The 57,671-nt window shown below is 34.6% G+C and carries 48 protein-coding genes (1 of these 48 running past the window's edge); 32 read left to right on the top strand and 16 right to left on the bottom strand.

Features of this window, described 5'->3' with window-relative positions; all coding sequences use genetic code 11:
• From AC5LWZ_RS00240 to AC5LWZ_RS00220, 5 genes are all read right to left on the bottom strand, one after another.
• Window positions 1-105, bottom strand: partial view of an SIS domain-containing protein gene (locus AC5LWZ_RS00240; RefSeq protein ID WP_086362645.1) — the 5' end (the start) only. 1,062 nt of this gene lie to the left of the window's left edge; the window shows 105 of its 1,167 coding nt (coding positions 1-105); its start codon is at window positions 103-105; its stop codon lies off the left edge, out of view.
• A 41-nt stretch (window positions 106-146) separates the two neighbouring features.
• Complete coding sequence (agaR, locus tag AC5LWZ_RS00235) at window positions 147-929, bottom strand: transcriptional repressor AgaR (RefSeq protein ID WP_086362644.1); 783 nt, start codon at window positions 927-929, stop codon at window positions 147-149.
• A 402-nt stretch (window positions 930-1,331) separates the two neighbouring features.
• Window positions 1,332-2,492: an ABC transporter permease gene (locus AC5LWZ_RS00230; RefSeq protein WP_198221217.1), complete on the bottom strand. Its 1,161-nt coding sequence runs from the start codon at window positions 2,490-2,492 to the stop codon at window positions 1,332-1,334.
• Window positions 2,489-3,625, bottom strand: coding sequence for an HlyD family secretion protein (locus tag AC5LWZ_RS00225; protein ID WP_086362643.1), 1,137 nt, complete (start codon window positions 3,623-3,625; stop codon window positions 2,489-2,491). The genes AC5LWZ_RS00230 and AC5LWZ_RS00225 overlap by 4 nt, the downstream gene beginning before the upstream one ends.
• Window positions 3,626-3,683: 58 nt before the next feature.
• Complete coding sequence (locus AC5LWZ_RS00220) at window positions 3,684-4,181, bottom strand: MarR family winged helix-turn-helix transcriptional regulator (protein ID WP_086362642.1); 498 nt, start codon at window positions 4,179-4,181, stop codon at window positions 3,684-3,686.
• A 280-nt stretch (window positions 4,182-4,461) separates the two neighbouring features.
• On the opposite strand from AC5LWZ_RS00220, the gene nirB reads away from it, so the two are divergent.
• From nirB to cysG, 4 genes are all read left to right on the top strand, one after another.
• Window positions 4,462-6,984: a nitrite reductase large subunit NirB gene (gene nirB, locus AC5LWZ_RS00215; RefSeq protein WP_493463794.1), complete on the top strand. Its 2,523-nt coding sequence runs from the start codon at window positions 4,462-4,464 to the stop codon at window positions 6,982-6,984.
• Window positions 6,985-6,987: 3 nt separating this feature from the next.
• Window positions 6,988-7,320 carry a nitrite reductase small subunit NirD gene (nirD, locus tag AC5LWZ_RS00210; RefSeq protein ID WP_086359392.1) on the top strand — a complete coding sequence of 111 codons (333 nt, stop codon included), beginning with the start codon at window positions 6,988-6,990 and terminating at the stop codon, window positions 7,318-7,320.
• Window positions 7,321-7,342: 22 nt separating this feature from the next.
• Window positions 7,343-8,110, top strand: coding sequence for a nitrite transporter NirC (nirC, locus tag AC5LWZ_RS00205; RefSeq protein ID WP_493463793.1), 768 nt, complete (start codon window positions 7,343-7,345; stop codon window positions 8,108-8,110).
• Window positions 8,111-8,219: 109 nt separating this feature from the next.
• On the top strand, window positions 8,220-9,593 hold the full coding sequence (gene cysG, locus AC5LWZ_RS00200) for a siroheme synthase CysG (protein ID WP_198201662.1): 1,374 nt from the start codon (window positions 8,220-8,222) through the stop codon (window positions 9,591-9,593).
• A 137-nt stretch (window positions 9,594-9,730) separates the two neighbouring features.
• On the opposite strand, the gene AC5LWZ_RS00195 is transcribed toward cysG, so the two are convergent.
• The 3 genes from AC5LWZ_RS00195 to narX form a co-directional block, all read right to left on the bottom strand.
• Window positions 9,731-10,753, bottom strand: a complete 1,023-nt coding sequence (locus AC5LWZ_RS00195; RefSeq protein WP_198201661.1) for a DUF4272 domain-containing protein — start codon at window positions 10,751-10,753, stop codon at window positions 9,731-9,733.
• Window positions 10,754-10,970: 217 nt separating this feature from the next.
• Window positions 10,971-11,624, bottom strand: a complete 654-nt coding sequence (gene narL, locus AC5LWZ_RS00190; protein WP_086359388.1) for a two-component system response regulator NarL — start codon at window positions 11,622-11,624, stop codon at window positions 10,971-10,973.
• 3 nt (window positions 11,625-11,627) lie between these two features.
• The gene (gene narX, locus AC5LWZ_RS00185) at window positions 11,628-13,433 is read right to left on the bottom strand and encodes a nitrate/nitrite two-component system sensor histidine kinase NarX (RefSeq protein WP_493463792.1); all 1,806 of its coding nucleotides are present in this window, start codon (window positions 13,431-13,433) and stop codon (window positions 11,628-11,630) included.
• A 232-nt stretch (window positions 13,434-13,665) separates the two neighbouring features.
• On the opposite strand from narX, the gene rplU reads away from it, so the two are divergent.
• The 4 genes from rplU (at window position 13,666) to cgtA (ending at window position 16,468) form a co-directional block, all read left to right on the top strand.
• Window positions 13,666-13,974 carry a 50S ribosomal protein L21 gene (rplU, locus tag AC5LWZ_RS00180; protein WP_065577863.1) on the top strand — a complete coding sequence of 103 codons (309 nt, stop codon included), beginning with the start codon at window positions 13,666-13,668 and terminating at the stop codon, window positions 13,972-13,974.
• Window positions 13,975-13,989: 15 nt separating this feature from the next.
• Window positions 13,990-14,250, top strand: a complete 261-nt coding sequence (rpmA, locus tag AC5LWZ_RS00175) for a 50S ribosomal protein L27 (protein ID WP_034883716.1) — start codon at window positions 13,990-13,992, stop codon at window positions 14,248-14,250.
• 83 nt (window positions 14,251-14,333) lie between these two features.
• On the top strand, window positions 14,334-15,299 hold the full coding sequence (locus AC5LWZ_RS00170; protein ID WP_086362638.1) for a DMT family transporter: 966 nt from the start codon (window positions 14,334-14,336) through the stop codon (window positions 15,297-15,299).
• Window positions 15,299-16,468, top strand: coding sequence for an Obg family GTPase CgtA (gene cgtA / locus AC5LWZ_RS00165; RefSeq protein ID WP_493463791.1), 1,170 nt, complete (start codon window positions 15,299-15,301; stop codon window positions 16,466-16,468). Before AC5LWZ_RS00170 ends, cgtA begins: the two co-directional genes overlap by 1 nt.
• A 336-nt stretch (window positions 16,469-16,804) precedes the next feature.
• On the opposite strand, the gene smrB is transcribed toward cgtA, so the two are convergent.
• Window positions 16,805-17,350: an endonuclease SmrB gene (smrB, locus tag AC5LWZ_RS00160; RefSeq protein WP_198221203.1), complete on the bottom strand. Its 546-nt coding sequence runs from the start codon at window positions 17,348-17,350 to the stop codon at window positions 16,805-16,807.
• A gap of 7 nt (window positions 17,351-17,357) precedes the next feature.
• A complete protein-coding gene (gene nth / locus AC5LWZ_RS00155) occupies window positions 17,358-17,996 on the bottom strand; it encodes an endonuclease III (protein WP_198201659.1) in 639 nt (212 codons plus the stop codon).
• A 268-nt stretch (window positions 17,997-18,264) separates the two neighbouring features.
• Here nth and putP point away from each other — a divergent pair, with 268 nt between their 5' ends.
• From putP to adk, 11 genes are all read left to right on the top strand, one after another.
• Window positions 18,265-19,752 (top strand): sodium/proline symporter PutP, encoded by a 1,488-nt coding sequence (gene putP / locus AC5LWZ_RS00150; protein WP_181414608.1) that lies wholly within the window; start codon window positions 18,265-18,267, stop codon window positions 19,750-19,752.
• Between the two features lie 50 nt (window positions 19,753-19,802).
• Window positions 19,803-21,074 (top strand): tyrosine--tRNA ligase, encoded by a 1,272-nt coding sequence (gene tyrS / locus AC5LWZ_RS00145; RefSeq protein ID WP_232350179.1) that lies wholly within the window; start codon window positions 19,803-19,805, stop codon window positions 21,072-21,074.
• Window positions 21,075-21,078: 4 nt separating this feature from the next.
• Window positions 21,079-21,945 (top strand): pyridoxal kinase PdxY, encoded by an 867-nt coding sequence (gene pdxY, locus AC5LWZ_RS00140; RefSeq protein ID WP_198221201.1) that lies wholly within the window; start codon window positions 21,079-21,081, stop codon window positions 21,943-21,945.
• 58 nt (window positions 21,946-22,003) lie between these two features.
• Window positions 22,004-22,444, top strand: coding sequence for a helix-turn-helix domain-containing protein (locus AC5LWZ_RS00135; protein ID WP_181414609.1), 441 nt, complete (start codon window positions 22,004-22,006; stop codon window positions 22,442-22,444).
• A gap of 86 nt (window positions 22,445-22,530) precedes the next feature.
• A complete protein-coding gene (gene ispG, locus AC5LWZ_RS00130; protein WP_065614694.1) occupies window positions 22,531-23,640 on the top strand; it encodes a flavodoxin-dependent (E)-4-hydroxy-3-methylbut-2-enyl-diphosphate synthase in 1,110 nt (369 codons plus the stop codon).
• 24 nt (window positions 23,641-23,664) lie between these two features.
• Entirely contained in the window at window positions 23,665-24,942 is a 1,278-nt protein-coding gene (hisS, locus tag AC5LWZ_RS00125; RefSeq protein ID WP_110446997.1) for a histidine--tRNA ligase, read from the top strand.
• Between the two features lie 23 nt (window positions 24,943-24,965).
• Window positions 24,966-25,700, top strand: coding sequence for a YfgM family protein (locus tag AC5LWZ_RS00120; protein WP_110446998.1), 735 nt, complete (start codon window positions 24,966-24,968; stop codon window positions 25,698-25,700).
• A 26-nt stretch (window positions 25,701-25,726) separates the two neighbouring features.
• Window positions 25,727-26,899 (top strand): outer membrane protein assembly factor BamB, encoded by a 1,173-nt coding sequence (bamB, locus tag AC5LWZ_RS00115; protein WP_198201655.1) that lies wholly within the window; start codon window positions 25,727-25,729, stop codon window positions 26,897-26,899.
• Window positions 26,900-26,917: 18 nt separating this feature from the next.
• Window positions 26,918-28,393 carry a ribosome biogenesis GTPase Der gene (gene der / locus AC5LWZ_RS00110; RefSeq protein ID WP_110447000.1) on the top strand — a complete coding sequence of 492 codons (1,476 nt, stop codon included), beginning with the start codon at window positions 26,918-26,920 and terminating at the stop codon, window positions 28,391-28,393.
• Between the two features lie 3 nt (window positions 28,394-28,396).
• Complete coding sequence (locus AC5LWZ_RS00105) at window positions 28,397-28,648, top strand: YfgJ family double zinc ribbon protein (protein ID WP_493463790.1); 252 nt, start codon at window positions 28,397-28,399, stop codon at window positions 28,646-28,648.
• Window positions 28,649-28,687: 39 nt separating this feature from the next.
• Window positions 28,688-29,332, top strand: coding sequence for an adenylate kinase (adk, locus tag AC5LWZ_RS00100; RefSeq protein WP_086359263.1), 645 nt, complete (start codon window positions 28,688-28,690; stop codon window positions 29,330-29,332).
• 52 nt (window positions 29,333-29,384) lie between these two features.
• Here the strand turns inward: adk and AC5LWZ_RS00095 are convergent, their stop codons facing one another.
• The gene (locus AC5LWZ_RS00095) at window positions 29,385-30,662 is read right to left on the bottom strand and encodes a bifunctional O-acetylhomoserine aminocarboxypropyltransferase/cysteine synthase (protein WP_493463789.1); all 1,278 of its coding nucleotides are present in this window, start codon (window positions 30,660-30,662) and stop codon (window positions 29,385-29,387) included.
• 78 nt (window positions 30,663-30,740) lie between these two features.
• Window positions 30,741-31,007: a DUF493 family protein YbeD gene (gene ybeD, locus AC5LWZ_RS00090; protein ID WP_065577848.1), complete on the bottom strand. Its 267-nt coding sequence runs from the start codon at window positions 31,005-31,007 to the stop codon at window positions 30,741-30,743.
• Between the two features lie 188 nt (window positions 31,008-31,195).
• Here ybeD and gss point away from each other — a divergent pair, with 188 nt between their 5' ends.
• The 13 genes from gss (at window position 31,196) to AC5LWZ_RS00025 (ending at window position 51,486) form a co-directional block, all read left to right on the top strand.
• Window positions 31,196-33,088, top strand: coding sequence for a bifunctional glutathionylspermidine amidase/synthase (gene gss, locus AC5LWZ_RS00085; protein WP_493463788.1), 1,893 nt, complete (start codon window positions 31,196-31,198; stop codon window positions 33,086-33,088).
• A gap of 247 nt (window positions 33,089-33,335) precedes the next feature.
• A complete protein-coding gene (locus tag AC5LWZ_RS00080; RefSeq protein WP_493463787.1) occupies window positions 33,336-34,961 on the top strand; it encodes an SrfA family protein in 1,626 nt (541 codons plus the stop codon).
• Window positions 34,962-34,969: 8 nt separating this feature from the next.
• Entirely contained in the window at window positions 34,970-37,996 is a 3,027-nt protein-coding gene (locus AC5LWZ_RS00075) for a virulence factor SrfB (RefSeq protein ID WP_493463786.1), read from the top strand.
• On the top strand, window positions 37,993-40,665 hold the full coding sequence (locus AC5LWZ_RS00070) for a putative virulence factor (RefSeq protein WP_493463785.1): 2,673 nt from the start codon (window positions 37,993-37,995) through the stop codon (window positions 40,663-40,665). Before AC5LWZ_RS00075 ends, AC5LWZ_RS00070 begins: the two co-directional genes overlap by 4 nt.
• Window positions 40,666-40,805: 140 nt before the next feature.
• Entirely contained in the window at window positions 40,806-41,858 is a 1,053-nt protein-coding gene (locus tag AC5LWZ_RS00065; RefSeq protein ID WP_493463784.1) for a hypothetical protein, read from the top strand.
• A 13-nt stretch (window positions 41,859-41,871) separates the two neighbouring features.
• The gene (locus AC5LWZ_RS00060; protein ID WP_493463783.1) at window positions 41,872-43,830 is read left to right on the top strand and encodes a vWA domain-containing protein; all 1,959 of its coding nucleotides are present in this window, start codon (window positions 41,872-41,874) and stop codon (window positions 43,828-43,830) included.
• Window positions 43,831-43,833: 3 nt separating this feature from the next.
• Window positions 43,834-44,550: an ABC transporter ATP-binding protein gene (locus tag AC5LWZ_RS00055; RefSeq protein ID WP_493463782.1), complete on the top strand. Its 717-nt coding sequence runs from the start codon at window positions 43,834-43,836 to the stop codon at window positions 44,548-44,550.
• Window positions 44,551-44,553: 3 nt separating this feature from the next.
• A complete protein-coding gene (locus AC5LWZ_RS00050; protein ID WP_493463781.1) occupies window positions 44,554-45,777 on the top strand; it encodes an ABC transporter permease in 1,224 nt (407 codons plus the stop codon).
• Window positions 45,734-47,338 carry an SUMF1/EgtB/PvdO family nonheme iron enzyme gene (locus AC5LWZ_RS00045; RefSeq protein WP_493463780.1) on the top strand — a complete coding sequence of 535 codons (1,605 nt, stop codon included), beginning with the start codon at window positions 45,734-45,736 and terminating at the stop codon, window positions 47,336-47,338. The genes AC5LWZ_RS00050 and AC5LWZ_RS00045 overlap by 44 nt, the downstream gene beginning before the upstream one ends.
• A gap of 2 nt (window positions 47,339-47,340) precedes the next feature.
• Entirely contained in the window at window positions 47,341-48,030 is a 690-nt protein-coding gene (locus AC5LWZ_RS00040) for a coiled-coil domain-containing protein (protein ID WP_086361445.1), read from the top strand.
• A gap of 2 nt (window positions 48,031-48,032) precedes the next feature.
• Window positions 48,033-48,524 (top strand): hypothetical protein, encoded by a 492-nt coding sequence (locus AC5LWZ_RS00035; protein WP_110447011.1) that lies wholly within the window; start codon window positions 48,033-48,035, stop codon window positions 48,522-48,524.
• A gap of 7 nt (window positions 48,525-48,531) precedes the next feature.
• Complete coding sequence (locus tag AC5LWZ_RS00030; RefSeq protein WP_493463779.1) at window positions 48,532-49,899, top strand: vWA domain-containing protein; 1,368 nt, start codon at window positions 48,532-48,534, stop codon at window positions 49,897-49,899.
• A 102-nt stretch (window positions 49,900-50,001) separates the two neighbouring features.
• A complete protein-coding gene (locus AC5LWZ_RS00025; RefSeq protein ID WP_110447013.1) occupies window positions 50,002-51,486 on the top strand; it encodes a VWA domain-containing protein in 1,485 nt (494 codons plus the stop codon).
• A gap of 137 nt (window positions 51,487-51,623) precedes the next feature.
• On the opposite strand, the gene gyrB is transcribed toward AC5LWZ_RS00025, so the two are convergent.
• The 4 genes from gyrB to dnaA are packed head-to-tail and all read right to left on the bottom strand — an operon-like array spanning window position 51,624 to window position 57,671.
• Window positions 51,624-54,035 carry a DNA topoisomerase (ATP-hydrolyzing) subunit B gene (gene gyrB, locus AC5LWZ_RS00020; protein WP_198201638.1) on the bottom strand — a complete coding sequence of 804 codons (2,412 nt, stop codon included), beginning with the start codon at window positions 54,033-54,035 and terminating at the stop codon, window positions 51,624-51,626.
• Between the two features lie 42 nt (window positions 54,036-54,077).
• Window positions 54,078-55,148 carry a DNA replication/repair protein RecF gene (recF, locus tag AC5LWZ_RS00015; RefSeq protein WP_493463778.1) on the bottom strand — a complete coding sequence of 357 codons (1,071 nt, stop codon included), beginning with the start codon at window positions 55,146-55,148 and terminating at the stop codon, window positions 54,078-54,080.
• Window positions 55,149-55,193: 45 nt separating this feature from the next.
• Entirely contained in the window at window positions 55,194-56,297 is a 1,104-nt protein-coding gene (dnaN, locus tag AC5LWZ_RS00010) for a DNA polymerase III subunit beta (RefSeq protein ID WP_110447016.1), read from the bottom strand.
• Window positions 56,298-56,312: 15 nt separating this feature from the next.
• Window positions 56,313-57,671: a chromosomal replication initiator protein DnaA gene (gene dnaA / locus AC5LWZ_RS00005; protein WP_493463777.1), complete on the bottom strand. Its 1,359-nt coding sequence runs from the start codon at window positions 57,669-57,671 to the stop codon at window positions 56,313-56,315.

Here is a 57,671-nt window from a genome sequence, read left to right as displayed (position 1 = left end):
TAATAAATTTCGCCAAATTTGTGGTTGCTGACAAATCTCTTTCGCAGTATGTTGAGCGCCGTGTTGTTCTAACCAATCTAACGAATAATTCAAATATTTTTGCATAATCTATATCCTTTTTAATCATTCCAATAAATTTATAAAGTTTAATAATCTACAATGACTACATTTATTCCTAGTTGATGTAATTGTTCTAGATAATCCTGTGGAATTTTTGTGTCAGTAATGATAGTGTTAATTAGATTAATTTTTTCAATCGTACAGAAACTTTTACGACCGAACTTTGTTGAGTCAGTCATTGCGATAATTTGCTCTGAAACTTGACACATTACCTTGTTGACATTAGCTTCACCGAAATTTGGTGTAGTAATGCCAGCATTTAGATCAAAACCATCAACACCTAAAAAAAGCTTGTCAAAATGGTACATTCTTAATTGTTGTTCTACTGTAGGGCCGGAAATAGAGTAAGCTTTTGTTCTGATGTTCCCTCCAGCAATAATTACTTCTATGTCATTATTATTTGATAATTCATAGGCAATATTTACTGCATTAGTAAAAACAATTAAGTTTTTTTTGTTACGTAAATAGGGAACCATAGCTGCTGTTGTCGATCCTGAATCGAGAATGATTCGGTCTCCATCATTAACCATTTCAGCTGCTTGCTGAGCAATTTTATTTTTAATGTTCGAATTGATACGGCTTTTGTCTAATAATGGTTTATCTAAAGCAAAGGATTTATTTAACATTGCTCCACCATAACAGCGCAATATACAACCTTTTTCTTCAAGGTGTCTTAAATCGTTTCGGATGGTAACGCTTGATACTTTAAATAATTTACTTAATTTGTTAACTGATACGGTATTCTCTGTATCAAGTAAATGAATAATTTTTTCTCTACGTTGTAAAGTATTGATTATTTCTTTATTCATTTTCTACCACTCATTTGACTTTCGTTTCTTTATTAAATTTAAACATAGATAAGGGATCGAAAAATGATAGATAGGTCACAAAATTGGTTAGGTAAGAAAAAATTGAAATATTATTTCCATTTAAAATAAAACGAAAGCTTTCAATATGAAAGATAAGCAGTAAAAAGAATATTAATGTTATTTTTCAAATTTTTAACTTAAAAGAGAAATCATATAAAAGAAAGACAGCTAAACAATAAAAAAATATCCGCTTTCATTGTTTAGAGTGATCTATGTCACAAATTTGTAAATTTCATTGATTATAAGATTGTTAATCAAAAATTATAACTAAGAGAATATAGAGGTTGATATAGATATTGAAACACCGATTGGTGTTTCAATAACTTAATTGTGGTTATTTTTTCATTCTGGTTGGCTATTTTTACTGCGCTTAACAAACATCATCACGGCAAAAGCAATAACGGTTAAATAGATAATGAAGATACCATATGTTGATAACATATCGACAAATGAACGTCCGCGTATACCTATGTCACGGAAGAAGCGAAATAACCAAACTAATGGAAAGGCATGACTAACATAAAAGGCCCATATTGGCATAATGCCTACTGCCATGGTTGAACCGCCCATAATAAAGCCGGGAGGAACAAGGAAAATCATTTTACTTGCTCCTTCGCCGGGATGGTTAGTTTTCCAAGATAGTAGTAAACCTAACCAACCAAAAGCTAAACCGGTCATAAAAATGCTTGGTACGAAAGTAAAATAATTACCATCAAAACGTAGTTGACCGAATATTACCAATATTGCTGTAATCAAGGTTAAAGCAGTGGTATAAAATAGGGCATAAGGCACTGTTCTGGCTAATAATGGTAAAAAACCTCGTTCAATTACTGTATTCCACATCCCCATGGTTTTTAATCGACCAATAATCATTAATGAGGTTAATCCATAAGTTAATGATGAAAAGAAGTAAACAAAATAGATAATAGTGGATATTGTTGATGAACTAGCCGGATTAAACATGGTTCTCGTTTTTAATTGCATTGGTGATAAGGTCGCTTCTGTTGCTTCTCGACCTAGTCCTAATGCTGCGACTTTACCAACACTTAATTCTGCACCTGATTCAGGGATAATTTCATTAAGGCTTTGCATTACTTTGGCATTTTGGGCATCATTTGAGTCATCAGCAAAATAACCTAATTTAACCGTCTGATCACCTTTTTTTAGCGATTTTTCTAGCCCTTTAGGGATATATAAAACGCCTAAATTACGATCATGTGAAACCAAGGTAATTGGATTAATTGGCGATCGAATCACTTCTGTTATTTCAATAAATGGTGACGTATTTACCTTACTGATTAATTCAGTTGAATAATTAGAACCATCGAGATCAATAACGGCGATTTTTCCTTCAAAAACTGAACCATGACTCAGAACAATTGAAAAAATAAGTGATACGATGGCAGCTAAACCTAAGCACACTTTATAATAAGGAATGAAGTGGCCTGACAACATAGCGTCAAGCTCTTCAAGCATAGATTTAATGATGTTTTGTCGCATCATTGATCAACCTCAATTGTCATACCGGTTAATAGTTGTGGAATAGATTCCATATAAATTCTGACTTGGTAAGATGTTAAATCGGCCTGTCCACGTTCTCGAGTCATGCGTAAGTCAGCAAATGATGGCGCAGCAGTTGCAAATCGAACGGTGCCTTTTACGGTTTTATCTAATGCGATAACATTCGCCTTCACCTTTGTGCCTGGTTGATAATCATTGACCATTTTTTCATTAACATAGATATCGACATATTTGCGATCAGTTTCTAATAATACAGCTGGTGCTCCAGCAGGTGCCATCTCACCATCTTCAAACATCAGTTTTAGCACTTTGCCATCTTCTGGCGCGACTAATGTTAGTCGATCATAATTGACTTGTAATTGTTTTAAATCAGCTTGAGCTTGTGCTAATTGCGCTTTAATCTGAGCAAGCTGATTTTGACGATTTTGTAGTTTTTGTCGATCAATAGTGATCGATTGCAATGTCATACCCGTAGCATTTCTAGTTTGTTCAAACTGGTTAATTTGGTCTTGAGTTGCTCCAATCATTAAGGTTGATAATTGGCTTTCAATCTGTACCACTTGCATTTTTGTACTAATGTAGACATTTCGTGCAGCGTCAAGTTGTGATTGAGAAGTACCGCCCGTTTTTCTTAATTGAGTATGGCGTTGAAACTCAGTATTAGCTAGATCACGAGCAGACTTTGCCGCTTCAAGATTAGCTTTAACTTCCTCAATTTTTCGCCATGTTGATAACTCATTAAGATTGATTTCATTTTCAGTGATTTCGATTGCTGCTTGTTCTTGATTAACAGCAGCAGTTTGACTATCAACTAGTGCTTGCAAGCGATCAACTGATAGCTTGGTATCAATATCTTCAAGTTGCATTAATGGGTCGCCTTTTTTAACGAATTGTGATTCTTGGACAAATCGTTTAATCACTTTTCCACCTACATTTTGAAAGGCAACATTGATTTCATCAGCGGTTAATACCCCTGATTTGATACTTTTAGCAACAGTTACTGCATCATTTCTTGAACCAAGACATATTAATGTAGATCCAAATAAAAGTAGCAATAAAAATATAGCAGGAATTTTAATGTTTTTGGGTAAATCTAAGTTTAATTTATTTTTCATTTATTTAGTCAGCTAAGTATATTGTTAAAATATCATGATTATGAATAATTATTGGCAATTATTTACGCAATAATTTGCGTAACATTGCAATTAAAGATTCCTGCTCTTGTGGATTTAAGACTTGAGCAAAAGCACGAATCGATTTTAAGTGATTAGGTAATGCTTTTTGGATAAGATTTACCCCAGTTGCAGTAAGGGTGATTAGTCGAGAACGGCCATCTTCTCCACTTTTGGTCATTGATATTAAAGGATCGGGTGCTGCTAACATTCGTTTCACCATTACCGAAACGGTTGCTGGTGTTACGCCAACTCTTAATGCTAACTCGCTAGCGCAAGTTTCTCCTTCACTATACAATGACATTAGCAAGGCAAATTTTCCTTCAGATACATCATAATCTTTGGCTAGTTGTGCATAAATATTTGATCGAATTAAATCGGCGGTTGTGATTAAACTTAAGACAAGATCAACGCCTGAAACCTCAATAATTTCATCATTAAATCTTTGTGCTTTTGCTAAAGTTTCGCGAGAAGGAAGTATTCTTGAATTGTAATTCAATTGTCATTACCTAATTTATTTAGTCGGCTAATTATACTTATTTAACCCTAATTGGCAATCCTTTTTTTATTCGTAATTTGTGATGTTTATCATAATAATATTCTAATGTTACTTGATACTTAAATCGTGAAAAATGATAACTCATTGTTTTCAAAATTATTATTTTATCTACTACTAAAGAGGTAATCCTTGAGGATAATTATATTCTGTTTAAAGTTCCTTAAAATATCAATTAGATAAAAATTAAATAATTGAATTAAAAATAAATTTGGAGCTTTTTATGAGTAAAACCAATCTCGTCATTATTGGCAATGGGATGGTTGGCCATCGTTTTGTTGAAGAAATTATTGATAAAATGCAGGCTGATAAGTTCAACATCACTATTTTTTGCCAAGAACCTAGAGTTGCTTACGATCGTGTTCATCTTTCATCCTATTTTTCAGGACATACCGCAGAAGCATTATCTTTAGTTAGAGAGGGTTTATATCAAGAAAATGATATAAATATTCTACTTAATGAGCGGATTATATTAATCAACCGACAACGTAAAGAAGTGCATTCACAAACAGGACGAATAATCTCTTATGATAAATTGATTATTGCAACGGGATCTTATCCATGGGTACCACCAATTAAAGGTGCTGATGGTGCGAATTGTTTTGTTTATCGTACTATTGAAGATCTTGATGCTATTCGTAATTGTGCCAGCAATTGTAAAACTGGCGCAGTAGTGGGTGGCGGTTTGCTTGGGCTTGAAGCTGCTGGGGCGCTAAAGAATTTAGGCATTGAAACTCATGTCGTTGAATTTGCGCCAGTGTTAATGGCAGAGCAACTTGATTCTATGGGAGGTGAACAGTTACGTCGAAAAATTGAGGAGATGGGGGTTGGTGTTCATACCAGTAAAAATACCCAAGAAATTATTCATACACCATCAGGTAAAATTATGCAATTTGCTGATGGTTCATCACTTAAAATTGATTTTATTGTTTTTTCAACAGGTATTCGACCTAGCGATCAATTAGCTAAAGCATGTGAGCTTGATATTGGCCCTCGTGGTGGGATTGTTGTTAACGATTATTGTCAAACATCAGATCCTGATATTTATGCGATTGGGGAATGTGCTTGTTGGCAAGGTAAAGTTTATGGTCTTGTTGCCCCTGGATACAAAATGGCGCAGGTCGCGTTAGCCCATTTAATCGGCGAAAATGCTAAATTTGAAGGCGCTGATATGAGTGCTAAACTCAAGTTGATGGGAGTCGATGTCGGTAGTATTGGCGATGCCAAAGCTAAGACGCTCGGTTGTCGGAGTTATGTTTACTTAGACGAAAATATCCCAGTTTATAAAAAATTAGTGGTTTCAAATGATAATCGCAAATTGCTTGGTGCTGTATTAGTTGGTGATACAGCAGACTATAGTAATTTATTACAATTAATGCTTAATAATATGGATCTGCCAGAGCATCCTGATAGCTTAATTTTACCTTCTCATGCCGGAGCTAAACCTGTATTAGGCGCTGATGCTTTGCCGGATAATGCACAAATATGTTCCTGTTTTGATGTAACAAAAGCAAAAATTGTGCAAGCTATTCATGCTGGTTGTCATACGGTGGCAGCAATTAAAGCCGAAACGAAAGCAGGTACTGGCTGTGGTGGCTGTATTCCATTAGTAACACAAATCCTTAATTTAGAATTAGCTAAGCAAGGTATTGAAGTCAGTCATGCCCTTTGTGAACATTTTAAATATTCTCGTCAAGAGCTTTTCCATCTTATTCGAGTTGAAGGATTAACTTCTTTCAGTGAAGTGATTACAAAACATGGTACTGGTTATGGTTGTGAAGTCTGTAAACCAACAATAGGGTCAATATTAGCATCATGTTGGAATAATTATATTCTTAAACCAGATCTTGTTCCTTTGCAAGATAGTAATGACATTTTTTTAGGTAACATCCAAAAAAATGGTACTTATTCCATTATCCCACGTAGTGCTGGTGGTGAAATTACACCAGAAGGCTTAATTGCGATAGGCCAGATTGCAAGGAAATATAATCTGTATTCGAAAATCACCGGATCTCAGCGAATTGGTTTATTCGGTGCACAAAAAGACGATCTTCCAGCTATCTGGAAAGAGCTCATAGCCGCTGGTTTTGAAAGTGGTCATGCCTATGCGAAGGCGTTACGTATGGCTAAAACATGTGTGGGTAGTACTTGGTGTCGTTTTGGTGTTGGCGATAGTGTCGGTTTTGGCGTTGAATTAGAAAATCGTTATAAAGGTATTAGAGCACCTCATAAATTTAAACTTGGTGTTTCAGGTTGTACTCGGGAGTGTGCGGAGGCGCAAGGTAAAGATATTGGTGTTATTGCTACTGAAAAAGGTTGGAATCTATATGTTTGTGGTAATGGAGGTATGAAGCCTCGTCATGCTGATTTACTTGCTGCGGATTTAGATAAAGAGACGCTTATACGTTATTTGGATCGTTTTATCATGTTCTATATTCGCACAGCTGATAAATTACAACGAACTTCCGTTTGGTTTGAGAATCTTGAAGGAGGAATCGATTATTTACGTAGTGTGATTATTGATGACAAGTTAGGTATTAATGCCGAACTAGAAAAAGAGATGGATCGAGTTCGACAATTAGTAGTCTGCGAATGGAAAGAAACAGTGAATAACCCTGCAGCACAAATCCGTTTTGCCCATTTTGTTAATAGTTCTAAGCGTGATGATAATGTTCAATTTGTGCCTGAACGCGATCAACATCGCCCAGCAACTCTTGAAGAACGTCAAACTATGTTAGGAGAATAGATCATGAGCCAATGGATTACTATTTGTAAATTACAAGATATTTTACCTGAAACAGGAATATGTGCTCTAGTCGGCAAAGAACATGTTGCAGTTTTTCGTCCCTACAATACTAATGAGCTTTATGCGATTAGTAATATTGACCCTTTTGCGAATGCCAGCGTCCTTTCTCGTGGCATTATTGCTGAACATGAAAATGAGCTATGGGTCGCAAGTCCTCTTAAAAAACAGCGTTTTCGTTTAAAGGATGGTTATTGCCTTGAAAATGAAGATTATTCTGTTACTCATTATGAAGTCAAAGTAGATAATGATGAATTTGTGCAAATAAAATCTAATTAATTAATCGCATTAGGAATACAAAATGTATACAGAAACAATTAACAAATGTGCAGCTAATGCTGCGCGGATCGTTCGACTAGCTAAAACCAATCCAATTGGATTTTGGTTAAGTTCTGCTATGGCAGGTGCTTACGTTGGTTTAGGAATTATATTAATTTTCACACTAGGTAATTTGCTTGATCCATCCGTTAGGCCTTTAGTTATGGGGGCAACCTTTGGTATAGCATTAACTTTAGTGGTAATTGCCGGCTCAGAATTATTTACTGGCCATACCATGTTTTTAACTTTTGGCGTGCAGGCTAAAAAAATTACTCATTGTCAAATGTGGTGTGTATTGCCACAAACATGGTTAGGCAATTTGGTTGGATCAATTTTTGTTGCCGCTTTGTTTTATTGGGCTGCAAGTCCATTATTGGCAACAGATACTTCGCTTGTGCATACCGCTGCATTGGCAAAAACATCTGCGCCAGCAACAGCATTATTCTTTCGGGGAATTTTATGTAACTGGTTAGTTTGCTTAGCTATTTGGATGGCAAACCGAGTAGAGGGGTCAGCAAAATTTATTGCAATATGGTGGTGTTTATTAGCCTTTATTGCTTGTGGTTATGAACATAGTGTTGCCAATATGACGTTATTTTCACTTTCTTGGTTTGGTAATCATTCTGATTCTTACACATTAGCCGGCATTGGTCATAATTTGTTATGGGTTTCATTAGGAAATTTAGTATCCGGCGCACTATTTATGGGGTTAGGATATTGGTTTTCAACACCTAAATCAGATCGACCTTAATTATAAATAACAGAAGTTTTTATTGTTCAATTTACTGATTGGTATGGTAATTAGCAATCAGTAAATTGCTCTTAAATCAAAAATATATTAATGGTTGTTTTGAAATTGTATGGATTATTTACCTTTATTTTGCAAATTAGAAAATCGTGATTGTTTATTAGTTGGTGGTGGCGAAATAGCTGAGCGTAAAGCTCGATTATTACTTGAAGCTGGTGCAAAATTAACTGTCAATGCACTTGAATTTAACCCACAATTTATCTGTTGGCAGCAACAAAAGCAGTTAGTTTTAATAAAAAGTGAGTTTAACGAGCAACTGCTAGATAATAAATGGTTAGTTATTGCTGCAACTAACTGTCAAAAAACCAATCAACAAGTTAGTAGCGCCGCAGAAAACCGTCGTATCTTTTGTAATGTGGTCGACTCTCCCAAAGATGCAAGTTTTATTATGCCTTCAATTATTGATCGTTCCCCTATTATGGTCGCCATCTCTTCAGAAGGGCATGCTCCTGTATTAGCTCGCTTGTTACGTGAAAAATTTGAAGCAATATTGCCACAACATATTGGTAAATTAGCCATATATGCCGGTTATTTACGCAATAAAGTAAAAGCGACTTACCGAAGTATGACTGAACGTCGACGATTTTGGGAGAAATTGTTTTCTCATGATAGATTAGCTCAAGCAATAGCGAATAATGATTCAGAAAATGTCGATACATTAACTAATGAATTATTTGATGATTCGTTGGATTGTCGTGGCGAAGTGGTCTTAGTTGGTGCTGGCCCTGGCGATCCAGGGTTGTTAACTTTAAAAGGTCTCCAGCAAATTCAACAAGCGGATATTATTGTTTATGATAGATTAGTCTCAAAAGAAATAATGAATTTAACTCGACGAGACGCGCAACGAATTTTTGTTGGTAAACACCCCGGTTTTCATTGTGTTCCGCAAGAACAAATTAATCAAATATTATTGGAACAAGCACAAAAGGGCCTGAGAGTGGTACGACTTAAAGGTGGTGATCCTTTCATTTTTGGTCGAGGAGGAGAAGAGCTTGAAACATTATTCAATGCTAATATTCCTTTTTCGGTAGTACCTGGCATTACTGCGGCTTCTGGTTGCTCGGCGTATAGTGGAATACCACTAACTCATCGTGATTACGCACATAGTGTACGTTTAATAACTGGTCATCTAAAAGATGGATCTCATCTTGATTGGCGAAGTTTAGCGGCTGAAAAGCAGACTTTGGTTTTTTATATGGGGCTATCGCAAGCAGAAAATATTAAAACGAATTTAATTAAACACGGTATGGATGGTCAGACTCCTATTGCTATTGTTGAAGAGGGTACCACTACTAAGCAAAAAGTCATCAATGGTTTATTATCCGAACTTGGTCAGCTAGCTTTACAAGCTCGTAGCCCTAGTTTAATTATCGTTGGTCCGGTGGTGGCATTACGAGAAAAACTTAACTGGTTTTCACAGAATTAGTATAAATTGGCAAGGAAATGATAGGATATCTTATAATATTCTTTATTTTCTTGCCTTTTGTTTCCAAACAATTTGACTAAAAAATATTATTACAAAGTGTTTTATAACAATATCGACTTTGCTTTTTTTATCAAAATTTAAGAAGGCGTATCGACATCATCCCAATCGGCATTTTCAAAGTTTGTTAGCCAATTTAAAGCATGTTGTCTTTCTTGAATAACGCCTTCCATTATTTCTACAGGTAGTGTTTTATTATTAAGCCGACAATCTCTTGCTAGCCAATGTAATCGGTAATTTAAATCTAATGCATCTAGCAGTTCACTTGTTGGTCTTAAGGTTAAAGTAGATAGTTCGGGATTACTATTTTCTAAACCAGTTTCAACTAATGAAGATACATTACAAAAAGTATCCGCAAAAGGTAATTTTGATTGCCAATTTAGTGCCCATTGTAGTGGTAATAAGGCTTCATAGCGCCAACTCATATTCATAACATCTTGTTCTTGCGGTTGAGGTGCGTGAATAAAATCATATTCAATATTTGATAAAGCAGCAAACCCTAACGGACAACGCGCTTTGAATTCCTCAGGATCTAATGGGGCATTTTCTCGAAAGCTTTCGGCTTGAATTCCTGTTAACATCAGGGCTAAGGCTCGTTTTTTTACTTCATCGGGTGTTCTAAGTATTACTTCAGATTCAGCAACGACAGGAGGTAAGCTTACAAGCGGATGTAATCCTAACGTTGCTAAATACTGCTCAGTTTTTGCTTTGCGTTGTAATGCTTCTGACGGATAAGGCATTTTAACATTTATATCAAATTTTCCATCTGGATCTTGTAAAACATCCATCTTAGGATTGCGAATCGTACCATCGGGGATAAATAAAATAACATTAGCCAGCTCAGCCCAATGCGCTAGTTCATTAAATTGATTTTCTTCTATTTCAAACGTAAACTGATGTTTAGTTTTTTGAATATGTCGATAAAGTTCATAACGGCGGGAATTCATTTCACCGTCACCTGCTTGCATAACATAGCCAATAAAACCATTAAGATGATCTGTAAAATTGAGTGAGTTCAATCCACGTTGATTTAATTTTTTACAACTAAAATTAATTGCTGTTGGATTTGTGAGTGTAGAGTAAGCATTGACTAATAGAGACATTTACAACTTCATCCTATTTTTTAATTTTTTGTTTTCTAATTTTGTTCAATAAATCAATTTAATTGATTGAACTAATTATAAATATTGTTTTTCAATTGAATCAAGTAGAAGAAAACGGTTGTTATAGAAAATTTTTAATGATTAGGATTAGATATTCTATCCAATTAAAAGTGTAAGCGGATATATGATATAAATCGGCATTAATACATTGCCAAGGTTATTCTTTACTCTGCAAATACCATACAGTCATTTCCATACGTGACTTAAAGTTGAGTTTTTTAAAAATACTTTTAATATGAACTTTTACTGTACTTTCAACTATATCTAACTCTTTTGCGATAAGTTTATTCGATAATCCTTGCACTAATAAGTTAAATGTTTCATGTTCTCTTGGGGTAAGTAAATTGATATCATGGGATTGGTTGGTTGTCTGGTTTTTATCATCACGCATATAATTAAGAATGATATGTGAAATAGCTTCATCCATAATGACTTTCCCTTCCGAAATATCCTTTAAGGCTTTAAGAAAATCTTCCGGTTCCATATCTTTTAACAAATAACCATCAGCACCAGTTTTGAGCGAGGTAATAATATCTTCTTTTGCGTCTGAGACAGTAAACATAATGATTCTGCTTGAAATGTTTTTCTCGCGTAAATAGCGTAGAATTTCTAGTCCACTGACATCATTCATATTGATATCTAACAAAATAATATCAGGATCAAGTGTTTCAGCCAGCTTAACTCCTTCTATCCCTGAACCAGTTTCACCGATAATTTCAAAATTATTGATGGTGTTAATAAGTTGCTTTACCCCATTTCTTAACATGGGATGATCATCAATAAGTAATATTGAACTTTTAACTTGATCCATTGGTTACTCTTTTATCATCTTGCAAGGAATTGTGTTTGTTGCTTTAAATGTTACCACAATTTCTGTTCCCATATTAGGCTTACTATTAATGACTAGATTGCCGTTTAATACGCCAACTCTATCACGCATAATAATTAAACCATAGTGATTATCTTGATGTGTATTATTTTGTAAACCAATACCATTATCTTTTATGCTAACGGTAATAATTTGATTCTCATCAATCGTTAAGCTTATTTTGACCAGGGTGGCATTGGCGTGTTTATAGATATTATTTAAAGATTCCCGGACACATTGTAGTAAATGAAAGGCATATTTGCTATTAATGATATTGAGAGGTAATTGATATTCAATCTGAATTGTAAATTTCAATTTCTGATTAAACTCATCAATTAACTCCATGAAACTGGCATAAAAACCGGTTTGGTTAAGACGTAAGCGAAACGAGGTAATTAACTCTCTTAATTGAGAGTAGGTTATATTAACCTCTTTACGCATAGTCGTCAGCAAATCGATACTGGTTTGGGAAGTTAAATCCGATTGCATCTGTAAGCAACTAAGATGTATTTTTAAACAAGAAAGTGATTGCGCTATCGAGTCATGTAGTTCCCTAGCCATTGCTGAACGTTCTTTCATTAATAGATATTGTTTTTGTTGTTCTATTTGCCTATCAAGCATTAGTGCTGTAGTCATTTGTTCAACTAAAGCAGTAATTAAATTTTCTTGTTCTGTTCCTAGTTGTACTTTTGATGGCTGTATTGCAAATAAAATGCCAAATTTTTCTCCTTTTTCTTGCAGATACCAATAGCGCTGAAAACCATTTTCTTGATAAGATTTTGATGGAATAAGACAAGCATTACATTCTGAATTTTGGCAATAAGGGAGTTTTTGTTGGTTGTCATAGCTGAATTGTTGAAAATGTTCTATGTTATCTGATTCATAAAATCGGATTTGAAACTGTGTTAATGGTACTAATTCTTCTAGTCCACGAAGTATAATTAAAAAACGCTCACATAAGGGGTCTGAGGTATGGAGTTGCTTGATGGCTTGATATTGAAATGACACAATTTTATTGATTTGTTGTAATTCAGCTGTTTTTTCTGTGACGCGCTCTTCTAACAATAGATACTGTTGTTCAATTTGTTCCGCCATTTTATCAAAGGCTTGCCCCAGTAAATCAAACTCACTTTTGGTTGTTTTACTATTAAAGCGTTGACTAAAATTCTGTTGCGAAATCGATTCTGCCATATGAATTAATTTACGCCATGGCGCAAGAAGATAACGACGTAAATAGTAAATTTGTGCCAGAAGAAATAGTGCAATTAGAATGATAAAAACGAGTTGTAATTGTGAAAGATAATGGATTTGATTTTCTGTCTTTTGATCAATTTGATGAACCAGTTTATCGGTGTGAGCAACAAAATTATCAATTTCATTTTTTATCTCATTTATATTGTTTGCTTGTTGAAGTTTCGGAACAATATGCTTGAACCACTGCGACTGTAATTGATTAAAATCATCCATTAACTGATAACGTTCAAATAATTTTAATTGTTGTGATGATGGGATATCATTAAAAATGTTAAGTCGATAAATATCCTTTTTTTCTATAGGTGTCATTGCTAAAAGTTGATAGCTCTTCATTCTGATTAACCCTAATTGATTAATCATATAAGCGCTACCTTTAGTATCATTAGCGACTTGTATTGACAAAAATAGCGCCAATAATGCCATAGCGCCTAAAAAGAGCATTAAAAGTGTTAAACGATTAATAATAGAAGCACTGTAGCGAAATTTTCTTTTTAGCATATAGGCACTCAATATTTTTGCGTTAAATATTATGCAAATAAATAATAATTTAACTATATTGTAGCGTGAAAATAGCTGGTCTAAGATCTTTTTTGTGACTTTTTGCGATCTTTTATTAAACAGCGCTTGCAACAAGCATAAATTTTGCGTAAAATTCACGCCCTATAAGATTAATCAATGCAGACATATATTTTTAATCAGGAATCGTCTGCTTTTTATTGCGGAGTTAAGTATGTACGCAGTTTTCCAAAGTGGTGGTAAACAACACCGAGTTAGCGAAGGACAAGTCGTTCGCTTGGAAAAAATTGAAGTCGAAACAGGTTCAGAAGTTGTTTTCGATAAAGTTTTAATGGTAGCAAATGGTGAAGACATCAAAGTTGGTGCTCCGTTTGTTGAAGGTGCAACAATTAAAGCAGAAATTGTTGAGCACGGTCGTGGCGAGAAAGTGAAAATTGTTAAATTCCGTCGTCGTAAACACTATCGTAAACAACAAGGTCACCGTCAGTGGTTCACTGATGTGAAGATAACTGCAATCGCTTAATAGGAGTATCGAACAATGGCACATAAGAAGGCTGGTGGTTCATCACGTAATGGTCGTGATTCCCAGAGTAAACGTTTAGGTGTTAAACGTTATGGTTCTCAAGAAGTTCTTGCGGGTAACATTTTAGTTCGTCAACGTGGAACTCAATTCCACCCAGGTACTAACGTAGGTTGTGGTCGTGATCATACCCTATTCGCTTTAGTTGATGGACAAGTTAAGTTCGAAGTTAAAGGACCTAAAAACCGCCGTTATGTTAGTGTAGTTGCTAACAGCTAATAAACCAGCGGTTTAATAAGTTATAGAAGCCTCACAGTCATTGTGGGGCTTTTTTCATTTCTTGAAAATTTATATAATTCATTATGATAAAACAGCAAAATGTTAAATTAGGTTTTGCATTAGCCATGTTAACAGCCGTTATGTGGGGACTAGTGCCAATTGCTATGAAATATGCATTAGTTGTTATTGATCCATTAACATTAGCTTGGTCACGATTAAGTATCTCAGCTATCGGTATTACACTATGGCTGGCTTATAAAAAACAGTTTCCTAATTTAGCTATGTTCAAAAAACGTCGCCGTTTTATCTTATTGATGATTGCTGGGTTTGGCCTACTGGGTAATTTTGCACTTTTTGCTACAGCTGTTCAGTATTTATCTGCAACTACTGCTCAAGTTGTTGGACAAACCGGAATTGTAATATTTATGATTTCCAGTGCAATTATTTTCAAAGAAAGATTAAGACCAACGCAAATTATTGGTATTACCATATTATTAATTGGGTTAGGATTGTTTTTTAATGAAAATCTAGCCGATCTTTTTGCTAATATGTCTTCATATGGCATAGGTGTTTGGCTGGCTTTGCTGGCTTCTATCTCATGGGCATGTTATGCGTTAGCGCAAAAAGTATTATTAAAAAAATTACGAGCAGAACAGCTACTTTGGTTGATTTATCTTATTTGTAGTATTTTTTTATGGCCTCTAGCATCACCAACGAAAATAGCCAGTGCTGATTTTAGCCAACTGTTTGCCATTATTTTTTGCGGACTTAATACTATTATTGCTTATGGTGCTTTGGTTATGGCAATGGAACGTTGGCAAGCTGCACAAGTAAGTGCAATAACCACATTAACACCACTTTTTGCACTGATTTTTTCAGATTTATTTGCTTTACTATGGCCAGAAAAGTTTGCAATGCAATATTTAAATATTTTAGGTTATATTGGCGCAGTATCAGTGGTCGCTGGTGCAATGTTTGCAACGGTTGGACACTACTTGTGGCAACCACGAAAGGGCTGGCTAATTAACCGAAAGAAAGAGGACAAATAATGAAATTTGTAGATGAAGCTTCAATTCGTGTCGAAGCCGGAGATGGCGGAAATGGTTGTGTTGGTTTCCGCCGAGAAAAATATATACCTAAAGGTGGCCCTGATGGTGGCGATGGTGGAGACGGTGGTGATGTATTTTTTATTGCTGATGAAAACTTAAATACATTGGTTGATTTTCAATTTGAAAAAAACTACCGAGCAGAACGTGGTCAAAATGGACAAGGTTCTGATTGTACGGGAAAACGAGGTAAAGATATTACCGTTAAAGTGCCAGTAGGAACTCGTATAACTGATAAATATACTGGTGAAATTATTGGTGATTTAACACATCATCAACAAAAAGTTCTGGTTGCTAAAGGTGGTTTTCATGGACTTGGTAATGCCCGTTTTAAATCATCAGTGAATCGTGCTCCACGACAAAAAACCGATGGTACGCCTGGTGAAAAACGCGATGTGTTATTGGAATTATTATTGCTAGCTGATGTGGGTATGTTGGGTTTACCTAATGCTGGTAAATCAACATTTATTCGCAGTGTTTCAGCTGCTAAACCTAAAGTCGCTGATTATCCATTTACAACATTAGTACCTAGCTTGGGTGTTGTGCGAATGGATAATGAACAAAGTTTTGTTGTTGCAGATATCCCTGGATTGATTGAAGGGGCATCTGATGGTGCAGGGCTTGGTATTCGCTTTCTAAAACATCTTGAACGTTGTCGCGTATTAGTGCATTTAATTGATATAGCGCCAATAGATGGTTCAGATCCAATTGAAAATGCGAAAGTTATTATTCAAGAATTGCATCAGTATAGTGATAAATTAGCAAATAAACCGCGTTGGTTAGTTTTTAATAAGATGGATGTATTAGGTCCTGATGAAAGTGAAAAACGTGCAGCTGAAATTGCGGAAGCCTTAAATTGGGATGAGAAATATTATCTTATTTCAGCGGTGAATCACGAAGGCGTAAAAGCATTATGTTGGGATTTAATGGATTATATTACGGCTCATCCTCGAGAGGCAGAACAAGAGGAAACATCGCCTGAAAAAGTCGAATTTATGTGGGATGATTATCATCAACAAGCAATGGATGATGCATTTGATGACGACGACGATGATTTTGATGATTGGGATGAGAGTGATGAAGAGGGTGTTGAGTTTATCTATCAAAAATAAAACTATTCCCAAAAGTTAATTATAATGGTTTGTTTATAGTTAAATATTCCAAAAAGCAGGGGCAAATCACCCTGCTCTTCTCAATTAAATTCCTTATAAAAACAAAATGTTAATATAAAAACACATGTTAAACTGACAAAATTTTGTCAGTTTTTTGAAAATAGTCAAAAAAATAACTTGCTTTTAATAATGAGAATGATTATCATTCAGATGTACTTTGTTAGAGCGTCGAAAGACTTCTAAAAAAGTATGACATTGCTCACATTGCTTCCAATGTTTGCCAGCTTAGTAAAACTAAGCTGGCTTTTTTATTATTTAGTGTATATTTATTAATAATTATCTTAGATTAACAGATGGATTATTGATATCAAATAAAACTAATAATGCAGCATTACCGCCAAATTCTTTTGGTGCTTGATGGAAACACATTACATGTGGGTGTTGGGCTAACCACATTGGAGTTTGTTTTTTTAATATGTTTTTACCATGACCATACATAATACAAGCACAATTAGCATTTTCACGTAAACAAGCAGCAATAAGTGCTGCAATTTCTTTTTTTGCTTCTTGCTGGGTTAATCCATGTAGGTCTAAAAAAAACTCGGGTGAATAAAATCCTCGTCGCAATTTTTTTAACTCATTGTTATCCGTATTTTCACGAATGTAACGAATAGGATCTTCTTGTAGAAGTGGTTGGTAATCATCGGAAAAATAAAATTCATTATTTACTTTTTCATGTTGAAGCTTTTGATTATCAATTAGCTTTTGGGATCGTTTTACTGGTTTATGAATAACGGTATCTTGTTTAAGTTGTTTGGTATTACCAATACTACTTTTAAACAAGTTGATATCTTCATCTTCTAATTTAAATTTATTTGGCATTGATTTTTTACTCTGGATAAATTTTTTCTTTATATTCACACAAATCTTCAATAACGCAAGATCCGCAGCGTGGCTTCCTAGCTATACAGGTATATCGACCATGTAATATTAACCAATGATGACAATTTATTTTATAATCATCTGGAACCACTTTAAGTAGTTTTTCTTCAACAGCTTCAACCGTTTTGCCTGGTGCAAATCCTGTTCGATTACTTACTCTAAATATATGGGTATCTACAGCAATAGTTGGCCAGCCAAATGCGGTATTTAAAACTACGTTAGCTGTTTTTCTTCCTACGCCAGGTAGCGCAATTAATGAGTCAAAATTTTCTGGTACTTCACCTTGGTATTTATCTACGAGAATCTGACAGGTTTTAATAATATTTTCTGCTTTGCTATTATATAAACCAATTGTCCGAATATAGTCTTTTAATTTATTGACTCCTAGTGCCAGAATTTGCTCTGCGGTATTTGCGATAGCAAATAATGGTTTAGTTGCTTTATTCACACTAACATCGGTGGCTTGAGCGGATAGTACAACAGCTATAAGTAACTCGAATGGTGTTTTATATACCAATTCAGTTGTAGGATCTTTAATATGCTCTTTTAATCTTTCTAAAATTTCAATTCGAGTTGATTGTTTCACAATATCTTATAAATAAAAAAGTTAATTAATATTATATACATTATATTATATTTAACCTTAGGATATATTGAGTTTTTATATAGGTTAGAACTATTAACAATGTATCTATTTAAAAAATTGAAGATATTTTTATTTTATGGATTGAATTGTAATACTAGCTTTTATAGCTAAGACAGATATAGCAAAATCGCCTGCTTTTTAGCAGGGGCTTTTTATGATAAGCTAGCCAACTATTTTTTAATTTCATCGTTCAAGGTTTATTATAAAAATGTCATTACCAATGATTGTCACCTTTGCTGTTTACATATTAGGAATGATTGCGATTGGTTTCTTTGCATTTCGTGCAACTCGGAACTTTGGTGATTATATATTAGGTGGACGTCGCATAGGCAGTGTAGTTACTGCACTTTCTGCTGGTGCTTCTGATATGAGTGGTTGGTTATTAATGGGATTACCGGGTGCAGTATTCTTATTTGGTATCTCGCAAAGCTGGATTGCTATAGGATTAATAATTGGCGCTTATCTAAATTGGTTGCTGATTGCCGGTAGATTAAGAGTTTTCACAGAGATAAACCATAATTCATTAACTTTACCTGACTATTTTGCTCGTCGATTTGATGACAATAGTTCACTATTAAGAATTATTTCAGCAGTAATAATTTTAATCTTTTTTACCATTTATTGTGCTTCAGGCGTAGTTGCTGGTGCTAAATTATTTGAAAGTACATTTGGGCTTAGTTATGGCTGGGCAATGCTAGCAGGCGCTGGCGCGACAATTGCTTATACTTTTATTGGTGGTTTCTTAGCAGTAAGTTGGACCGATACAATTCAAGCTAGTTTAATGATGTTTGCTCTAATATTAACACCAATTATGGTAATGATTAATGCGGGTGGTTTTACTGATGCAATGGCTAATATTCAATCATTAAATCCTGATTATACTAATATCTTTGCTCATATGGATTTGATTGCCATTATTTCATTGTTAGGTTGGGGACTTGGTTATTTTGGTCAACCACATATTTTAGCTAGATTTATGGCTGCTGATTCTCATGAAGTCATGAAAAATGCTCGTCGAATTAGTATGACATGGATGATTTTATGTTTAGCTGGCGCAATTACAGTTGGTTTCTTTGGTATTGCTTTCTTTGCCAATAATCCTAACTTAGCTTATCTAATTGATAATGGGAAACATGAACGTATTTTTATCGAATTATCTAAATTACTATTTAACCCATGGGTTGCTGGTATTTTGCTTGCGGCTATTCTAGCCGCAGTAATGAGCACCTTAAGTTGTCAATTATTGGTTTGTTCAAGTGCATTAACAGAAGATTTTTATCGTGCTTTTATCCGACCTAAGGCTAAGCAACGAGAATTAGTTTGGGTTGGCCGTATAATGGTGCTATTAGTTTCTGTTATTGCTATTTTATTAGCGATCAATCCTAATAACAGTGTGCTTGATTTAGTTAGCCATGCTTGGGCTGGTTTTGGTGCTGCGTTCGGTCCGATTGTTGTATTCTCGGTGTTTTGGGCTCGAATGACTCGCAATGGTGCATTAGCAGGAATGATAACTGGTGCAATCACCGTCTTGCTTTGGATTAATTTTAATTGGCTTAATTTATATTCACTAATTCCTGGCTTTTTATTTGCGTCAATAGCAATCATTATTTTTAGCTTATTAGATAAAAAACCGAACGAAATAGTTGAAGACCATTTCAAACAAGCGTATAAAAAATACCACAATAAAACAGTATAGAATTTAATTAAGTAGAATATAAACGTAACAAATTTAATAGGTAAAATATCATGACAAAAAATGTGATCAAACAACTGCAAGAGCGTGGACTGATTGCTCAACTTACTGATGAAAAAGCGTTAATGGAACTGATTGAGCAAAATCCTATTGCACTATATTGTGGTTTTGATCCAACCGCTGATAGTTTGCATCTTGGTCATTTAGTTCCATTGCTTTGTTTGAAACGTTTTCAATTGGCTGGTCATAAACCAATAGCTTTAGTTGGAGGTGCGACAGGATTAATTGGCGATCCAAGTTTTAAAGCTGTTGAACGTAAACTCAATACTGAAGATACGGTAATTGAATGGAGTGAAAAGATTAAACAACAAGTATCGCCATTTTTAGATTTTGAATGTGGTGATAACGCCGCTATTGTTGCTAACAACTATGATTGGTTTGGTGGCATGAATGTTTTATCTTTTTTACGAGATATTGGAAAATATTTTTCTGTTAATGCAATGATTAACAAAGAATCCGTTAAACAACGTATTGACCGTGATGAATCAGGTATATCTTTTACTGAATTTTCTTATAGTTTGTTACAGTCTTATGACTTTGCAAGTCTTAATAAAGCTCATAATGTTGTATTACAAATTGGTGGTTCTGATCAATGGGGTAATATTACTGCTGGTATCGATTTAACGCGTCGTTTACACCAGAAGCAAGTATATGGTTTAACCGTACCATTAATTACTAAATCTGATGGAACTAAATTTGGTAAAACTGAAAGTGGTGCAGTATGGTTAGATCCGAAAAAAACTAGTCCATATAAATTTTATCAATTTTGGATTAACACTGCTGATGCTGATGTTTATCGATTCCTTAAATTCTTTACCTTCATGTCATTGGAAGACATTGATGCCTTGGAAGAAGAAGATAAAAACAGTGGCGTTGCACCGAGAGCTCAGTATGTCCTTGCCGAACAAGTGACGCGATTAGTTCATGGTGAAGAAGGACTAACGGCTGCAAAACGTATTACTGAAAGTTTATTTTCTGGTAAATTAACTGATTTATCTGAAGCTGATTTTGAACAATTAGCTCAAGATGGCATGCCTACAGCCAGCATTGAAGGTGATGTAGATCTACAACAAGCTATTGTTAATGCTGAGTTTGCACCATCAAGAGGGCAAGCAAGAACAATGATTGATTCCAATGCTATTTCTGTTAATGGTGAACGTAACTCAACAACAGATTATCGTTTTTCTGATAGTGATAAGTTATTTAATCGTTACACATTACTGCGTCGAGGTAAAAAATACTATTGCTTACTTATTTGGAGATGATTTCATGAAAAATATTTTATCGATTCAGTCTCATGTTGTATTTGGTCATGCAGGTAATAGTGCGGCTGTATTTCCAATGCGTCGTTTAGGTGTGAATGTTTGGCCATTAAATACGGTACAATTTTCAAACCATACCCAATATCGGCAATGGACTGGAACGGTAATGCCTGCATCTCATTTAACCGATATCGCTGATGGGATTAATGCTATTGGCGAATTACAACGATGTAATGCCGTATTAAGTGGCTATATGGGGTCACCAGAACAAGGTAATGCAATTATTGAAATTGTGAAAAAAGTAAAAGCTGAGAATCCTGAAGCAATTTATCTTTGTGATCCTGTAATGGGGCATCCCGAAAAAGGATGCTTTGTCGCTCCTGGTGTAGCAGAATTTTTATGTAATACAGCCTTGCCCATATCTGATATGATGGCACCAAATATTTTAGAATTAGAAGAACTTAACGGTAAACAGCCGATCAATAATGTCAAGCAAGCAATCTTGGCATGCCGTTCAATTTGTGAAAAAGGGCCTAAAGCAATTTTAGTTAAACATTTAAGTCGAGCTGGCTATCAACAAGATCGTTTTGAAATGTTGTTAGTAACAGAAAATGAAGCTTGGCATATTGATCGCCCGTTAGTTGATTTTGGCGTCAAACAACCAGTTGGTGTTGGTGATATGACTAGTGGGCTGTTTTTAGCAAATATCATGCTTGGTAAATCCATTGTTGAAGCATTTGAGCATACTACATCGGCGGTTTATGCGGTTATGCTTGAAACATTAAGACAAAATGAATATGAATTGCAATTAGTTGCCGCACAAAATGAAATAGAAACCCCTAAACAGTGGTTTAATGCGAAAAAAATTGATTAATTGCGAAAATATGTAAAAATAACAAAAAATTGCGGATAGTAAGACAATGAGGGGGGGTATGGAAGAAAATATTTCATTGGGTAAGATTCTTTCCGATTTAAGAAGTAATATGGGTTTATCGCAAAAAGATATTGCTGAACAAATTCATGTTAGAACAGCTGTCATTTCTGAAATTGAAAATGATCAGCTACTTCATGCCCCTTTTGTTTTTGTTAAAGGTTATATTCGTTCGTATGCCAATATTGTTGGTTTATCAGCTGATGAATATCAACCTTATCTCGAAATTTTAGCTGAACAATATTTAGTAAAAGAAACTAAAAAACCTAAACCAATATATAGTAAAACAAATCGTAGTAAGAAACCGTTCTTTTTTGGTTTGTTTGCTTTAATTTGTGCATTAGGTGGTGGCTTATACTATGTCAATTCTCAAAATAAAAGTAACTTTATTGAAGTTAGTCATTATATTTCTCCACAGCCTTCAGATCGCGTTAACAGTTAGCAAATTTTCTCATTCACATACAGACATTTGTCTTAAATCTTGTTAAGATTGCGTCCTAGTTATTTTGTAATATGATTAGGCATCTTATGAGTCATCAAGAGTCACCAATTATTAGGCGAGAATCAACCCGAATTTATGTTGGTAATGTGCCAATCGGTGGTGGTGCGCCGATTGCTGTGCAATCGATGACAAATACTCGAACAACAGATGTGGAAAAAACAGTAGCTCAAATTCAAGCCCTTGAGCGTGTAGGGGTTGATATTGTCCGAGTTTCTATTCCAACTATGGATGCTGCTGAGGCGTTTAAAATAATTAAGCAACAAGCAAAAGTCCCCCTTATTGCTGATATTCATTTTGATTATCGCATTGCTTTAAAGGTTGCTGAATATGGAGTGAATTGTTTACGGATTAATCCTGGTAATATTGGTAATGAATCACGGATTCGCTCGGTTGTTGATTGTGCCAAGGATAAAAATATTCCTATCCGAATCGGCGTAAACTCTGGTTCGCTAGAAAAAGATATCCAAGAAAAATATGGCGAGCCGACACCTGAAGCTATAGTCGAATCAGCTATGCGACATGTCGATATACTTGATAGACTAGGTTTTGACCAATTTAAGGTAAGTGTAAAAGCATCAGACGTTTTCACTGCCGTTGATTCATATCGATTATTGGCAAAACAAATTAAACAACCTTTACATTTAGGTATAACCGAAGCTGGTGGTGTGCGTAGTGGTGCGGTAAAATCAGCGATTGGACTTGGCTTATTATTATCGGAAGGGATCGGTGATACATTAAGGGTTTCATTAGCGGCCGATCCAACGGAAGAAGTTAAAGTTGGATTTGATATTTTAAAATCGCTACGTATTCGAGCAAGAGGTATTAATTTTATTGCTTGCCCAACCTGCTCAAGGCAAGAGTTTGATGTAATTAGTACCGTTAATACCTTAGAACAGCGACTAGAAGATATTATAACACCAATGGATGTATCAATTATTGGTTGTGTTGTAAATGGACCTGGTGAGGCTTTAGCTTCTACAATGGGGGTTGCTGGTGGTCACAACAAAAGCGGTTTTTATGAAGATGGTGTGCGCATAGGGCGTATTGATAATGAACAAATGATAGATGAGTTGGAAGCTAAAATTCGTGCTAAGGCATCAATTTTAAAAAATAGAATTGCAACAACTGAACTATAACCTTATTAGATAGCGAATAAACAAATGGCAGAGAAAAAAATCCAATCAATACGGGGAATGAATGATTTACTCCCTAATGATAGTGCTACATGGCAACAAATTGAAAAAATTGTTAAAGGTGTACTAAATAGTTATGGTTATAATGAAATTAGAACACCAATCGTTGAAGATACCGCACTATTTAAACGTGCAGTTGGTGAAGTTACCGATATTGTTGAAAAAGAGATGTATACTTTTAATGACCGTAATGATGAAAGTATTACTCTTCGCCCTGAAATTACAGCTGGTTGTGTCCGTGCAGGTATTGAACACGGTCTATTTTACAACCAAGAACAACGACTATGGTATTTAGGGCCGGCATTTCGTTATGAAAAACCGCAAAAAGGGCGTTATCGTCAATTTCATCAATTTGGTGTTGAAGTTTTTGGCCTTGAAGGGCCTAATATTGATGCAGAGCTTATCTTATTAACTGCACGTTTTTGGAAAGCACTTGGTATTGAAGAGCATACGACACTTGAACTTAATTCTATCGGTTCAGTTGAAGCAAGAGCAAATTACCGTAATGCTTTAGTCAGTTTTCTTGAGCAACATAAAGATAAATTAGATGAAGACTGTTTACGTAGAATGTATACTAACCCATTACGGGTGTTAGATTCGAAAAATCCTGTTATTCAAGAATTACTTAATCAAGCACCGAAATTATTTGATTATTTAGATAAAGAATCTAAACTTCATTTTGATGGCTTGTGTCAATTATTAGATAGCGCAGGAATAAAATATAATATTAACCAAAGATTGGTGCGTGGTTTAGATTATTATAACCGTACTGTTTTTGAGTGGGTAACAAGTAGTTTAGGCGCTCAAGGTACCGTTTGTGGCGGAGGTCGTTATGACGGTCTAGTTAGCCAACTTGGTGGACAACCAACACCAGCAGTTGGTTTTGCTATGGGGGTAGAACGTTTAGTATTATTAGTGCAGGCGGTTAATCCTTCATTAAATCGAGATAGTTCAATTGATATTTATATGATATCTTCGGGTGATGAAAAAACGACAGCTGCAGCCCAAAAAATGGCAGAAGTACTCCGTGATGGGTTATCTGATAAGCGAATTGTGACTAATTATGGTAGTAGTAATTTTAAAAAACAATTTGCCAAAGCGGACAAATTAGGTGCTAAAATAGCTGTAATTATTGGTGAAAACGAAATTATTAATCAATCAGTTACAATTAAAAATTTACAAACAGGCGAACAAGTTGAAGTTGCAGAAAAAGAGATTGTTCAAACTTGTTTGGCGATATTGTAAATTAAAGGAAATAGGAGAAAAACGTGAGTTATCAGTTATCTGGCGAAGAACAATTTTCAGAGATAAAAGAATTTCTTGCTAAAAAGTGGAAAATTATTGTTGCGGTTATTGTAATTGGATTACTGGCTTTTTATGGCTGGCGTTATTGGCAATCTTACAAATTAGAAAAAGCGATAGAATCTTCAGATCGTTATGAACAATTAATTGCTAAATTAGATAACAACAATCCTGATTCAGTTAATGAATTAGTCTCTTTTGCTAAAGATAATAATACTATTTATAGTGTTTTTGCTAATTTTAGAGCAGCAAAATTTTATGTTGAACAATTAAAAGATTATGCTGGAGCAGAAAAATTACTTACAGATACGTTAAGTAAAACTGATTCAGATGTTATTAAATCAATAAGTTATATTCGTATTGCAAAAATACAATATCAACTTGAACATTATCAAGAAAGTTTGGCTACTTTAAATAAAGTAACCGAAAAAAGTTGGGCGCCAGTAGTTAATGATATTCGTGGCGATATATCGGTGAAAATGAATAATTATGATGAAGCAGTGGCTGCTTACAATGTTGCATTAAGTTCATCACCGACTCAAGCATTAGAGCAAAATATCAAAATGAAGTTAAATCAAGCTCAATATCTTAAAGATAAACAACAAGCTGAAAAAGCTAAACAAGAAGAAGCTGCCGCCAAGGAAAAAGCTAAGCAAGAAGCTGAAGCCAAAAAAAATGCAGCTCACGAAAATGAAGATTAATTTATCCTGATATAAGGATCTATACAATGAAGTTATCAAAATGTCTGTCTATGAGTGTTTTTATGTTATCACTTGCAGGGTGTTCATTGTTTGGTGGAGAAGAAGAAATTGTCCAGATTTCACCTTCACCAAAAGTGGATAACCAATTTCCAATTCAAGAAATATGGCGAAATAGCACAGCAGGCAATACAAATGTTTATTCATTATTGGGGCCGATTAATTACGATAATGCTATTTATGCTGCTAGCCGTAGTGGGCAAGTTAAAGCAATTGATTTATCAACTGGCCATACTATATGGGACAAAAATTTATCACAAAGTACATTATTTAGCAGTAAAACAGCGTTATTTTCTGGCGGTGTAAGCGCTGATGATAGATATGTTTATGTCGGTAGCGAACGTGCGGTTGTTTATGCATTAGACCGTAATGATGGTAATGTGGTTTGGGAAAAATCGGTACATGGTGAAGTACTTGCTCGTCCAGTTTCTTCTGATGATAAAGTCATAATCCATACCGCTAGTGGTAATTTACAAGCTTTGAATCGTAACACAGGTGAAGATGTATGGGATGTAGTGCTTGAAGTGCCAACACTTTCATTGAGAGGTAATTCTACACCAACTATTGCTCATGGTGCGGCTATACTTGGCGATGATACTGGTCATGTGAATGCTTACTATCTTAATGATGGACAACTTATTTGGCAGCAACGAATATCTCAACCAAGTGGATCGACTGAAATTGACAAATTGAATGATGTTGATTCAACCCCAGTTATTGAAGGTAATTTAGCTTATGCAATTGGCTATAATGGTAATGTTGTTGCACTTGACTTAAGTAATGGTCAAATTGTGTGGCGTAAAGAAATGGGATCTACACATAGCTTTGCGGTTGATTCACAGCAGTTATTCATTGTGGATCAAGATGACAATGTTCAAGCTGTGACTAAAAATGGTGGTGCAGTGAATTGGACTCAGACAGGTTTGTTACATCGTCAATTAACCGATCCGGTTATTTATCAAAATTACATTGTGGTTGGTGATTTCGAGGGTTATCTTTATTGGTTAAATAAAGATAATGGTGAGGTAGTTGCAAAAACACAAGTAAGTAGCAGTGGATTGATTTCGAAACCATTAGTTGTCGATAATAAAATTATTGTCCAAGCTAAAAATGGTGATATTTACGCATTTGCAAAAAATTAAGGTAATTAGAGAATAAATATGGTACCTGTTGTCGCACTAGTTGGTCGTCCGAATGTAGGAAAATCGACTCTATTTAATCGATTAACTCGAACTCGAGACGCCTTAGTGGCTGATTTTCCTGGATTAACTCGTGATCGTAAGTATGGCCGAGCTGAAATCAAAGGGCATGAATATATAGTCATTGATACTGGTGGTATTGATGGCACTGAAGATGGGGTTGAAAGCTTTATGGCGGAACAATCCTTACAAGCAATAGAAGAAGCGGATATTGTGCTCTTTCTTGTTGATGCGAGAGCCGGTGCTATGCCTGCAGATCATGCAATTGCTAAACATCTTCGATCTCGCCAAAAAGCAACGTTTTTAGTTGCTAATAAAATTGATGGTATTGATGCAGATAGTGCAATTTCTGACTTTTATAGTTTAGGATTAGGTGATATTCATCCGATTGCAGCGAGTCATGGTCGTGGTGTCAGCGTACTAATCGAGACAGTTTTAGATCCTATTTTTCATTTTGAAAGTGACAAAATTGATACTTCAACAGCAGATCTTCAAAATGAGATGCTTGATGAATCTTATGAAGATTTTGAAGATGACGCAGATGATGCAGAATCGCTGATTAATCAGCCAATAAAAGTTGCTATTGTTGGTAGACCAAATGTTGGTAAGTCAACACTAACCAATCGGATTTTAGGTGAAGAAAGGGTTGTAGTTTATGATATGCCAGGTACAACTCGTGACAGTATTTATATACCAATGACACGAGATGATCGTGAATACATCATGATTGATACAGCTGGTGTTCGTAAGCGAGGTAAGGTAACGGAAACCGTTGAGAAATTTTCGGTTATTAAAACGTTACAAGCAATAGAAGATGCTAACGTCGTAATTTTGGTTATTGATGCCCGAGAAGGTATTTCTGATCAAGATTTGTCTTTGCTTGGTTTTATTATTAATAGTGGGCGCTCACTGGTTATTGCTGTTAATAAGTGGGATGGATTATCACAAGATATTAAAGAACAAGTGAAAACTACGTTAGATGATCGACTCGATTTTATCGATTTTGCTCGTTTACACTTTATCTCTGCGCTTCATGGTAGTGGCGTAGGAAACCTATTTGATTCAATTCAAGAAGCATATGATTGCGCTACACGCCGTGTTAATACCGCATTATTAACTAAAATAATGCAAATGGCACAAGATGACCATCAACCACCATTGGTCAGAGGACGTCGGGTTAAATTAAAATATGCCCATGCCGGAGGTTATAATCCTCCAATTGTGGTTATTCATGGTAATCAAGTTGAAGATTTACCTGATTCTTATAAACGTTATTTAATGAACTATTTTAGACGTTCATTAAAAATTATGGGGTCGCCAATACGAATTCAATTCAAAGAAGGCGCTAATCCATTCGAAGGTCGAAAAAATAGTTTGACTGCTTCGCAACAACGTAAACGTCGTCGTTTAATGAAACATGTACGAGGTCGTAAATAACTTATGACAGAAACAAAAATAATCGATGGTGGGCAAGAAGGTATTTGTCCTAAGTGTCATAATAGAATGAGTATTGTTTCGCCACAATATTATGATTGTCCTCATTGCCAACAGCATTATCAAGAACAGTATATTTGCCCAATTTGCCGACAAAATGTGCAAATGGTTAAAGGCTGTGGCGCTATTAACTATATTTGTCACACTGATGGCTTAATTTCCAGCAGTAAAGTGATATTTCATTATTTACCAGAATAGAAAATTGTATCTATATTTAAAGCCATAAGAGGTTATTTTATGCGAATTATTTTATTAGGCGCACCGGGAGCAGGAAAAGGAACTCAAGCACAATTTATTATGCAACAATACGGAATTCCGCAAATTTCAACTGGCGATATGTTGCGTGCAGCAGTAAAAGCAGAGAGTCCATTAGGTTTACAAGCAAAAGAGCTAATGGATAATGGTAAGCTTGTTACTGATGAGTTAGTTATCGCATTAGTCAAAGAGCGTATTGCGCAAAGCGATTGTAAAAATGGCTTTTTATTAGATGGTTTTCCTCGTACTGTGCCACAAGCAGATGCAATGAAAGAAGCGGGTATCAATGTTGATTATGTACTTGAGTTTGATGTACCTGATGAAGTGATTATAGATCGTATGAGTGGTCGTCGTATTCATGCTGGTTCAGGGCGTGTATACCATGTTCGTCATAATCCCCCAAAAGTTGAAAATATTGATGATGTAACTGGTGAACCATTAACTATTCGTAAAGATGATAGTGAAGAAATCGTCCGTAAACGTCTTGTTGAATATCATGATTTGACTAAACCATTAGTCAAATATTATCAACATGAAGCCAAAGAAGGCCGAACTCAATATTTCCGTATTGATGGGACACAAGCTGTTTCAGCTGTGACCAATGAATTGACTAAAATTTTAGGCTAATTGCTATTAAGAGGGATGATAGACTTTTTCATCCCTCATCTTAACCAATCAATTATTTCGCTAAGTTAAGCGCTTGTTCTAAATCAGCAATAATATCATTAATATGTTCAATACCAATTGAGAGGCGTATCATTTCTTGACTTACTCCAGCCTTTTGCAATTCCTCATCATTAAGTTGTCGATGGGTAGTTGATGCTGGATGACAAGCTAATGAACGGGTATCACCGATATTAACTAAACGGATAATCAATTTTAAAGCATCGATAAATTTGGCTCCAGCTTGTTTACTTCCTTTGATACCAAAGGATAAAATACCAGCAGGTAAACCATTGTCCATCTGTTTTACCGCTAAATGATGCTCAGGATGATTAGCCAGACCTGCATAATTGACCCATTCAACTTGAGGATGTGAAGCCAAATAATTGGCTACTTTAATCGTATTCTGGCAGTGTCGCTCAATGCGTAAAGAGAGTGTTTCAAGACCTTGTAATAATAAAAAGGTATTAAATGGTGATAAAGCTGCTCCCATATTACGCAGTGGTATTACTCGGCAACGAGCAATATAAGCTGCGTTTCCAAAGCTTTCAGTATATGAAACACCATGATAAGAAGGATCAGGTTGATTGAGCATTGGATACTTATCTGCATGATCTTTCCAAGGAAATTTACCTGAGTCAACAATCATTCCGCCTAAACTATTACCATGCCCACCAATATATTTAGTTAATGAATGTACCACTATATCGGCACCAAATTCAAATGGTCGGCAAAGCGCAGGGCTGGCAACTGTATTATCAACAATTAGCGGTATTCCATGGCGATGAGCAATATCAGCCAGTGCTGTTAAATCAACAATATTACCTGCTGGATTACCGATACTTTCACAGTAAATGGCTTTAGTTTTGTCATCAATTTGCTTTTCAATCGCATTTAAATCATTGTGTGGTGCAAACTTTGTTGTGATACCGAAATTAGGCAGGGTATGAGCCAATAAGTTATAGGTGCCACCATAGAGTTTAGAAACCGATACAATATTTTCACCAGCAAATGTAATGGCTTGTATAGCATAAGTAATTGCTGCCATTCCAGAAGCTACCGCTAATGCACCTATACCGCCTTCTAGTGCGGCAATACGCGCTTCAAGTACGGCATTAGTTGGATTGGTTATACGTGTATAGATGTTTCCAGCAACTTTTAAGTCAAATAAATCGGCGCCATGTTGGGTATCATCAAATGCGTATGATGTGGTTTGATAGATCGGAACAGCGACGGCATGGGTTGTTGGTTCAGGGGTATAGCCTGCGTGTAAAGCAATCGTTTCTGGTTTCATGTTAGAGCCTCATATTTATAACTATTTTTCAACTATAAGGCTCTTATTTTGTGCAAAGAATTACTAAAAAGTAAAGGATTATAAAACCATTCTTACGATATCGATTTCACCTAATTCTTTGTATAGATTTTCTACCTGATCAATATGGGTTGCATTAATGGTAATGGATACTGAATGATAATTACCTTTACTACTAGGTTTGATCGACGGCGTATAATCCCCTGGTGCATGACGTTGAATCACGGATACAACTTTATCAACTAATTCTGGTTTTGCTTCACCCATTACTTTATAAGTGAAAGAACAAGGGAAATCTAATAATTCATTTAATTTTGTTTGTTGCATAATAGTCTTTTTCTCGTTTTATCAGTATAGCTATTAAATATATTGCATATATATAGTCAGTTTATTATTCTTCAAGTTCAGAATAATAAACATTACTTTTTAAAGCCTATAATTTGATCTATGATAGTTAAATTCTAACATAGCTTAGTAAAACCTACCTTACTATTATTTTAAAAGGCTAAAATAACATGTTATCCCAATCAGCTAACAAAGAACCTTTTGGTACATTACTTGGCTATGCGCCGGGTGGTGTTGCTATTTACTCTTCTGATTATGAAACATTGGATCCTGAACAATACCCTAATGATGCGTCATTTCGAAGTTATTCAGGTCATGAGTATATGGGTTATAAGTGGCAATGTGTCGAATTTGCTAGAAGATTTTTATTTCTAAATTATGGGATAGTCTTTACCGATGTCGGTATGGCACATGAAATATTTTCGTTAAGATTTCTTCGTCAAGTGATTAATGAAGCCATTTTACCATTGCAAGCATTTGCTAATGGTAGCAAAAAAATGCCAGAAGCGGGAGCATTGTTAATATGGGATGATGGCGGTATGTTCGATAGGACAGGTCATGTAGCGATTATTACTGAAGTTTTTGATAATAAAATTAGGATTGCCGAACAAAATGTTGTCCATACTCGGCTTCCCATTGGTCAACAATGGACTCGAGAATTAAAAATGACGGTATCCAATGATGGCTACTATTTACACGATACTTTCGATGATACCAAAATTTTAGGCTGGATGATTCAAACTGATAATACTCTCCATAGCTTACCACAACCGAATGTTGTTAAGCATTTACTTGATATTCATAGTGTCCATATCGAAAATCATGGTCAATTTGATAAGAAATGGTTGAACGAAAGTGATGCATTAGAAAGTGCCTATGTGTCAGCAACTGGACACGCCATCAGTCATGATGATCAGTATCGTTATTTTACTATTTCGGAAAGCGCTGAGCTGGAGCTTATTCGTGCAACAAACGAACTTCATTTGATGTATTTGCATGCTACCGATAAAGTTTTAAAAAATGATAATTTATTGTGTAATTTCAATATTCCTGAAATTCTTTGGCCACGGCTTAGATTATCATGGCAACAACGCCGTTATCAGATGATCACCGGACGGTTAGATTTTTGTATGGATGAAAGGGGCTTTAAAGTTTATGAATATAATGCTGATTCAGCCTCATGCCATACCGAAGCAGGGCAAATTTTGCAAAGTTGGGCAATACAAGCCGAATTAAATGCTGGTGTTAATCCTAGTGCGGGTTTACTTAATGCATTAGCCGACTGTTGGAAACATAGTGATGCAAAAGCGTTTGTACATATCATGCAAGATAATGATAGTGAAGAAAACTATCATGCATTATTTATGCAAAAAGCACTAACTCAAGCCGGATTTGAAAGCAAAATTTTACGCGGACTATCGGGACTCAGTTGGGATAAACGAGGACGATTAGTAGATGATGAGCAACGCCAGGTCACCTGTGTATGGAAGACTTGGGCATGGGAAACTGTACTTGAACAACTTCGCCAAGAAAGTGAAGCTCAAGTGGCAGGTTTACCAATTAGAACATGGCATCCGGAAAATTCGGTTAGATTAATAGATGTATTACTTCGACCTGAGGTATCGGTTTTTGAACCTTTATGGACGGTGATTCCAAGTAATAAAGCCATTTTGCCAGTGCTATGGTCATTATTTCCTAACCACCGCTATTTACTTGAATCTTCATTTGAACTCAATGACAATTTAATTAAAAAAGGTTATGCAATTAAACCGATTGCTGGGCGTAGAGGTAGCGATATAGAGTTAGTTGGTTGTCATGAGCAAATATTGGATAAAACGGTTGGCCGATTTGCTAAACAAGAAAACATTTATCAAGAGCTATGGTGTTTACCTAAAGTTGATGATCGTTATTTACAAATTTGTACATTTACTGTTGGTGGCCATTATGGCGGTGCTTGTTTACGTTCGGATCCCTCTTTAGTTATAAGAGGGGAAAGTGATATGCAGCCTTTACGAGTATTAACTGATGAAGAATTTATTAAACAACTTTACAAAAAAAGTTGAGGAAAGGGGTTTTTTAAGCATAATTTGTCAAATTGATCGTTCAATTTATCAATGACAGATGGTGAGTTTTGTTATTTAATTAAACATAGCTAATTAAGTTATTTTTATCTTATTAAAAATAACTAAAAATATTATATCTATTTGATTGAAAACGACAATGACAATAACTTAGTTTTTTTGATAGAATTGATATAATACAAATAATAATTATAAAAAATGTAATTAAAATAAAGGAATATCAGGATATATGGCAAATACATTACTGCGCAGTGGCGATATTAAAGATTTTAAAATGCTCGGGCATGACGGCAAAGCTGCTTATCTTGTCGCTTCGCAAATTCGTGAAATGTTTCGAGTTAAATTAGGTCGCCAATACTCTGATTGTTTAGCGATACCTCAACGCAATGATCAGGGTAATATTGTTGATTGGTACATTCCTTTCGACTCAGAACAACCTGATGGTCAATATGATATTATCCCTTGGACTTCAGCTAGTGAAGATGAACAAAAGTCTGCATTAGTTTTACTAAAAGAATTCGAAAGTAAAGTTATTGAGTTAGGTCAAAAATTAGCAAGTAACCCTAATCTAGAAGGCGATCAATTACTTTTTAGTCGATTGATCTACGATCCAAAACAAAACGAAAATAGTCTTGAACCGAATTTGATGGCGATACGTTTCCCTAGCAATCAATTTGTCTATATTGTTAATGGTAAACCGGTTATCACTTTTTGGGGATTTGTTAACCCTCAGACGCCACAAGCAACTTCACCTTTCTACTGTTTGGAAGCATTTCGAAAAGCTGCTCCAAAGGTTGCAGCCACTGCTCCAGTACAAGCCCCTGTTATTGTTAAAAAACCTTGGTGGAAGCGTTGGTGGATATGGTTTTTAGGATTATTACCTTTGTTATTACTACTATTATTAGCAATTTTTTGGTTAAAAGGTTGTAGTTGGAATCCAAGTATATCTATCGATCCCAAAATATCTTTAGATGGTAAAGTTGATATTCCTGTGCCAACAGTGGTAAATGATAAAGAGGACAAACAAGAGAAAAAAGAGCCAGAGCCAGAAATCAAAGAGGTTAATAATAAACCTGTTACTATCGTTAATGGCGTAGTACCAAATGGAAAAGTTGCAGTAGATCCTAACGCGCTGCCTGTTAATGGTATCGCTACAGATCCAGCTGTAGTTGATAACTCGGCAGCTACCGCACCAGATCAAGGAATGGCTAATAATGTAAATCCAGATGGTGTTACAGAGCAACCACAACCTACGTCTTCACCTGATGATAAAGGAAATGGAGAGCAAGGTGAACAGGGAAATAAGGATGATAAAGGCAGTAATGCTAATCCATCTGATGATAAAAAAGATAATCAAGATGGGCAAAATAAAGATGATAAAAATGGACAAGTGCCACCAACACCTGATTTAGATAATAAACCAGCTATAACGAATAGTAATTCTGATCAAGGTAATCAACCTAATGCAAATGCTAGTCAAGCAAATAATTTAGCCTTACCTGCTGACGTGTTAAAACAGGGATCAACGAATTTCTTAAATGGTCAATGGTCAGTTGGTGCTGGTATTCAAGATAAAGCAACAGGTAAGCCATTGCAGTTAAGTTATAATTTTAATCAAGGCAATGGTGAAGTAACGGTTACTCGCAGTGATGGTGTTAAATGTGTTGGTAACGTGGGTACTGGGATCCAGAATTCTAATTTAAATATTACTGGCAACTCTGAAGCCATTTGCAGTGATAATACTAAATATCAATTACCTAAAATTCAGTGTAAATCAGGTAAAGACAATCAAGCTGATTGTCAGGGAATTTATGATAACGGGACTTCGTTCCCAATTACGATGAAAAAACAATAGGATTGTATATGCTTCCAGAAATACGCAACTATGGTCAAGAAGTTACACTGATCATGAATAGTGGAATTCAATTTCTTGATTTTGCATTGAAAATAGATTGGAAAGATAATCAATGGCGCAGTAAAGTTAATGGTTGTTTTATTGATCCATCAGAAAGTGGAGCGTTAGTTAGATTAATTGAAGATATCGATAATGGTAAATTTTTTGCACCAGATAATCTCTCTTTTGCTGTCACACCTACTCAAGAGATTAGTGTTGAGCAATCCTTAAAACTATATGATGGTATTTGGTTGCCTATTCCAATTTTAAGATCTATTCCACCAGAGCGTTTTGATAAAGGACCTCATAACTGGAGTCGAGTGCGAATTGTTAATATTCCAGAAGGTGAAGACCCAGATGGCAATACTCATCGTATTACCTTTGCCTTTGATACAAAAATTTTTACCAATATGCAGGATGTTGCTTATTTGGCACCAACGGAAAATGATGTCAAAACTGGAGCCGTATTTAGTTTAGCTCATCGTTCAGATCAAGTCTCATGGTATTTAGAGCAAAAATGGATCACCAGTTGGTTAATTGATTTATTCCAAGAATTAGCCCCTCAAGCTGAACGGTTAAAAGTACATAAAGATGATATTAATTTAGAAATAGCTAATAAAGCTTATTATGGACATTATTTAAATATTCTCAATTTGTTAGCTGATTCATTACAGTTACCAAAAATTAAAATTGTTTCAAATAATCGAGATGATGTAATTAAATCGATTCCTGTTGATATGATTTTAGATGTTGGTAATTCAAGAACTTGTGGCATATTAATTGAAGATCACGTTCAAGATAAAGATAGTTTAAATCGTCGTTATGAGCTTGAAATTCGAGATTTAACTCAGCCCGAACATATTTATAATGAACCATTTGAAAGTCGAGTAGAATTTGCACAAACTTTTTTTGGTAAGGAACATTTTTCGCTTCAAAGTGGAAGACGAGATACATTCCGCTGGCCAAGTATTGTTCGGGTCGGAAAAGAAGCGAGCCGTCTAGCTAGTCGCCGCGAAGGAAATGAAGGGGCTACCGGACTTTCAAGCCCGAAACGTTATTTATGGGATCAAGAAAAGTATGAGCAAGGCTGGCGCTTTAATTCACATTATGTCAAAAGTGATCATGAGCCATTTGCAACCGCAGAGCCGTTTTCTAGTCTAATCAATGAGTATGGTGAAGCATTGCATATCCTCAGTAATGAAATTGAGGAAGAATTTGACCGAAAAATGCCCGTTTTTCACCCAAAATATTCACGTAGTTCATTAATGACATTTATGCTATGTGAAGTATTGATGCATGCTCTAATGCAAATCAATAGTGTCGCTCAGCGCAACAAGCTTGAACATGCAAGAACACCGCGTAATTTGCGTTCTATTATTCTAACTATTCCACCGGCAATGCCAAAACCAGAACAAGCGATATTTAAAAGCTGTGTTTATCAAGCTATTGGCTTAGTTTGGAAAAGCTTAGGTTGGGATAATTCTGATGATAATATTGATTTTAGTAATCCTGAACAATTGAAAAGTATTTGGCCAAATATCCCTGAAGTTTATATTCAATGGGATGAAGCAACTTGCGGACAAGTTGTTTATCTCTTTAACGAAACGCAAAACAATTATAATGGCCGTTCAGAAGAATTTATTGCTTCAATGGTGCGACCAGACAAAACCAATAAACAGAAACTAACAATTGCCACTGTTGATATTGGAGGTGGAACAACAGATTTGGTCATCAATGATTACGAACTTGATTATGGTGCCAATAAACAACTTAATAGTAGTAATGCTTATCTTGTTCCAACTCAACGTTTTCGTGATGGATTTAAAGTTGCAGGTGATGATATTTTGCTTGATATCATCCAAGATACTGTTTTGACTTCATTAACTAATGGATTAAAACAGGTTGGACTTGTTGATCCTAATCCGATTTTATCGACAATTATTGGTTCACAGCAGGTATCAATTCAAGACGCAGTACTACGACAACAATTAACTTTACAGTTATTTACACCTGTCGGATTACAAGTATTAAAACTTTATGAGCTTTATGAACCATTACATGCTGAAAAACATGTTTATAATATGACTTTTGGTGAGTTATTACAAAATAATGTGATGACAGATAATGTTCTGAATTTTATTAATGAACCAGTTCGCCGAGCTCTAAATAATCCTGAATTTTCCGTTCTTGATTTAAATGTTGAAATAAATCTTAAACGTATTCATCACTTATTTATTCGTGGTGATTATTATAATATTTGTAAAACGTTCGATGCTTTATCTGAAAATATTAGCTGTTACCAATGTGATGTGCTGTTATTGACCGGACGACCATCTCGTTTACCTGGTGTACAAAGTTACTTCCGTTCTCGTTTATCTATCCCTGCAGGACGTGTTTTGCCGCTACATGGTTATTATACTGGTGGTTGGTATCCTTTCCATAAACAAGAGCGCATTGATGATCCTAAAACAACCGCTGCAGTTGGTGCTATGTTATGTTTCTTAAGTAAAAATCTAAGATTAGCGAATTTTTATTTTAGATCAGCAAATATGGAGTTGTACTCAACAGTTAAATACATTGGTCTATTAGATAATCTAAATATGATAAAAAAAGAAAATATCTATTATCAAGATATCGATTTAGATAATCCTGATTATGATTTTCCTGAAGTCTCTTTTGAAATTCGAGGCACGACAAGACTTGGTTTTAAACAGTTAGAAATTGACCGTTGGCCTGCTTCACCAATTTATATTTTAACGATCGAAAATAGTGATGTAGCTAAAAGATTGAGTGCTGAAGGGGTTGTTTTAGAAGTAACATTAGGAATAAAAAATCGACAAAAAACAGTTGAGAATTTCTATATTAAAGATGTTAAAGCTTCAGATGGACGTGCTTGCAGTAAAACCAAGGATATAAAGCTTAGTCTGAATACAATGGTAAATTCTGGCTTAATTAGCACACAATATTGGCTTGATAGTGGAATGATAAAACGATGAAAAATTTAAACGAACAACTTCCTAAATCTTGGGAACAGATTTATCAAGCATCAGCACAGGCAATTGAATGGGTCAATCAAACCCGAGACTCATCAAAGCGTTTGCATAATGAAGCTGATAATTTAATTCTTGATCTACGCCGATTACGTAATAGTGCTAAACGTTTAGGTGATGTGTCGACTAAGTCGGTTGCGGTCGGTTTTTTTGGTTTGTCACAAGCAGGTAAATCTTACCTTATTTCAGCATTAGCAGCAGGTGAAAATGGAAAACTTGAAACAGTGGTTGATAATGAAATCTTAGATTTTATTGATCACGTCAATCCTGTCGGCGGGGGTAAAGAGGCAACTGGTCTTGTTACTAGATTTAGTCGTACTGCTAAAGGTGGTATTGCCAACTATCCACTAGAGCTAAAACTATTTCAAGAAATAGAAATTGTTAAAATCCTGATTAACGCCTATTTTAAAGATTTTGATCAGCAAAAAGTTATCAATAAAGTTGAGTTTTCTGAGCTAAATCAACTTATTCAACGTATCGAAAGTAAAAAGCAAGTCGATTATACCGGCGGTATAACTGAAGATGATATCGTTGATTTGTATGATTATTTATCTGAAAATTTTGGCAATTCACTTGAAGGATTGAAAGGTGGTTATTGGGAAAAAGCCATGTCATTGCTACCTTATCTTTCAATTACCGACCGTGGTAGTTTATTTTCTGTGTTATGGGGTGGTATCAGTGAACTTACGGCAATTTATATTCAATTGGCGACAACCTTATCAAGCTTAAATCATGTAAATACCGTTTATGCGCCCCTTAACGTGTTAGTCAAGGACAATGGTGATGGTACCAAGTCGCAGATTGATAGCATCATGAATGTTGATATGCTTGAAAGGTTAAATACTGAAAATGATTCATCGGTAACCGTTACGCCATTTAATGGAGTGCCAACTTCAATATCATTAGCGCAATTAGCCTTTTTAACAGCAGAATTAATCTTCCCATTAGTGAATAAAACTCGTGTACCTACTTTTGAGAATGTCGATCTGCTTGATTTTCCAGGATATCGAGGTCGATTAAATTTAATTTCTATTTCTGATGTCAAAGAGGGTAATCCTATCGCTCAACTTTTATTACGTGGTAAAGTTGCTTATCTTTTTGAGAAATATACTGATAGCCAAGAGATGAATGTTTTGGTGGTTTGTACGCCATCGGATAAACAATCAGATGTTAATGATGTTGGTCCAGTATTAGAAAGATGGATTGATAAAACCCAAGGCGAAACAGCTGATAAAAGAGCAACAAAAAAAGCTGGATTGCTATGGGCTATTACGATGTTTGATAAACGAATTGGAGCATCATTGTCACTGTCCCAAGACAATTTAAGAAATACCTGGGGTAAAGGTGGCTTATTACAGCAGACCATTTTAGAACGTTTTGGTAGTTATGATTGGCTATCCAATTGGTCAAATGATGGTAAATTTAACAATGTATTCTTGGTACGTAAACCAGGATTTGACGTGCCATTTTTAAATGTCGATGCTAAAGCAAACGTTGAATTATCCTACAATGATAATTATCAACAAGAAATGTTAATGTTGAAAAATACATTTGTTGAAAATCCGGATATTCAAGAGTATGTCAACGCTCCTGATCAAGCGTGGGATGCGATGTTACAATTAAATGATGGTGGCATTGGTCGAATTAGCCAGTATTTAGAACAAGTCGCCATTACTGAAGTTAAACAACAGCGGATTGTTGAACAACTTAATGAACAAATTGATTATATTATCAATATGCGTTTTGATACTTGGTATCAAGCTGGTAGCGATGAAGAATTAGGTAAGAAAAAACAGATAATTAATAATGTTGTAAAAGAACTACAAGGAAAAGCATTATTATTAGGTGAATTACTTAAAGTTTTAGAATTGCCGGATCAAACTATTCGAGCTTTGTATCATTCTAGCCATATGGATAATGATATCAGCAATACTAGCGGTGATGACGTAATCGATAATTCTTCAAATGATTTTGGCTTAAATACCGATTTTGAACTTTTTCCGGAAGTAAATTCGCCTTTACAACCTCAGGTAGTTGCTAATATCGCAAGCGAATCAAAATTTGCTAAAAATGTGTTTACTGCATGGCTAGAACATTTAAGAAATATTGTATTAGATAAACATATTCTACAATTTTTCAGTATTGATCAGAAAGCACTCTCTTTTATTGTTGAAGAGTTGATTACTGGTGCTAACCGTTTGAAACTTGAAACAAGCTTAACTGAAAAAGTTTTAGCTAATGAAAATGTAGGCAGTAAGCGTGATGAGCTTGAGTCTCGGCAGATTAGCTCTATTAATATGTTATTGGCTGACTTTATTGCATGGCTTGGTTTTATTCCTGGGCAAACAAACGATATTCCTGATAGCCGAGTTAATCAAGGTAAGCCGATATTTTCATCGCCATTGACTCAATTTTCAAGTCAATTATCACATCCATTGCCAGTACTTGATGATAAGACCAAAAATTATTCTCAATTTGCTATATTTGATTGGTTTATTGCCTTTGCGACGCTTGCTCAAGAAAATGTTGGTCATCATGCTGGTCGTGAAATAAGCCAAGAACAAAACTCTCGTCTTGGTGAAATTTTAACTTGTTTTAAGGAATCACAAATATAATAGTATTATTGTGAATATATTTAATAACAACAATTTAATAATTATTAATAACAATAAGGTGGTTTTTAAAACTACCTTACATATATGAAATATCCATAAAATAATATTAATACAATTATAGTGATGAAATAGAGGATATCATGGCATTAAGAATTGAATTAGAAGGCGATAAACCGGGTGTTGCTAAGTTTTTGGCGCAAAAATGGAGTGGTAGTGCAGATATTGATATACTTATTCAACGCAACCAAGATGGTTATTATTTGTCCGGTCTTAATCAATGGGGACCAGAAAAAAATTGGCATACTGTAACTAGCATGTCTGTCGAGAATGAGCAATTAAGTGGTCTCGTTGATGAATGGCTAGTTGATTCTTTGTTATCTCAAGAAAATAGTGTTAGATTTCTTGCTGAAATTCGTGATAAACAGAATCAAAGCTATATTGATAGAGGGGTGATCAATATCGCTGAAACAGTATTCCCTTCATCTGCTTTAATTACCTCGCCAGCAATATTTGATGAGATTGAACAAAATACCTTTGAGCCGAATAAAGTAGCCTCTAACCTTGTTGAATCTGATGATTCTCAACCTGTAGAACCTGAAACCGAAGAACAAACAATTGGGGTGGAAAATGAGGTAATAGTAGAACCTGAAATGGAATCTGAAATAGAGGTAACGCCAACACCAACGATAACACAACAAGAGGTGTCAGCTTCACAACCCACTAAAGCAAAAAGTAAATTAGGGTTGATTATTATCATTTTTGTCATTCTGCTGACTTTAGCTGGGATTGGCTTTGCAGTATGGTATTTTTTATTTTCTCAAGATAAAAATCCTTTAACTTCTCTAACTCAAAGTAATAGTCAATGTAATATTGCTAATGCAACAACTGATGATTTATCTTTTATTCAACAATGTTTACAGAGTAAACCAGATGCTGATGCAGTAATTGATGTAATAAATCAGGCTAAACAAGCTAATAAATGTAATATCGCACAACGGTTATATGCCAATCAATCTTTATTGAATGCCAAAGTGGCCTTACTTTATGCGAAAGAATACGATGTGAAGTTTTATCAAGATAACCAGTGCTTCAAGGCAGATAAAGAAACGGCAATTTATTGGTATGAAACGTCATTAAATAATGATCCAAATAACGAGCTGGCTAAAGAACGGTTAGCTGAATTACAAAAATAATTAAGGTGCAGGTATGAAAAAAACAGTAATTTCAACATTGATTTTCGGATTTAGCCTGACTTGCTTACCTTTGGTTAGTTCGGCTTTAGAACCGTTAAAGCAAGCCGGTAAAACAACGCTTTATCAGCGAGTCTTGAGTACACCAACTTGTGAGTTAAAAAAAAATATTAATGATGCTACTGGTCAATCAGTACCTGCCTTTTCGCGTTATTATGTGTATGAACGGAAAAATGAAAATAATCAAGAATGGTTGAATGTTGGGCCTGATTCATATGGTAAAACTGTTGGTTGGATTAATAATTCCTGTGCTGTTGCTTGGAATATGCAACTGACTTTAGTTTTTACTAATCCTGTTGAACGTGATCCTTTATTATTTTTCAAAGATAAAACCTCTTTAGCAACAATTGTTGATGCTGATAAACCAGAAACATTAATAAAACCTATTCGTGATGCACTAAAAGAGAATAAAATCGCACCGCAAGTGGTGGCACAAGAACCTAAAGAATTTATTGATTTTAAAAGTAATTTCTATTTATTACCTATCTTACAGGGGGAAGAGGTAATGAATGGTCAAGGCTTTTATGAAAGAATTTTAGAGGTTGCTTCGGTTAGTAAACAAGAAACAGTTGTTAAAAATAATAAGTCGACTAAACAGTCTGCTGATGATAATACTAATCAAGTTGCCCCATTTAAGGCTGCTATTGTATTTGTTATCGATTCAACTATTTCAATGGATCCTTATATTTCTAGAACCAAAGAAGCAGTGGAAAGAGTTTATCAGCATATTGAAAAAGAACATTTACAAGATCAAGTTAAATTTGGTTTGATTTCGTTTCGCTCAAGTTTAAAAGCCTCAGATAAATTGGAATTTGTCAGTAAAGTTTTTGCAGATCCAAATAAAGTAAAAAATAAAGATGATTTTAAAAAATTAAGTGCTTCACTCAAACAAGCATCTGTATCCACCGCTTATTTTGCTGAGGACTCCTATGCAGGTGTATCTCAAGCATTAAATGATATTAATTGGAATAGCTTTGGTGCTCGATATATGATTTTGATTACCGATGCAAGTGCTATTCCAGGTGATGATAAGCTTTCAAGTACCGGTATGGATGCAGCCCAATTGCGACTTGAAGCACAGCATAAAGGAGTTGCAATTTATGCTTTACATTTAAAAACACCGAGTGGTGAAAAGGATCATCAAGTAGCAGCTGCCCAATATTCTGATTTGACTTATAACGATTTTATTCATAAATCATTGTATTATCCCGTTAATGCTGGCGATGTTAATGAATTTGGTAAGAAAGTCGATTCATTAGCACAAGCTTTATCAGAACAAGTTAAATTAGCTTATAAAGGGGAATCATCAGTTGGTAATGCGCTTAATGCTAAAGATGATGATGCCGATATGTTAAAAGATGCTTTACTATTGAGTAAGGCGATGCAATTAGCTTATCTAGGCGATACTAAAGGAACTAAAGCGCCAACTGTTTTTAAAGCATGGATTGCTGATAAAGATTTTATTAAACCGACTATTCCAACTGCAGAACCACGAATTTTGTTAACTAAATCACAATTAAGTGATTTGAGTGATATTGTGACTAAGATTGCTAATGCAGCTAATGATGGATTAATTTCAGCTGATGATATGTTTTCACAACTACGTTCGGTTGCTGCGGCAATGGGACAAGATCCAAATAAATTAAAATCAGATTCTGTCACTAAGATTGCTGATTTAGGTTTACTCGGTGAGTATTTAGATAATATTCCTTATAAAAGTGATGTAACCGGTCTTGATCAAGAAACATGGAAGAGTATGAGTGGAATAGAACAAGAAAAGTTTATCCGTAATCTAAATAGTAAAGTACGTTATTATCAAAAATGTAATGCTGATGTTGATCGTTGGATTTCATTATCTGAAGGTAGTGATCCGCGCGAAAATGTTTATCCTGTACCATTAGAAATGTTGCCATAAAAAATGTTAACTATTAATAATCTGGTAATTTCCAGACCGATAGGCAAATCTTTCTTTAAAGTTTGCCTACCAGAGCTTTCGGTTAAAGCTGGTCAAGTTGTTGTCATTAAAGGTGATAGTGGTTGTGGTAAAAGTACTTTACTCGAAATGATTGGTATGATTCTTCAACCTGATGAAATTAGCCATTATCATCTTATAATTGATAATCAAAATTACGATATTGCTGATGTGATTCAACGCAATGATGTAAATGAATTAGCGACTATACGCGCAAAATATTTGGGATTTATGTTACAAACGGGTGGATTATTACCTTTTTTAAATATTAAAGATAATATTTTATTATCAGCGAAGTTATTACAAAAAAATATTGAACCAACCAGATTTAATTACTTAATTGATAAATTGAATATAGGTCATTTGTTGAATAAATATCCTAAACAGTTATCAATAGGTGAAAGACAACGAGCATCTTTCATTCGTTCGATTATTCATAGACCTGCGTTACTGTTAGCTGATGAACCAACTTCCGCACTTGATCCTTATAATGCTAATTTATTATTTGATCTAATTATAGAGCAAGCCCAGCAAGATAATATTGCGGCTATGATTGTCACTCATGATTGGCAGAAAATTGAAAATAAAGGATTGTTTACTTTATCGGCAAAATTAACTTCTACACAATCATCAGAATTTTTACCGTTATCAAGTAAGGTATAGAAGATGGATAATGTAACATCAAAATGGCGATTTATTATTCGGTTATCATTAGCCGATTTATGTTATGATAAGAAAGTATCATTTTGTATTATCGCATCTATAATATCAGTCATTACACCATTGTTGCTATTATTTAGTTTGAAGTATGGTGTTGTCGCTCAGCTACGCCATCAATTACTTAATGATCCACAAAATTTAGAGATAAAAATTGTTGGTAATCTACAACTTGATCAACAGATGTTCGATTGGATTGCAAAGCAACCTGAGACGGCATTTGTTATTCCTCTTACTCGTTCTTTGAATACTCAAGCGGATTTGCTTAATGATTCAAGTCATTTTGTTAATAATGCTGAAGTTATTCCGACCGCTAAAGGTGACCCAATAACTCAAGATATGCCTTATATTCCTCAAAAAAATCAAATTCTATTGAGTTCTTTGGCGGCCGAGAAAATGCAAGCAACTATTGGTAGCCGAATAAAAATGGTTATTACTAGACAACTAGATGGTAAATTGGAAAAAGGAAGAACTGAATTAGAGATTATAGGCATCATTCCTGAAGCGTATTATAGTCGTGCAGCAGGTTTTATAAGCTTAGATCTTTTAATTGAAATGGAACATTTTTATGATGGTTATCAAAGTGAAATTTTTCCAACCGGAACAGGTTTAACTGATTCTTCCTACCCTAACTCATTTGCAAGAGCTCGAATTTATGCTAATTCGCTTGATAATGTTGCTCCTTTAGCATTTAAATTGCGTGAAAAAAATATAGAAACGCGAACTCAGGCTAATGCGATTGAAAATATGCAAGCTATTGATCGAGTCTTAGGTTTTATTTTTAGTGTGATCGCTATTACGGCAATTTTTGGATGTATATTATCTTTCAGTGGTTCATTTTTATCTAATATCGAGCGAAAACGTAAGGATATTGCTTTTATGAGGCTTATAGGATTTAAGTCTAAGCAAGTTATGTTCTATTTACTGATACAAGCAATGGCGTTAAGCTGTTTAGCTTTTATCGTATCATGTTTGCTATTTTTATTAGGAAATTGTGCATTTAATCTGGTTTTAGGTAAAAATTTAGTTTCACAACCAATCGTTAGTCAATTACAATTTTATCATTTCATTATCGCATTTATACTAACACTATTAGTATCATTTGTGGTTGTTGCGATAGGAGGACGAGGTGCTATCAGTATTCAACCAGCCGAAAGCCTACGTGAAGCGTAAGTTTAAGCCTATTTTTTGGGGGATTATTTTCGGTTTTATTCCTAGTATGGGATATGCTCAGTCATGGGATAGTAAATTTTATAATCCTAAACCGGCCAATGATGATGTTATTCTGCCTATGCCGTGTGAAGGTAGTTTGGTGATGAGAAAAGTTTTTACACCAACACGTAACCCATTGGATGATGTTAAAATTGTTTTAGGTAATAACCAAAAAGAACTTGGTTTCGCTGAGTATGCAACACCTAATTATATCTCAGGTAGTTTTTCTGATGATGGTGCAGAAAGATATTATCTTATTGGGAAATATGAAATTACCGCTCTTCAGTATCAATCAGTTATGAATGATAATTGCCCAACAGCCAAAACTAATCTTGCTTTTCCTATTACTGATATCAGTTGGTTTGATGCTGTAGCTTTTACTGATAAATATAATCGTTGGCTAATTGAACAAGCAAAAAATAGATCAAAAGACTTACCCAAAGGGTATGTTCGTCTACCAACTAATACTGAATGGGAATATGCGGCAAGAGGTGGTTCTAAAGTTAGCGAATCAGAATTCCGTGAATCAAAATTTCCTATGGTGAATAGTTTAGAAAATTATGCTTGGTTTTCTGGTGCAAAATCAGCCAATGGTAAACTTCAACTTATTGGTCGGTTAGATGCTAATCCGCTTGGTCTTTACGACATTTTGGGTAATGCGAATGAAATGATGTTCGATTCATTTCGCATGAATAAACTAGATCGTTATCATGGTCAGCAAGGAGGTATGACTGTTCGCGGTGGAAGTTATTTAACGCCAGAAGCATCGATAACTACTGCATTCAAAATAGAAAAACCTTACTATGATCTTCAAAGTGCTTATAGAAGCAAAGATGTTGGATTTCGGTTAGTTTATACAACTGAAGTTATGCAGTCGAATGATCTAGTAAAAGAACTGGACAAAGAATGGAATGAACTGGGTAACCAAGCGGGTCTTTCAAAAGATGATAATGTGGTTAGCGAGCTGGAAAAAATTACCAAGCAAGTTGATGATGAAAAAACTAAAAAAGAATTAAATCAACTTAATGCTCTTTTACGTAGCGCTAATCAAGCTCGTGATGAACAGAGAGATCGCTCTATTCAATCAGCTTTACAATTAGGTGCTTTTTTATGTGCTAATGTTTCCGATTTGAATGCTAAATTTGAATATAACAATAATTTATTTGAAATAATGACTAATGAGGTATGTGATCCAAATGAAATAGAAACATTGAATGAAGATAATATGTGTTCCAAAGTGAAGCTAAATGATTTAAAAAATGTCCTAAATGAATCTAAAAATGCCCGTGATTTTATATTAAAATATTATTCAGATACTATTGTAAATACTGCAACAAATTATGAGAAGGATACCATTAACAATCAATCTAAGCCTACGCAATTTATACTTGAAAATAGTGGTAAAGCCAACATGAGCGATTACTTAAAACTCTATTTCAAACATATTAATAAATATATTGAATCCGGGAAGATCGACCGAGTAAATTGGCTTGAGACGTGTAATGAAATAAAAGGAAGGTAATAATGAATAAATTAATAGTAACAATGACCTTGTGTATCTCACTGATTCTATCAGGTTGCCAAGCATCAGGTGGTGCAAGTTCAAAAGATGTTGATCCAGCTTTAAGCAAAAGTAATAGTGCCAAATTTTTTAGTAAATCAGCATGGCAGTCTTGTGCTATAGGGGCTGGTATCGGTGGTATTGGTTGTGTATTATTGGGCGGTAAAACTGGCACATGTCTTGCCTCAGCGGCGGTTGGTTGTGGTGTAATGATGGGGGCCAATTATTATCTTGATAATAAACGAGCTGAATATGCTGATGCTGAAATGCGACTTGATGTTTATATTCAAGATGTTCAGCAAAATACTTATGAAGTCCAAGCAGTTACTGAAAGTGCAAAAGCTGTTTTAGATAAAAACTTGGCAACATTAAAATCATTAAATAAACAAATTAATTCTCAATCCGTTACTAAAACACAGGCCCAAAAAGATCTGACTCAAATAGACGCCAATATTGCTTATTTGAAAGATAAATTATCACGCATGAAAAAAGTTGAAAATGATTGGGTTTCAATTTCATCACAAGAACGACAATCGGGTGTAAATGTGTCAAAACTTGATAAAGAAATTAATCAGTTACATAAACAAATTGCGGTACTTGAAAAACAAATTAATCTTGTTACTCAACAACGTTCAGCTGTAAGGGTAAGCTAATTATGAAAAAGATATCTGTTCTATTTTTACTTAGTCCATTGTTACTTATAACTGGGTGTTCGACAACGCCAGAACAATGTGACCCAACTAATACTAACATAGGTATTATGGATAAAATTAGTTGCAATTATTCAGGTAACTATCAAGCTCGTATTGATAAAAAAGAGCAAATTTTAGAGAATGAAAAACGAGCTAATGCACAATTCAGAGAAATTTATGCAACGATTGAAAGACAAAAAAATTCGACTTCATCAAGTGTTAAACAAAAGCAAGCACAGTTGCAAAAGTTAAAAAAAGAATTGACTCAATTAACTAATGAAGTAAAACAAAAGGCTAAAAATCGTGATGATTTACAAGCACAAGTTAATGATATTGAGCAACAGTTGAAGAAAGTTAACAATTCCAATTCATCTGAACTTGAAAAACAAGTTGAATTAGATAAGTTAAATAAAAAACTTCAACAGCTACAAAAAGCTTTAAATTTAGGTAAATAATTTAGCAATGCAACGTATAACAAGAGTTATATTTGATCAGGGTGAATCTGATAAGATTTCTTTGTTAAAAGAATATAATTCTTTGTTAGTATTGCTAAAGAATAATTTAACTGAGCGAACATTTTCAATTTTAGGTCAGCCAAAGTTAATTGATAATAATCAATATATTGGTTGGTATAGTAATTTAGAAGGGCAACCTATTTTACTCAATGATATTGAAAATGAAGAACATAAAAAACAGATAGAAAAAACGCTGAATACACGAATTAATGACCTTGAACTCGTAATCAAATCAATGTCATTGACAAGAGAGGAACAAGCTTTAATATCTGCATGGTTACCGAGAATAAAAAACTCAGGAAATACCATTTATGTAATTAATGATGAACCTGTTATTGTTAATTCATTTAAAGCTCCGATTTTACCTGAACCTACAGCAATACCACCTACATCAAAATCATTTTGGCGTTGGTGGTATTTTTTATTACTCGCACTGTTTTTAATTGTATTGCTTGGTTTTATTTGGTTCTTTTTTTGTCCTTATGGCAAAGAAAAAGCATCAGATTCTCCATCAATAATGGCACAAAATACAGAGAAAAATAGAGTTGAATCAACCCCAGTAGTTAAACAAACTAATGTTTTAGAACCAAAAAACGAAACTGTAACAGAAGTTAAGAATTGTATAACTAAAGAAGAAGCTACTAATAAGATATCGGCTTCTAAAATGGTGATGATATTTGATAATTCAGCCTCAATGACTTTAACCTTGATGGAATCACAAGAAAGTATCGATAAATATTTAAAAAGTAATTTTTATTCGATGACAGAAAAAGAAGCCGAAGCTTATGAAAGAAAAATGACCAGATTACCTAATCGTTTATCAAGTAGTAAAGAAGTAGCATTAACCAGTATTGATAAAATACAGCAAAATATAGATATTTCTCTTGTCACGTTAACAAGTTGTCCGGCTGCGCAAACTACATCATTCTATCCTTATGAAGATAGAGAAAAATTAAAAAGTAAAATTAAACGGTTGCAGCCATTAGAATATAATAGTGCGACGCCATTATATAGTGGTGTTAAACAGGCAAGTAAAATGCTTGATGGTATTAATCGTGATGATTATATATTAATTATTAGTGATGGTGAGGATAATTGTACAAAAAGTAATATATGTACTCTTGCTAATGAAATAGCCATAGCGCAACCTCGTTTAAAAATTAATATTGTTGATATTGCCGGACAGCATAAAATAGATTGTGTAGCAAAAAGCACTGGCGGTAACGTTTATATAGCTCAAAATCCAACCGAGCTTATTAAACAAATGAGTAATGCCGTTTCAGATATGAATATTAGTAAACCTATTTGTAAATAAGATATAATAATTTTGATTTAATTGACAATTTATAAATTAAATATTTAGCTAACTAATAGACTTTTATAAAGACTTTTTAAGTAACAAGGAATAAGTTGAGAGATGCAAAGAATAACTCGTATTGCTTTTGATCATAGTAACATAGACAAGATGCAGTTACTGGAACAGTATAATTCTTTACTTTCAATACTTAAACCTCATTTGACCGCAAGAACATTTTCAATTTTTGCTTCATCAAGATTAATAGAAAACAACCAATATATTGCCTGGTATACTGATCTTGAAGGCCAACCTGTATTGCTTAATGATATAAGTGACTCGTCGCAAAAAGCAGTAATTGAAGACGCCTTACATACTCGAATCAATGATATTGAGACTACAGTCAAATTAATTCCCTTAGATCATCAACAAAAAGCTTTAGTGTCTTCATGGTTATCAAGAATTAAAAATCCAAATAATCAAATTTATGTAATTAATAATGAACCAGTTATTATTGATACTTTTGAGCCAATTGTATTACCTGAACCGCCAATTGTCGCACCAAAAAGTTTTTGGCGATGGTGGTATACCTTAATTTTAGTTTTACTTTTATTATTAATTTTAGGTTTGATATGGTTCTTTTTTAATCCTTTCAAAAAGACTAGCAAGGTGGAACCAATCGTCGAACCAGCGATTACACAACCAATTGAACCGAAAAAAACGGAACTAACCGTTGAATTTGCAAAACAACCAGAACTTGTCATTAAACCTAAACCTGAATTAAAACCAGAACCACAGGTTTCAGAGCCACAACCTGTAGTTGTACCTGACCCAACACCAGAGTCGGTTAGCAAATCAGAACCTAAACCAGCGCCAAAAGTAAAAAATCCACCAAATTGTATTACTAAGGAAGAATTGGTAAAAAACTCTAATCCATCCAAGATGGCGTTGATCTTTGATAATTCTTTATCAATGACGGTAACATTAGCAGAGCCTCCTTCACAAGTTCAGCAATATTTTAATTATTTAACCCATGGCTACCCTAGCTATATGCCTGCATCAGAAAGAATTGCGTATGAAAAAAGGATGTCTCGACTACCGACTCGTTTATCAACCAGTAAAAAAGTAGCATTGACTAGTATCGATAAAATTCAACAAAATATTAATATAGCATTAGTGGCATTAAATAGTTGTTCAGCGGCAGATACAACACCATTTTATAATTATTCCGGCAGAGGCGCTTTAAAAAGTAAAATTAATCGATTAACACCAAGTGCAGCTGGTGGCGGAGGTACACCACTTTATAGTGGATTAGAGAAAGCAAGTAAAATGCTTGATGGTGTAAAACGAGATGATTATATCCTTATAATTAGTGATGGCGATGATAACTGCACAAGAAGTAATATTTGTACTCTAGCTAATTATATTGCAGCTCAAAAACCTCGACTCAAGATAAATATCGTTGATATAGCGGGTGAACATAAAATAGATTGTGTAGCTAATGCTACTCGAGGCAAAGTTTATATCGCACAAAGTCCTAAGGATATGATTAGACAGATGAATAAAGCGGTATCTGATTTAAAAATTAATCGTCCTGTTTGTCAGTAAACAGATAAATAAAATTGATAATACCAAATGATTAGTACTAGATTTTACTCAATAGCTATCTTTAAGAAAAATAATTAATAAAAATAGTAAAAAACCAGACAAAATGTCTGGTTTTTTTATTTATTAAACAATTGTTATTAGAAGTCTAAGTTAGCTGCTTTTAATGCATTTTCCTCAATAAATAGTCGGCGAGGTTCGACTTCATCTCCCATCAATGTGGTAAACAATTGATCTGCTTCAATTGCATCTTTAATGGTAACTTGCAACATACGACGACTGGTTGGATCCATGGTTGTTTCCCATAATTGTTCGGGGTTCATTTCTCCTAAACCTTTATAACGTTGGATTGTTAATCCACGACGAGATTCTCGAATTAACCAATCAACAGCCTCTTCGAATGAGCTTACTGGTTGTTTTCGTTCGCCTCGTTGTATAAATGCACTTTCTTCAAGTAAATCTTTCAATTGTGAGCCTAAATGGCAAATATTTCGGTATTCATTACTATGAATAAATACTTGATCTAAAGCATAACAGGTATCAACTCCATGTGTTCTTACTTTGATTACAGGTATATATAACTCTGCTTTTTCATTGTAATCCGCACTATAATGGTAGCTACTGCCATGTTGTTCTTTATTTGATAATTTTTCAACAATTGATTTTGCCCAGTATTCAGATTTTTGTTGGTCTTTTAAAATATCTTCATCTAATACTTCTTGATAGACTAATTCTGATAACAACGCGCGAGGATAGCGACGTTCCATTTTAGTAATTAGTTTTTCAACTTTTTGGTATTCAGCAATTAATTTTTCTAAAGCTTCACCAGCTAAAGCAGGGGCATGATCATTAACATGTAGTGATGCATCTTCCAAAGCTAGAGCAATTTGAAATTGAGTCATTGCATCATCATCTTTAATATATTGTTCTTGTTTGCCTTTTTTAACTTTATAAAGTGGTGGTTGTGCAATATAAACATAACCTCGTTCAATAATTTCAGGCATCTGACGGTAGAAGAAGGTTAACAATAAAGTTCTAATATGTGAACCATCCACATCCGCATCGGTCATGATGATAATGCTGTGATAACGCATTTTATCTGGATTATATTCATCACGACCAATACCACAACCTAAAGCAGTAATTAAAGTTGCGACTTCTTGAGATGAAAGCATTTTGTCAAAACGGGCTTTTTCAACATTAAGGATTTTACCTTTTAACGGTAAAATTGCTTGATTCCTACGGTTACGGCCCTGTTTTGCAGAACCACCCGCAGAGTCCCCTTCCACTAAGTAAAGTTCTGATAATGCAGGGTCTTTTTCCTGACAGTCAGCTAGTTTACCTGGTAAGCCACCTAAATCTAAAGCACCCTTACGGCGTGTCATTTCTCGCGCTTTTCGTGCTGCTTCGCGAGCTCTAGCAGCATCAATAATTTTGCCAACCACAATTTTGGCATCCGATGGATTTTCCAGTAAATACTCGGCTAATTTTTCACCCATTACTGATTCAACTGCTGATTTTACTTCAGACGAAACCAATTTATCTTTGGTTTGTGATGAAAATTTAGGATCTGGTACTTTTACTGATACTACTGCAATTAGTCCTTCACGTGCATCATCACCAGTAGCACTGATTTTAGCTTTTTTGCTATATCCTTCAGCTTCCATGTAGTTATTTAATGTACGCGTCATTGCTCCACGGAAGCCAGCTAAGTGGGTACCGCCATCACGTTGAGGAATATTATTGGTAAAACAATAGATATTTTCTTGATAGCCGTCGTTCCATTGTAAAGCAACTTCGACACCAATATTATCTTTCTCAGTACTAAAATAAAAAATCTTCGGATGGATTGGATTTTTATTTTTATTTAAATATTCAACAAATGCTTGAATACCACCTTCATAATGGTAGTGTTCACTTTTACCGGTTCTTTCATCTGTAAGTTTTATTGAAACACCAGAATTTAAAAATGATAATTCACGTAATCTTTTAGCTAAATGATCGTAGACAAACTCGATATTAGAAAAAGTTTCTGGGCTTGGCCAGAAGCGAACATAAGTACCAGATTCGGTTGTTTCACCAATTACTTTTAGCGGTTCTTCTGGTACACCTAAATGATAAGTCTGTTTATGAATTTTACCTTCACGGTAAATAACTAATTCTAATTTATCCGATAATGCATTTACAACCGAGACACCAACACCATGTAAACCACCAGAAACTTTATATGAGTTATCATCAAATTTACCACCAGCATGTAAAACGGTCATAATAACTTCTGCAGCAGAAATACCTTCTTCTTCATGGATGCCGGTAGGTATTCCTCGACCATCATCTCGTACTGAAACAGAATTATCAGGATGGATAGTAACTTCAATATGGTGACAATAACCCGCTAATGCTTCATCAATGGCATTATCTACCACTTCAAAAACCATATGATGAAGGCCTGTACCATCATCAGTATCACCAATATACATTCCTGGACGTTTTCGAACCGCATCAAGTCCTTTAAGTACTTTAATGCTTGAAGAATCATAAGAGTTAGACATGGATTTCTCGACTTGTTTAATTATTTATATCATTCTATATATTTAAGAAATTATACCAGATTTTATGTGAAAAATCTTATCATTTTCATCGATCATATGGGTAATTTGCTCTTGATTAACCGCTGTAATAAAAACTTGAGATTTGGCTGATTTTAATCGTTTGGCTAATAGATTACGTTTATTTTTATCAAGTTCAGAAGCAAAGTCATCTATTAAATAAATACATGATAATCCAGTTTTTTCTGAAAAATATTCACCTTGTGATAAACGTAATGCACACATAAGTAATTTTAGTTGTCCACGAGAGAGTAGATCTTCAACTGGAATATTATCTATACGTAATTTTATATCGGCTTTATGTGGGCCTAATGAGGTATAGTTAATGAATTTATCTCTCTCAAATTGTTTATATAAAATATCAGAATAATTCACCCCATATTCCCAGCCTTGATAATATTGGCAATTAAGTTGATACTCAGGTAAAAAATTCCGACAAGTTTCTATAATTTGCGGAAATATATTTTGACTATAATCAGCTCTAATTTGACTGATTTTTTCGGCAATTGGTATTAGTTCTTTATCCCAAGGTAATAATTGATTATAGTTAGACGATTGTTTTAATAGTGCATTTCTTTGTTTAAATAATCGTTTTAAATTGTTCCATAATGATACAAATTCTGGGTAATGATGAAAACATCCCCAGTCTATAAACGATCGACGATATTTTGGGCCTCCAGTAAGTAAATCAAATCCTTCTGGAGTAATTAGTTGAATAGGTAATAGCTTAGCCAAGTCAGTTAATCGAAATCCCTCATCACCGTCAATTTTTATCGTATTATCATTATTTCTTGTTTTTGATAATCCTATTGTACGAATTTGTTGCGATGACTCTATTTGGCTGAATAAAACTAACTGAGGCTTTTCATGTTGTATGATCCTATTCGATTGAATATGTCTAAATGCACGGCCATGCCCTAGCATATAAATAGCCTCAAGTAGACTAGTTTTTCCACTACCATTATCACCAACTATATAGTTGAAATGATTTGATAATGATAATTCAGCATAATCAATGTTGCGAAAATTATGGATTTTGATTTGTGAAAGAGTCATGTTGGTAAAATTTCCGGCCGAAGCCGGAAGTTTGATAGATAGTTATTATAAGCGCATTGGCATAACAACATAAGTAGCCGATTGATTATTGATATCTTCAATTTGCACACTGGATGTTGCATCTGTTAATAATAATTGTACACTATCACATTTTAGTGTGTTTAATATATCTAATAAATAAGTCACATTAAAGCCAATTTCAAGCTCTTGTGACTCATATTTCACATCAATCACTTCTTCCGCTTCTTCTTGTTCAGGATTATTTGCTGTGATTTTTATTTGGTTATTATGTACATATAATCTTATACCGCGGAATTTTTCGTTTGAAAGAATTGCTACTCGTGATAACGCATTTCTAAGTTCTTCGCATGAAACTTCAAGTGGTTTATCCGGATTACGCGGCATTACTCGTTTATAATCAGGAAATCTTCCATCAATAAGTTTTGAGGTAAAGGTAAAATCACCAAGATTAACACGCAAATTATTATTACCAATCTGCATATTTACCAGTTCATCGTTGTCACTAACCAGTTTAGCGAGTTCTATTACCCCTTTTCTAGGTAAAATAACTGAACAGGATTCTGAGATATTTTGACCTACGGGTTGAGCACACACAGCTAAACGGTGACCATCTGTCGCAACAGTTTTTAATAATCCATCTTCGATCTCAAATAGCATACCATTTAAATAATATCTGACATCTTGATTAGCCATTGAAAATTGGACTGCATCAATAAGTCGTTTGATTGTCTTTTGTGGTATAGATAGATCAACATCACTTTGCCAATTTTCTAAATTAGGAAAATCTGTAGCCGGTAATGTGGCTAAGGAAAATTTACTACGCCCAGATTGAATGATTAATCGATTATCGTCAACGCTTATCGAAATTTGGGCATTACTTGGCAGATTTCGGCAAATATCGAGGAACTTTCTTGCCGGAACTGTTGTTGCCCCTGGCTCACAAGATTCGGTTAAAGGAAGATGAGATATCATCTCAATCTCTAAATCGGTTCCGGTCATTGATAGAGTATTATCGATGACTTGTAATAATAAATTACCTAAAATAGGTAAAGTAGGGCGACTGCTTAATGGTGCGCTAACAAGCTGTAAGGGCTTAATAAGTTTTTCACGATCTATAATAAATTTCATAGTGTTAATTCTTTTTTAAGTTGATAATGTTCTAATTAAATTGGAATAATCCTCTTTAATATCATTGCTTTCTTCTTTCAATTCTGCAATTTTTCGGCATGCATGTAATACAGTTGTATGATCTCTACCGCCGAAACCATCTCCAATCTCTGGAAGGCTCTTATTCGTCAACTCTTTCGCTAACGCCATCGCAACTTGTCTTGGTCTTGCAACTGAACGGGAGCGACGTTTTGATAGTAAATCAGAAACTTTGATTTTATAATATTCAGCAACCGTTTTTTGAATATTTTCAATAGTAATCAATTTTTCTTGTAAGGCAAGTAAATCTTTCAAAGCATCTTTCACAAAATCAATAGTGATAGATTTACCTGTAAAATTGGCATTGGCAATCACTCGATTCAATGCTCCTTCTAATTCACGTACATTTGAACGTAAGCGTTTAGCAATAAAAAATGCTACCTCTTCAGGTAGTTTTATATTATTTTCTTCTGCTTTTTTCATTAGAATTGCAACTCGAGTTTCCAGCTCCGGTGGTTCGATAGCAATGGTTAAACCCCAACCAAATCTTGATTTTAAACGATCTTCAACGCCATTAATTTCTTTTGGATAACGATCAGACGTTAAGATAATTTGTTGATTACCTTCTAATAACGAGTTGAAGGTATGAAAAAACTCTTCTTGAGATCGTTCTTTATTAGCAAAAAATTGTATATCGTCAATAAGTAGAGCATCAACAGAACGATAATAATTTTTGAATTCTTCAATAGCATTATTTTGTAGTGCTTTTACCATGTCTTGCACAAAACGTTCTGAGTGCATATAAACCACTTTGGCATTTGCTTTACCAGCCATAATCCCATTACCAACTGCATGTAATAAATGGGTTTTACCTAAACCGGTTGAACCATATAAAAATAACGGGTTATAAGCTTTTCCTGGATTTTCCGCGACTTGTTTTGCAGCTGCTACAGCTAGTTGGTTAGATTTACCTTCAACAAAACTATTAAACGTATGTTTATGATTAATCCCTGAATAGTAAGTATGGTTACTATTGCTTTCTTTAGTTGTTTTCCAAGCTGGAACAACATCAGATTTAGATTGGTTAACTTCAGATTTTTTTTCTACGGATAGAGTGGAGCCGACTTCAATGTATAATTTTAACGAATCATTATCTAAAAGTGTATTTAATAATTGTGAAATAGTCGTTAAATATTTATTTTTGACCCAATCTAATACAAATCTATTAGGTGCATAAATATAAAGTTTATTCTCAATCATTTCTGCTTGCAACGGGCGAATCCATAAGTTGAATTCTGTTGTTGGAAGCGCTTCTTGTAATTGAGAAAGACAATCTTGCCAAATCGCAGTAGACAC

The sequence above is a fragment of the Gilliamella sp. LMG 34362 genome (genome assembly GCF_984569125.1).
The sequence above is the reverse complement of the archived record's forward strand: the minus strand, read 5'-3'. Positions and strand labels throughout refer to the sequence as shown.

Excerpts from the sequence above, each read along its gene's own strand:
- adk (WP_086359263.1), top strand. The coding sequence starts at position 28,688 with ATGCGAATTATTTTATTAGGCGCACCGGGAGCAGGAAAAGGAACTCAA.
- AC5LWZ_RS00060 (WP_493463783.1), top strand. The coding sequence starts at position 41,872 with ATGAAAAAAACAGTAATTTCAACATTGATTTTCGGATTTAGCCTGACT.
- cgtA (WP_493463791.1), top strand. The coding sequence starts at position 15,299 with ATGAAATTTGTAGATGAAGCTTCAATTCGTGTCGAAGCCGGAGATGGC.
- AC5LWZ_RS00135 (WP_181414609.1), top strand. The coding sequence starts at position 22,004 with ATGGAAGAAAATATTTCATTGGGTAAGATTCTTTCCGATTTAAGAAGT.
- cysG (WP_198201662.1), top strand. The coding sequence starts at position 8,220 with ATGGATTATTTACCTTTATTTTGCAAATTAGAAAATCGTGATTGTTTA.
- putP (WP_181414608.1), top strand. The coding sequence starts at position 18,265 with ATGTCATTACCAATGATTGTCACCTTTGCTGTTTACATATTAGGAATG.
- nirC (WP_493463793.1), top strand. The coding sequence starts at position 7,343 with ATGTATACAGAAACAATTAACAAATGTGCAGCTAATGCTGCGCGGATC.
- nirD (WP_086359392.1), top strand. The coding sequence starts at position 6,988 with ATGAGCCAATGGATTACTATTTGTAAATTACAAGATATTTTACCTGAA.
- AC5LWZ_RS00195 (WP_198201661.1), bottom strand. The coding sequence starts at position 10,753 with ATGTCTCTATTAGTCAATGCTTACTCTACACTCACAAATCCAACAGCA.
- rpmA (WP_034883716.1), top strand. The coding sequence starts at position 13,990 with ATGGCACATAAGAAGGCTGGTGGTTCATCACGTAATGGTCGTGATTCC.
- recF (WP_493463778.1), bottom strand. The coding sequence starts at position 55,148 with ATGACTCTTTCACAAATCAAAATCCATAATTTTCGCAACATTGATTAT.
- gyrB (WP_198201638.1), bottom strand. The coding sequence starts at position 54,035 with ATGTCTAACTCTTATGATTCTTCAAGCATTAAAGTACTTAAAGGACTT.
- tyrS (WP_232350179.1), top strand. The coding sequence starts at position 19,803 with ATGACAAAAAATGTGATCAAACAACTGCAAGAGCGTGGACTGATTGCT.
- der (WP_110447000.1), top strand. The coding sequence starts at position 26,918 with ATGGTACCTGTTGTCGCACTAGTTGGTCGTCCGAATGTAGGAAAATCG.
- dnaN (WP_110447016.1), bottom strand. The coding sequence starts at position 56,297 with ATGAAATTTATTATAGATCGTGAAAAACTTATTAAGCCCTTACAGCTT.
- nirB (WP_493463794.1), top strand. The coding sequence starts at position 4,462 with ATGAGTAAAACCAATCTCGTCATTATTGGCAATGGGATGGTTGGCCAT.
- rplU (WP_065577863.1), top strand. The coding sequence starts at position 13,666 with ATGTACGCAGTTTTCCAAAGTGGTGGTAAACAACACCGAGTTAGCGAA.
- agaR (WP_086362644.1), bottom strand. The coding sequence starts at position 929 with ATGAATAAAGAAATAATCAATACTTTACAACGTAGAGAAAAAATTATT.
- bamB (WP_198201655.1), top strand. The coding sequence starts at position 25,727 with ATGAAGTTATCAAAATGTCTGTCTATGAGTGTTTTTATGTTATCACTT.
- AC5LWZ_RS00025 (WP_110447013.1), top strand. The coding sequence starts at position 50,002 with ATGCAAAGAATAACTCGTATTGCTTTTGATCATAGTAACATAGACAAG.
- gss (WP_493463788.1), top strand. The coding sequence starts at position 31,196 with ATGTTATCCCAATCAGCTAACAAAGAACCTTTTGGTACATTACTTGGC.
- AC5LWZ_RS00170 (WP_086362638.1), top strand. The coding sequence starts at position 14,334 with ATGATAAAACAGCAAAATGTTAAATTAGGTTTTGCATTAGCCATGTTA.
- AC5LWZ_RS00035 (WP_110447011.1), top strand. The coding sequence starts at position 48,033 with ATGAAAAAGATATCTGTTCTATTTTTACTTAGTCCATTGTTACTTATA.
- AC5LWZ_RS00040 (WP_086361445.1), top strand. The coding sequence starts at position 47,341 with ATGAATAAATTAATAGTAACAATGACCTTGTGTATCTCACTGATTCTA.
- AC5LWZ_RS00055 (WP_493463782.1), top strand. The coding sequence starts at position 43,834 with ATGTTAACTATTAATAATCTGGTAATTTCCAGACCGATAGGCAAATCT.
- AC5LWZ_RS00065 (WP_493463784.1), top strand. The coding sequence starts at position 40,806 with ATGGCATTAAGAATTGAATTAGAAGGCGATAAACCGGGTGTTGCTAAG.
- AC5LWZ_RS00080 (WP_493463787.1), top strand. The coding sequence starts at position 33,336 with ATGGCAAATACATTACTGCGCAGTGGCGATATTAAAGATTTTAAAATG.
- AC5LWZ_RS00095 (WP_493463789.1), bottom strand. The coding sequence starts at position 30,662 with ATGAAACCAGAAACGATTGCTTTACACGCAGGCTATACCCCTGAACCA.
- pdxY (WP_198221201.1), top strand. The coding sequence starts at position 21,079 with ATGAAAAATATTTTATCGATTCAGTCTCATGTTGTATTTGGTCATGCA.
- AC5LWZ_RS00070 (WP_493463785.1), top strand. The coding sequence starts at position 37,993 with ATGAAAAATTTAAACGAACAACTTCCTAAATCTTGGGAACAGATTTAT.
- AC5LWZ_RS00225 (WP_086362643.1), bottom strand. The coding sequence starts at position 3,625 with ATGAAAAATAAATTAAACTTAGATTTACCCAAAAACATTAAAATTCCT.
- AC5LWZ_RS00230 (WP_198221217.1), bottom strand. The coding sequence starts at position 2,492 with ATGATGCGACAAAACATCATTAAATCTATGCTTGAAGAGCTTGACGCT.
- AC5LWZ_RS00030 (WP_493463779.1), top strand. The coding sequence starts at position 48,532 with ATGCAACGTATAACAAGAGTTATATTTGATCAGGGTGAATCTGATAAG.
- AC5LWZ_RS00075 (WP_493463786.1), top strand. The coding sequence starts at position 34,970 with ATGCTTCCAGAAATACGCAACTATGGTCAAGAAGTTACACTGATCATG.
- ispG (WP_065614694.1), top strand. The coding sequence starts at position 22,531 with ATGAGTCATCAAGAGTCACCAATTATTAGGCGAGAATCAACCCGAATT.
- hisS (WP_110446997.1), top strand. The coding sequence starts at position 23,665 with ATGGCAGAGAAAAAAATCCAATCAATACGGGGAATGAATGATTTACTC.
- AC5LWZ_RS00105 (WP_493463790.1), top strand. The coding sequence starts at position 28,397 with ATGACAGAAACAAAAATAATCGATGGTGGGCAAGAAGGTATTTGTCCT.
- ybeD (WP_065577848.1), bottom strand. The coding sequence starts at position 31,007 with ATGCAACAAACAAAATTAAATGAATTATTAGATTTCCCTTGTTCTTTC.
- AC5LWZ_RS00050 (WP_493463781.1), top strand. The coding sequence starts at position 44,554 with ATGGATAATGTAACATCAAAATGGCGATTTATTATTCGGTTATCATTA.
- smrB (WP_198221203.1), bottom strand. The coding sequence starts at position 17,350 with ATGCCAAATAAATTTAAATTAGAAGATGAAGATATCAACTTGTTTAAA.
- narX (WP_493463792.1), bottom strand. The coding sequence starts at position 13,433 with ATGCTAAAAAGAAAATTTCGCTACAGTGCTTCTATTATTAATCGTTTA.
- narL (WP_086359388.1), bottom strand. The coding sequence starts at position 11,624 with ATGGATCAAGTTAAAAGTTCAATATTACTTATTGATGATCATCCCATG.